Source organism: Pseudomonas sp. TE24901 (genome assembly GCF_054058375.1).
Genome location: NZ_JBSSAF010000002.1, coordinates 338,681 through 394,363 on the forward strand (window position 1 = coordinate 338,681; position 55,683 = coordinate 394,363).

Consider the following 55,683-nt stretch of genomic DNA (forward strand, 5'->3'; position numbering starts at 1 on the left):
ACAGCGCCTCGATCGATGGCAACTGGTACGAGTCATCTTCCCCGGCAAAACTGATCGACACACCCGCAGCGCCCGCACGACCGGTACGGCCAATGCGGTGCACGTAATCATCCGGCACTTCCGGCAGGGTGAAGTTGATCACGTGGCTGATGCCGTCGATGTGAATCCCGCGGCCCGCCACATCGGTGGCCACCAGCACGCGGATCTTGCCTTCGCGGAAGCCTTCCAGGGTCTTGATGCGCTTGTGCTGCGGCACGTCGCCAGACAGTTGCGCTGCGTTGACGCCGTCGCGCACCAGGCGCTCTTCGATGCGGCGCACTTCGTCCTTGCGGTTGGCGAACACCATCACGCGCTCCCAACCGTTGTCGTTGACCAGGTTGTAGAGCAGCTTGTATTTGTCGGCGCCGGCCACGGCGTAGATGTGTTGCTCGACGTTTTCGCTGGCCACGTTTTCCGCTTCGATCTCGACGATGGACGGGTCAGTGGTCCACTGCTTGGCCAGGTTCATCACGTCATCGGTGAAGGTGGCGGAGAACAGCAGGGTCTGGCGCTCGGATTTTGGCGGGGTTTGGCGAATGATCTGACGCACTTGTGGGATGAAGCCCATGTCGAGCATGCGGTCAGCTTCGTCCAGCACCATCACTTCGACCATGTCCAGGTGCACGTCGCCGCGCTGGTTGAAGTCGAGCAGGCGGCCGGGGGTGGCGACCAGGATGTCGCAATGGCGCGCTTCGAGGTGCTTGAGCTGCTTGTCGAAGTCCATGCCGCCCACGAACGTCATGACGTTGAGGCCGGTGTACTTGGTCAGGTCGGCGGCGTCCTTGGCGATCTGCACCACCAGCTCCCGGGTCGGGGCGATGATCAGCGCGCGGGGCTCACCCATGTAGCGCTCTTTCGGCGGCGGCGTCTGCAGCAGCTGGGTGATGATCGAGATCAGGAACGCGGCGGTCTTGCCGGTGCCGGTCTGGGCGCGGCCGATGGCGTCTTTGCCGGCGAGGGTGAAGCCCAGCACCTGCGCCTGGATCGGCGTGCAGTACGGGAAGCCCAGGTCCTGGATGGCGTGCATCAGTTCCGGGGCGAGTTTGAAATCATGGAAGCGGGTCTTGCCTTCCTGGGGTTCGACGACAAAGTCTTCGAGTTTCCACGGCTTGACCGGTGGTTTGGGCGCACGTTCACGGCGTGGCTTAGGCGCTGGCGGCGCGGCTTCAGCCGGTTTTGCCTGCTCAGGCGGTGTCACCGTAGGCGTTTCAGGCTGAGCGACAGGTGCAGTCCGATCGGGCTGTTTACCGTCATTGCGGCTGCCAGCAGTCGGGGCAGGGGCAGTGGGAACAGGCGCGAGCGGCTCGGCCTCGCTTTTGCCGAACATCTTCTTGAGTGCTTCGAGCACGGTGATCTCATTAATTGGTTAAGGAATGTACGCCGGCCAGTGTAATGCAAGAATCGGGCGCGGCGTAGTGTGTCTGTCATGTGGCTACATAATGTGTGGTTTTCAGCCCAGGCGAGCGGTCAACCAGGCACCTATGTCGCGTATCTCTTCGGGTAACACTTCGTGGCCCATTGGGTATTCCTGCCATGTCACGGTGACACCACGGCTCTTCAAATGCTCGTAGGCGCTGCGCCCCATGGCGTTCTGGACCACCTCGTCATATTGGCCGTGCAGGCACAGGGTGGGAATGCGTTGCTGGCTGGCGGACAACTCCAGCTCGTCACCGAAGGTGGGGGCGTAGGTGGAGAGGGCGATCACGCCACCCAACGGGCCTTCCCAATTCAGGAATGCGGTGTGGTAGACCACGGCGCCACCTTGGGAAAAACCGGCGAGGAAAATTCGCGAAGCGTCTATTCCGGTCCTCTTCTGCGCTTCGATCAGATCCGTGACCGTCTTCGCCGACACCTCCAGCTCTTCCAGGCTGATGGAGCGGGCCGGGCTCATGGCCTTGATGTCGTACCAGCTGGGCATCTCGTAACCGCCGTTGATGGTGACAGGACGGGTCGGCGCCTGGGGCAAAACGAAGCGCGTGCTCAGCAATGTTTCCTGCAGGGCTTCGGCCACCGGCAGGAAGTCGTAGCGATCGGCACCCAGGCCATGCAACCAGATAACGCAGGCGTCTGCGGGCTTGGCGGGCTGAAGAATCAAGGGTTCGGTCATGTCTGCTCCATATATGTGCGTGCGCGCCGATTGAGTGCGTCGGAACGGTGCGCGACGGGTTGATCTGTTAAGAGAATGTCGCAAGGTTGAATCTTTTTCTATTGACCATGGGCTGAAACGACTCAGCCGGCACTCTGGTACGGGCCTTGCTATGTGTAGGTCGATGTCAGAACTAACCCAGGACGGTAACACTATCAGTGACTGCCGCTTGTGGGATAGCAACTGGAATTATTGCGAAAACCTCACGCCGCTCGACCTAAAAAAAGCCAACACGGGTCGATATCGCCTCATAAGGGTGCGCTGGGGTTCTAGCTCCGACACAACAAGAGCAAAACTGGAGGTTTGAATGAAGGTATTGAAATCCACCCTGGCCATCGTGTGTGCGGCGGCCGTGCTGGGTGTTAGTGGTTTCGCCCAAGCCGGCGCCACCCTGGACGCCGTGCAGAAGAAAGGCTTTGTGCAATGTGGCGTGAGTGACGGCCTGCCGGGTTTCTCGGTACCGGATGCCAGCGGCAAGATCCTGGGGATCGACGCTGACGTATGCCGCGCTGTAGCCGCTGCCGTTTTCGGCGACGCTACCAAGGTCAAATTCAGCCAGTTGAATGCCAAGGAGCGTTTCACCGCGCTTCAGTCCGGCGAAGTCGACATCCTGTCGCGTAACACCACCATGACCAGCTCCCGCGATGCGGGCATGGGCCTGAAATTCCCAGGCTTCATCACCTACTACGACGGTGTTGGCTTCCTGGTGAACAACAAGCTGGGCGTGAAAAGTGCCAAGGAACTGGACGGTGCAACCATCTGCATCCAGGCCGGTACCACCACGGAGCTGAACGTTTCCGACTACTTCCGCGCCAACAACCTCAAATACACCCCGATCACCTTCGACACCTCCGATGAAAGCGCCAAGTCGCTGGAATCCGGTCGTTGCGACGTGCTGACCTCCGACAAGTCGCAGCTGTTCGCACAGCGCAGCAAGCTGGCTTCGCCGAAGGACTACTCGGTTCTGCCGGAAACCATTTCCAAAGAACCACTGGGCCCAGTCGTGCGTAACGGCGACGACGAGTGGCTGGCCATCGTGCGCTGGGTTGGCTACGCCATGCTCAACGCTGAAGAAGCCGGCATCACCTCGAAAAACGTTGAAGCTGAAGCCAAGTCCACCAAAAACCCGGACGTTGCGCGTCTGCTCGGTGCTGACGGCGAATACGGCAAAGACCTGAAACTGAAAAAGGATTGGGTTGTACAGATCGTCAAGCAAGTCGGTAACTACGGCGAAGTCTTCGAGAAAAACCTCGGCAAGAGCACCCCGCTGGAAATCGACCGTGGCCTGAACGCGCTGTGGAACAACGGCGGCATTCAATACGCACCACCTGTGCGCTGATCGCTGATGGTTCTGTCACCCGGTGGGCCAACCGCCGGGTGATGTTCTGTTCCATTCTTTCCGGGGCACTTCATGCAAAATCAAATCGGCGCACCAAAGCAGAAGCTCAGCTTCAGCGATCCCAAAGTGCGTGCGTGGCTCTTCCAGATCATCACGATTGTGGCGGTGGTCTCGCTGGGCTGGTACCTCTTCAACAACACCCAGACCAACCTGCAACACCGGGGCATTACCTCGGGTTTCGACTTTCTTGAGCGCAGTGCCGGTTTCGGCATCGCGCAGCACCTGATCGACTACACCGAGTCGGACAGCTACGCCCGTGTGTTCGTGATCGGTTTGCTCAACACCTTGCTGGTGACCGTGATCGGTGTGGTGCTGGCTACGATCCTCGGGTTCATCGTCGGCGTGGCACGCCTGTCGCCCAACTGGATGATCAACAAGCTGGCGACGGTGTATGTGGAAGTGTTCCGCAACATCCCGCCGTTGCTGCAAATCCTGTTCTGGTATTTCGCGGTGTTCCTGACCATGCCAGGGCCGCGTAACAGCCACAACTTTGGCGATACCTTCTTTGTCAGCAGCCGTGGCCTGAATATGCCGGCAGCACTGGCCGCTGATGGTTTCTGGCCATTCGTGGCGAGCATCGTGGTCGCCATCGTGGCCATCGTGTTCATGGCCCGCTGGGCCAACAAGCGCTTTGAAGCCACCGGCGTGCCGTTCCATAAGTTCTGGGCGGGCCTGGCGCTGTTCATCGTGATCCCGGCGTTGTGCGCCTTGATCTTCGGTGCCCCCCTGCACTGGGAAATGCCGAAGCTGCAAGGCTTCAACTTTGTCGGCGGCTGGGTACTGATCCCCGAGCTGTTGGCACTGACCCTGGCGCTGACCGTCTACACGGCCGCGTTCATCGCCGAGATCGTGCGTTCGGGCATCAAGTCCGTCAGCCACGGCCAGACCGAAGCCGCGCGCTCCCTGGGCCTGCGCCCTGGGCCGACGCTGCGCAAGGTCATCATCCCGCAGGCCCTGCGGGTGATCATTCCGCCGCTGACCAGCCAATACCTGAACCTGGCGAAGAACTCGTCGCTGGCCGCCGGTATCGGTTACCCGGAAATGGTTTCGCTGTTTGCCGGCACGGTACTCAACCAGACCGGCCAGGCCATTGAAGTCATTGCCATCACCATGAGCGTGTACCTGGCGATCAGCATCAGCATTTCCCTGCTGATGAACTGGTACAACAAGCGCATTGCGCTGATCGAGCGGTGAGGAAACACCCATGAGTACGCATACTTTCAAACCTGATATGCCGCCGCCGAGCAAAGTCTTCGGCCCGGTGGCATGGATGCGCGCCAACCTGTTCTCCAGCTGGCTCAACACCCTGCTGACCTTACTGGCGATTTACCTGGTGTACCTGGTGGTGCCGCCGATCCTGCATTGGGCCATCATCGACGCCAACTGGGTGGGCACCACCCGCGCCGACTGCACCAAGGAAGGCGCCTGCTGGGTGTTTATCCAACAGCGCTTCGGGCAGTTCATGTACGGCTACTACCCGGGCGACTTGCGCTGGCGCGTAGACCTGACCGTGTGGCTGGCCATCGTCGGCGTGGCGCCGTTGTTCATCTCGCGCTTCCAGCGCAAGGCGATCTACGGCCTGAGCTTCCTGGTGCTGTACCCGATCATTGCCTACTTCCTGTTGCACGGCGGTGTGTTCGGCCTGACCAACGTGGCGACCAGCCAATGGGGCGGCCTGATGCTGACCCTGGTGATCGCCACCGTCGGTATCGCCGGTGCCTTGCCGTTGGGCATCGTGCTGGCGCTGGGGCGGCGTTCGAACATGCCGGCGATTCGAGTGGTCTGCGTGACCTTCATCGAATTCTGGCGCGGCGTGCCGTTGATCACGGTGCTGTTCATGTCTTCGGTGATGCTGCCCTTGTTCCTGCCCGAAGGCATGAACTTCGACAAGCTGCTGCGGGCCCTGATCGGCGTGATCCTGTTCCAGTCGGCCTACGTGGCCGAAGTGGTGCGCGGCGGTCTGCAGGCCATTCCCAAGGGGCAGTACGAAGCCGCCGCCGCGATGGGCCTGGGTTACTGGCGCAGCATGGGCCTGGTGATTCTGCCGCAAGCCCTGAAGCTGGTGATCCCGGGCATCGTCAACACGTTCATTGCGCTGTTCAAGGACACGAGTCTGGTGATCATCATCGGTTTGTTCGACCTGCTCAACAGCGTCAAGCAAGCCGCTGCCGACCCGAAATGGCTGGGCATGGCCACCGAAGGCTATGTGTTCGCCGCCCTGGTGTTCTGGATTTTCTGTTTTGGTATGTCGCGCTATTCCATGCATCTGGAACGCAAGCTCGACACAGGCCACAAGCGTTAGGAGTTCTTTTATGAGCGAAGCAATCAAAAAGCCTGTGGGCCCTGAAGGCATTATCCAGATGCAGGGCGTCAACAAGTGGTACGGCCAGTTCCACGTGTTGAAAGACATCAACCTCAACGTCAAGCAGGGCGAGCGTATCGTGCTGTGCGGCCCGTCGGGTTCGGGCAAGTCCACCACCATCCGCTGCCTCAACCGTCTGGAAGAGCACCAGCAAGGCCGCATCGTGGTCGATGGCGTGGAGCTGACCAACGACCTCAAGCAGATTGAAGCGATCCGCCGTGAAGTCGGCATGGTGTTCCAGCACTTCAACCTGTTCCCGCACCTGACCATCCTGCAGAACTGCACGCTGGCGCCGATGTGGGTACGCAAGATGCCCAAGCGCAAGGCCGAGGAAATCGCCATGCACTACCTGGAGCGCGTGCGTATCCCGGAGCAGGCCCACAAGTTTCCAGGGCAGCTGTCCGGCGGCCAGCAACAGCGTGTGGCGATTGCCCGTGCGTTGTGCATGAAGCCGAAAATCATGCTGTTCGATGAGCCGACCTCGGCACTCGACCCGGAGATGGTGAAGGAAGTACTCGACACCATGATCGGCTTGGCCGAAGACGGCATGACCATGCTGTGTGTAACCCACGAAATGGGCTTTGCCCGTACCGTGGCCAACCGTGTGATCTTCATGGACAAGGGCGAGATCGTGGAGCAGGCGGCGCCGAATGACTTCTTCGACAACCCGCAGAATGACCGGACCAAGTTGTTCTTGAGCCAGATTCTGCATTGATCGATGGGTGAATAAATAAACCCGGCCTCGTGCCGGGTTTATTTTTGCCTGCGGTTTTTGTCAGTAGGCTTGAGCCGCCAGCAGCTGCGCATCCTTGGCAATGAGCAGTTGGTTCAAGTCTTTCCCCGTGTTGAGGACCTCGATTTCAGCCAGCAGGTGTGGGTGTTTATCCAGAAGGCGCATTAACGTGAGCAACGGTTCCGACGGAAAAATTTCAGCCCGTTCGTAGCGTGAAAATGCATGGTGCCCGCGGACGGTGAAGAGCCTCACCGCATCTTTTTGTGTGAGGTGCAGTTTGCGCGCGTCGATCAACAGCAGATCAGAGGCCTTGCAATAACGCTCTGCACTGTCGTCGTCGTGATCGAATTCAACTTCATGGCAGACCTCGCATTCCCAGCCTGCAATGTCGGGGATATCTCGAACCATTCCCCGCGTGTTGATCGTGAAGGTGCGACCTTCGAAAGGCTGCATTGCGTCATGGGTTCCGCAGCTCATGCATTGCTGGGGTCTCATAGGGTTTTCTCCTTGAAGGAGATTACGGGAGGACCACCGCCTGGGCGGTCAATGACCTTGATGTAAATCTCCGTGCCGTAAATCTTGATCAGGTAGACGTCCTGCCATACCCGATGGTCTGCATAGGTCGTCATCGATTTGTGCAACATTCGGCGCTCAAGGGCGCAGACCACCTGTTGCATATGGTCGGGGCTCAGCTCCTTTTCCTGCTTAAGAACCGCAGTGCGTTGCCTTTGTAGGCAACTCCGAATAGGCTGTAGGAAAATTCATCCTATGATTGGACGAAAGCTTAAAACCCATGACAGACATCGCCCCCTTGATCAAACGCTCCCTGGTCGACCAGGCCCTGGAGCAGCTGCGCCTGCGCATCAGCCAAGGCGTGTGGGCCATTGGTGAGCGCCTGCCCACCGAGCCCGAGCTGTCTGCCGAGTTGGGCATCAGCCGCAATACCGTGCGTGAGGCCATGCGTGTGCTGGCGTTTTCCGGGTTGATTGAGATCCGCCAGGGTGACGGCAGTTACCTGCGCTCGATGACCGACCCGCTGGGCACGATGCGCGCGTTGTCTCACTGCACCCTGGAGCAGGCGCAAGAGACCCGGCAGATTCTGGAAGTGGAGGCGATCAGCCTGGCCGCGTTGCGCCGCACCGACGAAGACCTCAAAAGGTTGCGCGAGGCCCTCGACGCCAGCGCCGCGCTGTACCACGGCGATCTGGAGGCCTATATCAGCGCCGACCTGATCTTCCACAAACACTTGGTGGACGCCGCGCACAACCCGGCGCTGAGCGAGTTGTACCAGTACTTTTCCGCCATCGTCGGCGCCCAGTTGCGCCAGACCTTGAACATCACTCCGCGCCGCCAGGCAGTGTTCGACCTGCATATCGCCTTGCTCGAAGCCGTCGAAAAACAAGACCCGGAACGCGCCAAATCCCTCTGCCGGCAGTTGATCAATGAACCCTGAAACCAAACTCGAAGAACTGTTGATCGACGCCGAAGCCGACGACGAAGTGGTGCAACACACCCCACCCGCCATGAGCCGCCCATGGTTGCTGATCCTGGGGCTGGTCCTGGTGGCGATGAACCTGCGCCCGGCGTTGTCGAGCCTGTCACCGTTGCTCAATGACGTATCGGCCAGCCTGGGCTTGTCGGCGGCCAAGGCCGGCCTGCTGACCACCTTGCCGGTGATGTGCCTGGGTTTGTTCGCGCCACTGGCGCCGATCCTGGCTCGGCGTTTTGGCGCCGAGCGGGTGGTGCTGGGGATTTTGCTGACGCTGGCCGGCGGTATCATCCTGCGCAGTTCGTTCGGCGAGGCCGGGCTGTTCACCGGCAGCCTGATCGCCGGCGCCAGCATCGGCATCATCGGCGTGCTGCTGCCGGGCATCGTCAAGCGTGATTTCGCCAAACAGGCGGGCACCATGACCGGCGTGTACACCATGGCGCTGTGCCTGGGCGCGGCGCTGGCGGCGGGGGCCACGGTGCCGTTGAGCCACGCGTTCGGTAACAGCTGGAATATCGGCCTGGGGTTCTGGATCGTGCCCGCGCTGATTGCGGCGTTGTTCTGGTTGCCACAGGTGGGGCAGAAACAGGGTGCCCATCAAGTGGCGTACAAGGTCAAAGGGCTGCTGCGCGATCCGCTGGCCTGGCAAGTGACCTTGTACATGGGCCTGCAATCGTCCCTGGCCTACATCGTGTTCGGCTGGGTGCCGTCGATCCTGATCAGCCGTGGCCTGAGCGCCACCGAAGCCGGCTTGCTGCTGTCCGGTTCGATCATCGTGCAACTGCTCAGCGCCCTGACCGCGCCGTGGCTGGCGACCCGGGGCAAGGACCAGCGGCTGGCCATCGTCGTGGTGATGCTGCTCACCCTTGGCGGGTTGTTTGGCTGCCTGTTTGCGCCATTGGACGGGTTGTGGGGCTGGGCCATTCTGCTGGGCTTGGGCCAGGGCGGTACGTTCAGCCTGGCGCTGACCCTGATCGTGCTGCGCTCGCGGGATTCCCACGTGGCCGCCAATCTGTCAGGCATGGCGCAGGGCATTGGCTATACGCTGGCGTCCATGGGCCCGTTGGCGGTGGGTGTGCTGCATGACTGGACCGGTGGCTGGGGTGCCACCGGCTGGGTGTTCGGCGTGATCGGGCTGGGCGCGATCATCGCCGGGTTGGGGGCCGGTCGTGCCCTGTATGTGGGGGTGACCAGCGAGAGGGTTTAGAGATAGCGCACGGTCAGGGTGACCGAGCCATCCAGCGGCACTTCGTTGGTCAGGGTCAGGCCTTGGGAGGGAGCGATGGCACCGGCCACTTGCAGGTCGGTGACCAGGCGTTGTACCGGCACCGGGGCCAGTGTGTTCATGTCGGCGAAGCTGGTCAGGCCGTCATCCACCAGAGCACTTTCGCGCTCCCAGGTGACACCGCCGTCGAAAGAGGCAATGCCGCGGACGTTGACGTCATCCGCAACAGGCCCCGACATCGCGACCGTGAAGTAGCCCAGTTTCTCAGTGTCATTGATCAAGCCAAGACCGAAGTTGTAGTAGTCCTGGTTCGATTCCGAGCCGGCTCGGTTGTCCTTGAGCGCGACGGCAAACAGCGTGGAGGCATCGCAGGTCACGGTCATTTGCAGGTTCTGCCTGGGCAGGTAGGTCGGCTGGTCGGGGCGCAGGTCCTTGGCCGACAGCTTGCCGAAATCGACCAGGCCGCCATTGCTGAGGGCTGTTTTGCAAGCTCTTGGGGTGATCGTGCCTTTGACGCTCAGGTCGACGCTGGACGCGGCGACCGCATGGCCTGCGCTCGCCAGCAGCGCGGCGACCAACAGGTTACGAGTGATGCTCATGGTGTTGCTCCTACAGGGTTGGGGAAAAAACGCGAATTACAGGTACACAACTTCCAACGTGGCCGACCCGTCCATCGGCGTTTCCACGCTGAGGTCCAGGTTCTGCCGGGCGTTGATCGTGGCTTCCAGCTTCAGGGTGCTGGTCAGCGTCTGGATGGCCGACGGGCCGGCGGTGCTGCCGACCACGTCGGTGAAACCGAGCAGGCTGCGCGAGCCGACATCGATGGGATTGAGGTTGGCCATGCGCCAGGCCAGTCCGCCGGTGGTGGATTCGGTGCCGTACACCACGGCCAGGTCATCGACCACGGTTTGCCTGGGGTCGAAACTCACTGAGTACACGCCGATCTTGTTGCCGCTGGTGTCCAGGCCCAGGCCGTAGAAAATCTCGCTGTTGACGTGCGCCGTGCCGTCGCGGTTGTCGCGCATGCGCAGGGCGAAGCGGCCGGGCGCGTTGCAGTTGACGGTGAGGGTCAGGTATTTGTGGGGCAGGCGCGTGCCATTGGTGAGGTTGAGGTCATTGCGCGAGATCTTGCCGAAGTCGACCAGCCCGCCGCCGGACAGCAGCGGCTTGCAGGCCATGGGCGTGATCAGGCCGGTGACAGCCAGGTCGACAGTGGACGCGGCGTGAGCGGTGCCCGACGACAATGCCAAGGCAATCAGAAGGTGCTTCATGGGAGGGCTCCTAGAGGTAGTTGAGTTCGAGGGTGGCGGCGCCGTCGAGGCGCACTTCGCTGCCCAGGTCCAGCGTGCCCAGTGGTGCAATCACCGCTTCCAGGCTCGTGGTGGTGCTGAGTTGTTGAATCGGCACGGGGCCGCTGGTGTTGCCGGCGCTGGTGCTGAAACCCAGGAAACGGCTGGCGCCAATCGCCAACGGGTTGGCGCTCGCGCTGCTCCAGGGGGCGGTGCCGGTGGGGGAGTCGGTTCGATAAAGCCCTGGGAAACTGTCGGCGGTGGTGCGCGCAGGGTCGAAGACCAATCGGTAGCGGCCGATTTTTTGTTGCTGCGCGTCGAGTCCCAGGCCGTAGGTCGTGTCGTCTCCCGGACCGGTGGCCGAGCCTTGGCGGTTATCCTGCAGGCGCAGGCTGAACGCGGTCGGTGCGTCGCAGGCCACGCTGACCACCAGTGGTCGCGGGGGCAGGGCCGTCTCTTTGTCGGCGTTCAGGTCCATTACCGACAACTTGCCGAACGCCACTGTGCCGCCGTTGGACAGGCTAGGGGTGCAGGCCGCAGGGGCGAAGCGGGCTTGCAGGCGCAACTCCCGCGAGCGTCCCGTGTGGACGGCATCGACCACGCCGCTGGTGTCCCAGGTAACGGTATCGCTGACGCGCAGGGCGTCTTGCCGGGCCCAGGCGCTGACCTCCAGTTGCAACGACAAGCTGCGCCCGATGACCGGTACGCCGGCACGCATCGGCACGATGCCGTGTTCAGGACGCCAGCGCAGGGTTGTTGCGCTGCTCACTGGCGGCTGGCCGCTGCCGGGAACCAGGCCCAACTCCACCGGTTGGCCGTCGAGCAGTGCGTCGCTGGCCCGCAGGCTGTAGCTGCCACGGCCGGTGAATTGGAAGCGCTCGGTGCCGGCTGCCAACCCGCGATAGAACAGGCTCAAGTCAGTGGGCGTGGGGCAGTTCAGTGTCAGGCTCAGGCGCCGTTCGCCCAACAGGTGCTCGGCTGCGGCTATCGGCGACACCGCCCGGTTCACCAGGCCGAAATCCACGGCGGTTTCGCTCAGGTTCAACTGGCACTCATCCATGCCCCAGGCATTTGCGCCCAGCAACAGGCTGGCGGACAACAAGGCAGGTTTCAGGCCCATGGTTAAGTTCCTCATGGTTGGCACCGCGCCGGTGCGGTTTCGTAATACACCTCGGGATCGCCTCGTTCGGGCAAGTCGAAGTCCAGGCGGCAACGGGGCCGGCCGGGGGCGCTGACCCACAGTTCGCGACGGTCCAGCACGTCCGGCAGGAACACTTGGCTGCCTTCCTGAACCAGGGTCACGAATTCGCCGTCGGCGGTGCTGATGGCGGCGCCACGAGGCAGGGGTTGGCCATTGGCGTCGGTCACGTTCAGCAGCGCGCGGCGTGTGAGGGCCACGCCGAACTTGACGTTGTCTACGGCGCCACGTCCGGCCGACAGCACGGCCAGGCCGTTGCTGATGTCGGCGTTGCGCGGCAGCGAGCGGGTGTGCACTTCCACCGGGCTGCGGCCGTAAGGGCTGAGCTGCGACACCACGGCCTGGCCTTGCCAGTCGGTCCACACCGGGCCACTGGGGGTGCTGACCTTGATGCCGGCCATGTCGCCTACCGACATCAGCGCAAAGGTCTCGCGCACCGGGTAGGGCGAAAACGTCAGCCCATCGCTGTGCAACACCACCCCACCGCGTGCGCCACCTTGATAGCTGGAGCGTTCCTGATTGTTGCGGGTGTAGTTGAAGTCCAACTGGCTGTAATACGGCAACGTCGAGACACCGATGGATGACTCCACCTCACGGTCGCGGCTGTCACGTTCAACGCCTACCTGGTAGCTCAACTGGTCGTTGATTTGTTCGCTGACCCCGGCCCCGATGCGGTGATCGCCTGCGGCATTGCGCGCCCAGGCACGACCGCGGCGGCTCTCGCCCAGGGGCACGCTGATGTTCAGGTACACACTGTCATCGCTCTGCTGGCGGCCGCCCACTTGCCACTCGGCGCTGGCGGACACCGATACACGCCCAAAGCTGGTGCCCCACGACGCCAGCGCGCGGCTGCTGCTCTCACCGGTAAACGAGGACGAGCGTGAAATCCCGGCGCTGAACGCGCCGAGCATCGGGTGTGACCAGGACGCTGTGGCGCTTTGCTGATCGCGATAGCGGGAGCGGCGTTGCTCACGGGTTTCGGTGGTGTAGGTGGAGTCCTCGAGGTCGCGGTAGCCAAGGCTGCGCCAGGAGCCGGCCGTGGTGATGGCCCAACGTTCGCTCAGGCGTTGGGACCACGACAGATCGGTTTGCACGCCCTGCTCGTTACCGTTGCGGGTGGCCTGGGCCACTTGGGATGAGGCCTGGAACTGACTGTCCTGCCACGGCAGCCAGGCCAGGCTGGCACCCGCCGCGCGGTAATCCTCGGCGCCCAGCACACCGGCGCCCACGCTGACCTGTGGGTGCAATGCACCGCTCCAGCCGCCGCTGACCACCCAGGGCTCGGCCCCTTCACCGGCACCGAGCTTGCGCACGCGCCCCGCCGCCACCGAGTAACCCGGCGCTGGCAGGCCCAGGCCAAGCATGGCGGCGGGCACGGTGAAGCGACGTTCTTCGCCGCTGCTTTCCTTGACCGTGACTTCCACATCGGAGCGGCTGTTCAAGCGCCGCACATCGGTGAGGGAGAACGGCCCCGCTGGCACCACGGTGGAGTGAATCAACGTGCCGTTCTGACGGATCTCCACTTGGGCCGGGCTGTTGGCGATGCCGGTGATGGTGGCGCCCTGGTTCTGGTCCTGCAGGGCCGTCTCGGTGAGTACCTGGGCCCCGGTGATCTGTGCGCCGGCCAGTACCGGGTTGTAGAGGTTGATCTGCCCGGCCTGGAACACCGCTTGCTGTTCGGCAAAGGTGCGCTGGGCGTAGGCGTCCAGGTGGGTGGTGCGCGACACCTTGTCTTGCCAGGTGCGTACCTGGCGACTGCGCACGATCCAGTCGCCGGCGTTGAAACCGACCTCGGTGTTGGCCGAGCCGAAACGGCTGGTGTCGTCGCCGAACTCGTTGTACAGGCCGCTCAGGTCATAGTTGAGCAGCCCGGCGAACCCGCCGGTCTGGTAGCCGGACACATCGCGCACGGTCGGGCGCAGCGCATCGGTGGGCACGACCAGCGACAGGCTGAGGGTGGCCGGGTCCTGCTCGATCACGGTCTGTGGGTAGGCCTCGAGAAAAGCATGGCATTCGCCATCGTCGGCCGGCATGCGCAAGTGGCCTGCATCCAGCAGGGCCTGGTTGAAACACAGCACGCCCTGCCCGTTGAACACCACGTCGACCCGCCCACGTCGCTGGCCGTTCACGTTGAGGTTCAGGGCATGGCGCCCGGCCGTGAAGCGCGGGGCTTCCAGCAACAGGTTGGCCAATTGCGGGTCAATCCCGCGTTGGGCCAAGGTTTGCGGGTCGAACGAGCCGGCGCCTTCATCGGCAAGGGCGGCAGCCGTTGGCAGCACGGTGCCCAGGCTCAGCGCAACGCCCGCCAGCCATTTGCGCGCCCGGGGTGATGAAACACCAGGCACGGCTTCGCCGTCGCGATCAGTCATAACTGTGCTCACAAGTCGTACTCGAATAAGTGGAGGCAGGCCCGCGTCAATCCTTCGCGACGGGAGAGCTCCTGGTGGCCTTCAATGGGAGGCCACTTCGTTATCAGGGCGCCGGCATTGGGCCCGCCGGCGCTGCGATCAAAGGGTGATCGGTGCTTCGTAAGGCGCCACCGCAAACCCGTAGACGGTGGCCGGTTGCATCTGCACGGTGCTGGCCTGGGCTTGGCTGGCGGCCACGCTCAAGGTCTCGCCGGGCAGCACATAGGTGCGCGGCAGCAAGGCCGAGCCTTTGCCGGGCAGCAAGGTCAATTCCTGAGCCAGGCGGACCACGTAGGGCGTCGGGTTATTCACACTCAGTTGCTGGTTCTTCAGGCTCCAGACCAAGCCGGTCCAGGGCGTGCGATTCGGTGCGAGCCCCTTGGGGTGCAGAATCACCGGCAGGTTTTGGCGCACCGTCACGCCCACTCGCGCATGCCCGGCCTGGCCTTCGGCGCGGCCCTGAGGCATGCCTTCGAAGATCACCCGTTTCAAGCGCTGGGTGGTCAGGGGGGTGGCCGATTGCAGGATGAAACGGATCAACGGGCTCTTGGACGGCTCGACCCGTGTCAGCGGCGGCGTGACAAACAGCAGCGGCGCCGTGTCTTCAGGAATGTCTTCGAGGGTGACGTGCAGCAAGGCGAGCTTGGTGTCGGTGTTGGTCACCGACACCGAGGCTTCGCCATCGGCCTCGTTGACGATCACCACCGACGTGTCCGGCACCATGCCATCGGCGAGCACAAGGGTGGGGCCCCACAACGTCAGCGCCAGCGCGGCGAGGTAGAGGCCGGCATAGCGAACCAGGTTGAACACCCGTGTAATTATTTTGGCAACGCAAGGGAAGGGGAGCATGACTACAGATACCTCAGGTCTAGCACGATGGAGCCGTCCAACGGCACCTCTTGGTCGAGGGTCAGGTAGGCGGCGGCGTTGATCGACGTTTTGATTTCCAGCTTGGCGGTGAGCACGCTGTGCGGGTCCGGCACCAGCGTGCCGGGGTGCGCAAAGCCCATGTAGTTGTCCGGGTAGGCGTTGGTTTCGGGAAACCAGGTCAGGCCTCGATTGCTGGAGGCCAGCACAATGGCGCGTTGGCCATCGCCCACCGCTTCGCGAATGGCCAGGGCCACCGAGCCCAGGCGTTCAGCCGGGGCATGGACGTTGTTGCCCAAGCCGTAATAGAAGCCAGGGCCCACGGAGGAGTCGGCACGGTTATCCACACCGACCAGCACGAACAGCACGGGCTGGTTGCAGGTGACGTTCATGTCCAGTGTGCGCAGGGGCAGTTCGGTGAACTCGTACTGATTGAGCGAGCGGGCCGGCACCCGCCCATGGTCGACGATGCCGCTGGGCGACAGGACCAGCGTGCAGGCACTCGGGGTGACGCTGCCGGTCAATGTCACGTCGACCTTCGAGGCACACAGGGCGGAGGTGGCGGTCAGGCAGAGACCGAGCGTCATCAAGCGGCGTGAGAGCGTGTTCATGGTCGATGTTGGAACCGTGTTGAGGGACATCCGTGAGTGCGGCGCTGGGCGCAACCCGGGAAGGCTGCGCCCGTTTTCCATTACAGGTATTTGACGGTCAGGGTGGTCGAACCGTTGATCGGCACTTCCTCGGTCAGGGTCAGGCTGTTGGCCGGGGCGATGTAGGGGATGATGACCACATCGGTGACCAGCGACTGCACCGGCACCGGGGCGATGGCGGTGGTATTGGCCACGGAGGTTATGCCGTTGTTGGTCAGGTACATGTAGCGGGTCCAGGTCAGGCCGCCGTCACTGGAGGAAATGGGCCCCAGTTCCGTGCCATCTCCGACCGGCGATTGCAGGTACATCTGGAAGGCACCGAGTTTTTCGCTGCCATTGACCAGTCCCAGGCCAAAGTTCCTATCATCGGGTAACGAAGCCGACCCGGCACGATTGTCCTTGGGTTCGATTGCTACCAGTGTTGCCGCGTCGCAGGTGACGGTCATTCGCACGGTCTGGTCGGGCAAGCGGGTGGGGCTGTCGGCATTGAGGTCCTTGGCCGAAATCTTGCCGATCTCCACATTGCCGCCGCCGGACAGCTCCGGCTCGCAGGCTTTTGGGGTGATTATTCCACGCACGGTCAGGTCCACGCTGGAGGCGGCCAGGGCAGTGCCGGTCCCGGTGAGCAGCAGGGTGGCGATCAGGGCATTCAGGGCTTTCATGGTGTTGCTCCTTTCAAGGCAAGCAGAGGGAAAAGGGTCACAAGTACTTGAGTTGCAGCGTGGCCTGGCCGTCCAGTGGCACCTCATCAAGAAGGGTCAGGTCGGTAGCGGGCACGATGATGGTGAATGCGCGCAGCCGGGCATTCAGGGTTTTCAGGGCGATGGGCGTGTTGGGGCCGTCGAGGGCGGCAAACGAGGTCAGTGCTTCATGCCCCAGGTAGATCGAAGCGGACCAGTTGGCGCCGCCGTTGCTTGAGGTGATGACCTTGACCGGTTTGTCATCGGCCACCGGGTCGAACAGCGAGAACGCCACGCTGCCCAGTTTTTCTTTTTCGGCGGTCATGCCCAGGCCGTGGTGCCTCGGGTTGATGGCAGAGGTGCCCGCGCGGTTATCCACGGTGGTCAAGGTGAAAAAGGTCTCTCCCTCGCACTGCACTTCAAAGCGCATCTCGGCCGCATCGAGCAACGTGGGGGAGCTGGGTTGCAGGTCCTTGGAGGTCATCTTGCCGTGGTCGATCACGCCACCGTTTGACAGTACGGACGTGCAGGCTCTGGGGGTGATGGTCCCGGAGACGCTCAGGTCCGTACTGCTGGCAGCGAACGCGCCAGGCGCAAGGGCGGCTAGCAGGAAGGCGAGGGTGGGTCTATCCATGGGCACAAGTCCTTGTAAGGTAGGGTTGAGGGTGAGGCACTACAGGTAAATCAGGTCCAGCGTGGCTGAGCCGTCCAGTGGCACCTCGCGATCCAGGGTCAGGCCCTGGGCCGGTGCGATCAGCGTGCTGACACGTATTTGCACACGCAGCGCTTGGATCGGCAGCGGGCTCCAGACGCCGGAAGAAGCGTCCCCGAACGCGGCCAGTCGTAGCGGCGGCAAGGCGACGTTCTCTTCAACCACGCTCCAGCTTTGGCCGTTGTCTGATGACTGCAATTGAGTGATGGGCGCGTTCTCTGCCAAGGGGGTATGCAAGGTGGTGTGGAACACACCGAGCCGCTCGCTGGCGTTGATCAGGCCGAGCCCGAAACCGTAGGGCTCGGCCGCGCTGGAGCCGGCACGGTTATCGGTGAGCCTCAGGGCAAACAGGGTCGGGGCCTGGCAGTTGACGGCCGCAGGCAGCTGGGTGAGCGGCAACGGGGTGAAGGACTCGCGGTTCAGATCGCGGGCGGCGATCTTGCCGTAGTCGACTAGACCCTCTTGGGCCAGGCTCGGTTTGCACGCGCTGGGGGTGATGTTGCCGCGTACTGCCAGGTCGACGTTGCTGGCGGCGAACGCTGCGGGGGCCAGGTTGAGCACGAGGCCGAACGTGCTGCAACGGCACAGCGTTGAGGCCTTCATAGGTAGCGCAACTCGAACGTGGCGGACCCGTCCAGGGGAATGGTTTCGCCTGCCGGGATCTGGCTTTTTGGAAAAATGTAGGGCTGGACAATCAGGTCCAGCGCTACATCTGTCAGGGAGACGGGGGCGCGTGTGCCGGAAGTCTGATTGCCGAAAGCACTGAGTGTATTAGCCGGTACCTGCCGTTCGGAGTTGTAGATCCAGGTCGAGCCGTTATCCAGGGAGTAGATCGGGTAGGCGCTGGGGTCGTCGGTGACCACGTTTTCCATGGTCAGGAAATACGTGGCGATCCAGTTTGTCGGGCTGATCCGCCCCAGTACGAAGGAGGCGGCGGGGCCCGCCATGGAGGATCGATTGTCCTGGGCGTTCAACGCGAACAAGCTCGAACCTTCGCAATTGACCGCCAACTTGAAGAGGGTCCTGGGCAGTTCGGTGACCTCGGTCGGGTCCAGGTCCTGGGTCGAGATCTTGCCGTAGTCCACCAGCCCGCCGTTGCTCAGGCTAGGCCTACAAGCGCTCGGGGTAATGGCACCTTTGACCGAAAGGTCCACGGAGCTAGCGGCCAGCGCCGTACTGGCGTGGGCGATCAGCAGGGCTCCGGCCAGGGCGGCGAGAGAGTCTTTCATCACAGTCGGTATTCCTATGCACGGATCAGGGGCAGAGCGGCGCGGTGAAGTTGCCCATGGGTTTTATGGTTGTGGTGGGCACGCGTCGCTTTAAGGGAAAGCGGGGAGGAATTTATCGCCGGGCGGGAGAGGCGGAAATGCAACTATTACGAATGACAGGGTGGCAATGACAAAAGGGGGTTGTTTAAGCAGAAAGCCTGATTTTCGAAGGCGATCGGCTGATTTGTCGTAGTTTTTGTATCGTCGCCCTGCATGTATTCGGATATTTTGCGCCCGTCTTGATTGCTTGTACCCAACCCGCACGGGTTCAGGTGATCGTCCTTAATTACGCAAAGTCAGGGTGAGTTGATCGCTCTCATTGAGGGCAGCATGCCTGGCCACTTTTCAAACCGACGTTCGCCGACAATAGCGCCTGAAGCCCGGGTGCTGGTGGTGGATGACCACTGCACTTACCGCCTGTTGCTTGGCTCACTGCTTGAAAAACTCGCGGTGGCCTACCAGTGCTGTTGTGATGGGCAGCAAGCCCTGCACGCCTTGGCGACCGAGCATTTCGACCTGGTGATCAGCGACTGCCGCATGCCGGTGATGGATGGCTATACCCTCACCCGTGAACTGCGCCGCCGCGAACAGGCGGCGGGCCGCCCCCCTGCCATCGTGCTGGGCTTGAGCGGCAGCCTGGGGCCGGAAGAAATTCGCCAGTGCGTGGCTTGCGGCATGGACGGCTGGTTGATCAAACCCATCGGCTTTGCGCAATTGCGTGAGGTGCTGCGCTGCTGGCTGCCGCCAGAGCCTGCGGGCATCGTCGAGAGGGAGGTGGGCACTGTCCGAACCGGTCGTCGCAGCTTTCCCAATCGTGCCAGCCTGATCGATGCCTTTGGCTCCTGGGATGTGGTGGAGCCGATGCTGTTCAGTCTTATCCAGGAAGCGCATGCAGACCTGGCGGTGCTGGTTCATGCCCAGGCCGACCTGGATGCCAGGCTGGCCGCACAGTGCTTGCATCGCTTGGTAGGCAGCGTGGCGTTCCTGGGGGAAACCGGCCTGGAGGCCGGCGCTGCGGATCTGATCGAGCGTGTGCAATTGACGGGCATGGCACTGAACCGGCCGGTGTTGGATGAGTTTCGCCATGAAGTGGAATGGTATTTGAACTACTTGGCTCAACTTTGAAGGAATATATCCTCTAACTATGTAGTGCTTTTCCTTATGTAATTTCTCTTATTTATGTAGGAAGTAGTGAGGGCCTTATTAAGTGTGGGGTTTGACGCACTAAGAGCGTTTTATTTCTGGTTGTTGCAGAAACATGATCGCGGTATTTTGGCGGTCTCAAATTGCCATCATGGAAAAACCGATGATTCGCATCATTATTGCTGACGATCACCCTATTGTTCGCGTGGGCCAGAAAGTGGTGATCGAGGCGAGTGGCAAGTGCAAGGTCGTGGGGGAGGCCGACGGGCCTGACCAACTCCTGGAGTTGGTCGGCCGAATACCCTGCGACGTGATCGTGACTGATTTTGCCATGCCCGGTAATCAGCAAGCGGATGGGTATGGCTTGCTGGGACTGTTGAACCGCCAATACCCCGATGTACCGGTGATCCTGGTGACCATGTTTGCCAATATCGCGACCCTGCGTGCAGCCTTCAGCCACGGCGCCCGGGGGATTATCGCCAAGAGTGCGTCTGCCCGGGAATTGCCCCAGGCCTTGACCGCTGTGGTGCAAGGGCGTGAGTTTGTCAGTGAGTGCCTGCGTGTGCAGTTGGACCAGGCATGCCTGGCCCAGCCGACCCAGGCACCCAAGTTGTCGGGCAAGGAGCAAGAGGTCGTGCGCATGCTCGCCAGCGGGATGACAGTCAGCCAGATTGCCGCGCGGGTCAATCGCAGTATTTCAACTATCAGCAAACAGAAGAGCACGGCAATGCACCGGTTATGTATATCAACCGATGTAGATTTGTTTACCTATGCGCGAGATGCCGGGATGGTGCCTTAGTTGGGGCTTGGTAAATAAGTTTGGCGTGATGACAGTACTTTTACCCTGTTGAGCCTGAATAACTTCAGGGCGATGGTATGGCCCAGCTATTTATCGAACCTGTAGTTGCGCAAAGTTGGCGTGGCGGGGTCGATAAGGCAGGGGGACTTTCAAAGGTACCTGAGCGGTTAGCTGATTGATGCCTGTCGAAGGGGTGTAACTCGGACCTCACCCCTTTCATTGACGTAGCAAATGTACATGGCATTGCGCCCATGGGCAGACTATCGTGCAACCCGGATAACAATAGCGCCCGGAGCCTGCCCATGAGTGATGCCCACACCGCCCTGATCAACCGTTTCTACCAGGCCTTCCAGCGCCTTGACGCCGAGGCCATGGCCGCCTGCTACACCGACGATGTGGTGTTCAGCGACCCCGCCTTCGGCCCATTGCATGGGCGTGATGCTGGCGACATGTGGCGCATGCTCACCACGCGCGCCAAGGACTTCTCCCTGACCTTCGACAACGTGCGCAGCGATGAGCGCAGCGGCGGTGCACATTGGGTCGCCACGTACCTGTTCAGCGCCACCGGTAACACGGTGGTCAACGATATCCAGGCGCGCTTTGTGTTTCGCGACGGCAAGATCTGTGAACACCACGACAGCTTTGACCTGTGGCGCTGGTCGCGTCAGGCGCTGGGCACCAAAGGTTTGTTGCTGGGCTGGACGCCGCTGGTGAAAAACGCCGTGCGTAGCCAGGCCCTGCGTGGTTTGAAGGCGTTCCAGGCCAGTCGTTGATAAGCTGGGCGCTCTTCTGGTTTTGCCGGCTCGACCTGTGACTGAAACTTCTGAACCCAAACCCTGGTTTGTCTACCTGGTACGCGCCGCCAACGGCTCGTTGTACTGCGGCATCAGCAATGACCCGGTGCGCCGTTTTGCCATGCACCAGCGTGGCAAGGGCGCGCGGTTCTTCCTGTCCAGCCCCGCCGTGGCGCTGGTGTACACCGAGCAGTGCGCGAGCAAGGGCGAGGCGTTGCGCCAGGAACGGTTGATCAAGAAGTTGAAGAAGAGCGCCAAGGAGTGCCTGGCGGCGAGCAGCCCATTGATTTGACTGATGGGTTCCCATCGTCCCCAATCGATGTGTTGCAGGCTAAGCTAGCGGCTCACTTATCGAGCGGAGCCTGGTATGTCTGAGTTGATTCTTCACCACTACCCCCAGTCCCCTTTTGCTGAAAAAGCCCGCCTGTTGCTGGGCTTCAAAGGCTTGTCCTGGCGCTCGGTGCATATCGCGCCGGTGATGCCCAAGCCGGACCTGATGCCCCTGACCGGTGGCTACCGCAAGACCCCGGTGCTGCAAGTGGGCGCCGATATCTACTGCGACACGGCCTTGATCGCCCGGCGTCTGGAACAGGAAAAAGCCGCCCCGACCCTGTTTCCCCAAGGCCAGGAATTGATCACCCAGGGCTTTGCCGCCTGGGCGGATTCGCTGGTGTTTTCCCATGCCGTTGCGCTGGTGTTCCAGCCCGAGTCCCTGGCGGTCAAATTTGCCAAGGTGCCGCCGGAAATGATCCAGGTGCTGGTCGCCGACCGCAAAAAGCTGTTCAGCGGTGGCACGGCGGCGCGGGTGCAACTGGAGCAGGCCCTGCATCAATGGCCGGCGATCATCAGCCGCATCAATCAGCAATTGCAGCATCAGGCGGGGGATTTTCTGTTCGGCGAGCCTTCGATTGCCGACTTCTCCCTGGCCCACCCGTTATGGTTCCTCAAAGGCTCTTCGGTGACTGCGCCGTTGGTGGATGCCTATCCCGCCGTAGCAGCCTGGCTGGATCGCGTGTTGGGCTTTGGCCATGGCACGTCCACCCCGATGAGCGCCGAGCAAGCCCTGGACGTCGCGCGCAATGCGAGCCCGGCCGTGCTGCCGGATGAGGTTTTCGACGACTTGAACGGCTTCAAGGTCGGGCAGCAGGTGACCATTTCGGCGACCGACTACGGCACCGACCCGGTGGCGGGCGAGTTGCTGTTTGCCGGGCGTGAAGAGCTGATCCTGCGCCGTATCGATGAGCGTGCCGGCACCGTGCATGTGCATTTCCCCCGCATGGGTTTTTGCATTCAGGCGCAGTAAACAAATTTTTTTGCAAAGAGCAGTGAGGTAAATCGCCAGCCCATCCGTGTAGTGCTTGAAACTGCGATCTATTCGCATTAACAGCGTTTTCTACACGGGTTCTCACAGCATGAAGTCGATGGCGGGCGGTTTGGTTAAACAGTGGCTGGGAGCCTCGGTATTGGCGGTTTCGGGGCTGGCGTTGCTGCCCTTGGGCATTGCACAGGCGCAGGAGCAGCAAAGCACCCAGTTCAACTTTGCCCTGGCAGCCAAACCGCTGCCCCAGGCCTTGAGCGACTTCAGCCGGGTCACTGGCATCAGCGTGATCTACACCGATGAGGCGCCCTACGGCCTCAGCGCCCCCGCCGTCAGCGGCCAGATGAGTGCGACCCAGGCCCTGCAACGCCTGCTGGGCAAGTCCGGCTTTACCTTCCGTCAGATCGATGCCCGTACCCTGGCCCTGGAGCCGGTGCCCACCGACGGCGCCCTCAACCTCGGCGCCACCACCATCAGCGGGGCCGGCCAGGCCCAGGACAGCACCAGCTATCAGCCGCCGCCCACCAGTTCGGTGATGCGCTCCCACGGCCTGCTGCTGGAAACTCCGCAAACCGTCAACGTGGTGCCGGCCCAGGTCCTGCGTGACCAGACCCCGCGCAACCTGGACGATGCCCTGGGCAATATCAGCGGCATTACCCAGGCCAATACCCTGGCCAGTACCCAGGACGCGGTGATGCTGCGCGGCTTTGGCGACAACCGTAATGGTTCGATCATGCAGGACGGCATGCCCATTGTGCAGGGACGTGCTCTGAACTCCACGGCCGAACGCGTCGAAGTGCTCAAGGGCCCGGCGTCATTGTTGTACGGCATCCAGGACCCGGGCGGCGTGGTCAATATCGTCAGCAAGAAGCCTGAACTGGTGCAGTCCACCTCGTTGACCGCACGCGGCTCGACCTTTGGTGATGGCAAGAACGGCAGCGGCGGCAACCTCGACACCACCGGCCCGATTGGGGACAGCGGCTTGGCCTATCGCCTGATCGTCGACCATGAAGACGAAGATTACTGGCGCAACTTCGGCACCCACCGCGAGACGCTGGTGGCGCCGTCCCTGGCCTGGTACGGCGACACCACCAAAGTGGTGTTTGCCTACGAGCACCGCGAATTCCTCTCGCCGTTCGACCGTGGCACCGCCATCGACCCCAAGACCAACCACCCGCTGGATATCCCTGCGACCCGTCGCCTGGATGAGCCGTTCAACAACATGGAGGGCCGCTCCGACCTGTACCGCCTGGAAGTCGATCATGACCTGAACGACGACTGGAAAGCCCACTTCGGCTACAGCTGGAACCGCGAGACCTACGACGCCAGCCAAGTGCGCATCGTGACCGTGAACCCCAACGGCACCTTGACGCGCAGCATGGACGGCACCGGGGGCGCGTTGACCACTGACCGTTTCTCCACGTTCAGCCTGGAAGGGAAGGTCAACGTGGCCGGCATGCAGCATGACCTGGTGTTTGGCCTGGATGACGAGTACCGCAAGATCTATCGCGCGGACCTGATTCGCCAGGCACAACGCAGTGCGTTCAGCTACCTCAACCCGGTGTATGGCCGCGATGTGGAAGGCACCACCGTCAGCGCCAAGGACAGTGCCCAGACCGACTTGCTGCGCAGCGATTCGCTGTTCTTCCAGGACGCGATCCACCTGACCGACAAATGGATTCTGGTGGGCGGCGCGCGCTACCAGATGTACGACCAATACGCGGGCAAAGGCGTGCCGTTCACCGCCAACACCAACGGTAACGGCCAGGCCTGGGTGCCGCGTGCCGGCCTGGTGTATCGCTACACCGACGAGCTGTCGTTCTACGGCAGCTACACCGAATCGTTCAAACCCAACTCCACCATTGCGGCCCTGGCCGATGGCAGCAAGTTGACGGGCGACCTGACGCCGGAGAAATCCAAGTCCTGGGAACTGGGCGCCAAGCTCGATATGCCGGGGCGCATCACCGCGAGCGCGGCGCTGTTCAACATTGAAAAACGCAACGTGCTGGTCTCAGTCGGCTCTGGCGCAAACACCATCTACAGCATCGCTGGCCAGGTGCGTTCCCGTGGCCTGGAACTGGACGCCACCGGCCAGTTGACCGACCAATGGAGCCTGATCGGCAGCTACGCCTACACCGATGCCCTGGACACCAAGGACAAGGACCCGACCCTGGAAGGCAACCGCCTGCAGAACGTTGCGAAGAACACCGCTTCGCTCTCGGCGGTGTATGACTTCGGCAATGTTTTTGGTGGCGACCAACTGCGCGTGGGCGCCGGCGCTCGCTATGTGGGCGAGCGCGCCGGCGATGCGGCCAACGACTTCACCCTGCCGGGCTACACCGTGGCGGACGCGTTTGCGACCTACGACACCAAGATCGAAGGGCAGAAGGTCAAGTTCCAGCTCAACGTGAAGAACATGTTCGACCGCGTCTACTACGCCTCGGCGGCGAGCCGGGTGTTTGTGTCCTTGGGCGATGCGCGCCAGGTGTCGGTCTCCAGCACGTTGACCTTCTGACGGCCCTGCGGCGAGGGCGCTTGCTCCCGCTGGGCTGCGCAGCAGCCTGAACCGGAGACAAGCCCACTCGCCACAAAGGAACGGAGCTGTTAGCGTTGCCGCCATTGAAGCCTTGCGGGAAAACGCTACTGATGCGGTTGCAGAAATGGATACACACCAGCGCAATGCTGGTTGCCTTGAGTGTTGTGCTGGGCGGTTGCGCCAGTGTTTCGCAGACGTCGGGTTCAGCCCAGCTGGACCAACTGCTGGCCGACCCGGCGCTGCACGGCGCCACGGTTTCCCTCATGGTGCGTGATGCCCGCAGCGGCGCCACGCTCTACCAGCACAACCCGCGCACGCGACTGGTGCCGGCCTCCAATCTCAAGTTGTTGACCACGGCGGCGGCCATGGATGTGCTGGGGCCGCAATACCGTTTTGCCACGCAATTGCTGAGCAACGGCATTCGCCAGGGTGATCGCCTGACTGGCAACCTCTACCTGCGCGGCCTGGGCGACCCGACCCTGCAGTTTGCCGACTATCAGGCACTGGCGGCGCAACTCGCCAGCCAGGGCATCCGTCAGGTGCAGGGCGACCTGGTGTTCGACGACACCTGGTTTGACGCCGAACGGCTGGGTGTCGATTGGTCCCATGACGATGAAAGCACCTACTACGGCGCGCAGATTTCGGCGCTGACCGTGTCACCCAACAGCGACTTTGATGCAGGCTCCGTGTTGGTGACCGCCAAGGCGCCGTCGCGGGTCGGCCAGCCGGTGGGGGTGGAGATCTTCCCGCCCACCGACTACCTGCAGTTGAGCAACCGCGCCGTCAGCGGCCCGGGCAATACCTATGGGATCAACCGCCGCCATGGCACCAACCTGTTGCAACTCAGTGGTGCGGTGGCGCCGGGCAAGCAGAGCCAGCAATTGGTGAGTGTGTGGGAGCCGACGCAACTGGTGGCCAACCTCTTCGAGCAGGCCCTGGCGCAGCAAGGCATCGTCGTGTCCGGACGGCGGATCATCGGCGGGGGCTCCCCGGTTGCGATCACCGTACTGGCCGAACACCAATCGGCGCCGTTGCAGGAGCTGATCACGCCGCTGCTCAAGCTGTCGAACAACAACATGTCCGAAGCCTTGCTCAAGGCCATGGGGCGCCAGACTGCCAATAGCGGTACGGCGGCGGCGGGTGTGGTGGCGGTGGCCGGGTTTCTCAAGCGCCAGGGCCTGGAGACGGCGGCGCTGAATCAGGTGGATGGCTCCGGTTTGTCGCGGCGCAACCTGGTGTCATCGCAAACCCTCACCGACCTGTTGCTGGCGGCCAGCAAACAACCCTGGTTCAACGCCTGGTACAACGCCCTGCCGATTGCCGGCAACGCCGACCGCATGACGGGCGGCAGCCTGCGTTATCGCCTGGTTGGCACGCCGGCGCAGAACAACCTGCACGCCAAGACCGGCTCCATGGGTGGTGTGTCGTCGCTCAGTGGCTACATCAATGATGCGCGCGGGCATCGGTTGGTGTTTTCCATGGTCACCAACAACTACGTGGTGGCGGGCGCGCAGGTCAAGGCCCTGGAAAACCGCGTGGCCGTGGCCCTCGCCGGTTGGGACAACTGATTCAGGGCTGGTAGCCCATGCGCCAGCTCACGGCCCGGGTTGCCGCCAGCAAATGCTGGGCCGCCGGGCCATCTTCATCGGCATGGAACAGGGAGGTGGGGCCGACCACGGTCATCACCGCCGCCACGTGCCCGACCGCGTTGAACACCGGCGCCGAGAGCGCATCCACCCCGGGCATCAGCAAGCCATGCACAAAGTGCAGGCCTCGGCTGCGGATCTGTTCGCAGGCACTGGCGTAGGCCTGGTCGTCCGCCAGGGTATGGGCAGTGCCCGCCTGGATTTCGCGCTCGCGCAATTCCACGGTCTCCCGTGACGGCAAATAGGCGCTGAATACCAGCCCGGTGGAGGAACTGAGCAGAGGCAGTACCGAACCCAGCTGCGTCACCACCGTCACCGCACGCACGGCGGGTTCGATCTGCACCACGGTGGCGCCCTGGTTGCCCCATACCGCCAAAAAGCAGGTTTCGTTCAATTCATCGCGCAGCTCCGCCAGGGGCATCGCGCCGACTTTCAGCACGTCCATGCTGCCCAGCGCGGCCAGGCCCACGCGCAATGCTTCGCGGCCCAGGCCGTAATGGTTGGTGGCGGTGTTCTGTTCGGCAAAGCCCGAGGCGATCAGCGCTTGCAGGTAGCGATGCACCTTGCTGGCCGGCATCTGCACGTGTTCGGCCAGGCGCGACAGCGACGTGGCGGGGGACAGTTCGGCCAGGGCCTTGAGGATGTCGGTGCCCACTTCGGCCGAGCGGACTTTCTGTTTACCGGTGTCGCGGGGCTTTTCCATGGGGCAGCGGGAATCCGAGAGATGAATGGGCGTCTTTATAGCTTGACGGTCGATGGTGATCAAATTACGTTATGCGTAACTGGATTACGATAAAAACAACTTCCGCTCAGAGGATGATCCATGACCCTCGAATACCTGTCGGGCTTCGGCAATGAATTCGCCAGCGAAGCCCTGCCCGGCGCGCTGCCCGTCGGCCAGAACTCCCCGCAAAAAGCGCCCTACGGGCTGTACACCGAACTGTTCTCCGGCACCGCGTTCACCATGGCGCGCAGCGAAGCCCGTCGCACCTGGCTGTACCGCATCCAGCCGTCGGCCAATCACCCTGCCTTCGTCAAACTTGAGCGGCAATTGGCTGGTGGCCCGCTCGGCGCGGTGACGCCTAATCGCTTGCGTTGGAACCCGCTGGATATGCCTGGTGAGCCGACGGACTTCATCGATGGGCTCGTCGGCATGGTCGCCAATACCGGGTCGGAAAAACCCTCTGGCATCAGCATTTATCACTACCGCGCCAACCGCTCCATGGACCGCGTGTTCTTCAACGCCGATGGCGAACTGTTGATCGTGCCCGAGCAGGGCCGCTTGCGCATCGCCACTGAACTGGGCGTGTTGGAAGTGGAACCGCTGGAAATCGTCGTGCTGCCGCGTGGCCTTAAATTCCGCATCGAGCTGCTGGACGCCCAGGCGCGCGGCTATGTCGCCGAGAACCATGGCGCACCGCTGCGCCTGCCAGACCTTGGGCCTATCGGCAGCAACGGCCTGGCGAACCCACGTGACTTCCTCACGCCGGTGGCCCATTACGAAGACCTCAAGCAACCGACCACCCTGGTGCAGAAATTCCTCGGTGAGCTGTGGGCCTGCGAGCTCGACCATTCGCCGCTCAACGTTGTCGCGTGGCATGGCAATAACGTGCCGTACAAATACGACCTGCGCCGCTTCAACACGATTGGCACCGTGAGTTTCGATCACCCGGACCCGTCGATCTTCACCGTGTTGACCTCGCCCACCAGCGTGCACGGCCTGGCCAACCTCGACTTCGTGATCTTCCCGCCACGCTGGATGGTGGCCGAGAACACCTTCCGTCCGCCGTGGTTCCACCGCAACCTGATGAACGAATACATGGGCCTGATCCAGGGCGCCTACGACGCCAAGGCCGAAGGTTTCCTGCCGGGCGGTGCGTCGCTGCACAGCTGCATGAGCGCCCACGGCCCGGACGGAGAGACCTGCACCAAGGCCATCAACGTCGAGTTGGCACCGCACAAGATCGATAACACCATGGCCTTCATGTTCGAGACCAGCCAAGTGCTGCGCCCTACACAGTTCGCCCTGGAATGCCCGCAACTGCAAAACACCTATGACGCGTGCTGGGCTTCGCTGCCCGCCACCTTCAACCCGAACCGGAGATAACCCATGACTCAGCCCACCCTTACCCGCAGCTGGGTAGCCTCCGCCAACGGTCACACGGACTTCCCCCTGCAAAACCTGCCGCTGGGCGTGTTCAGCATCAACGGCTCGGCGCCGCGCGCGGGCGTGGCGATTGGCGATTCGATCCTGGACCTGCAGGCGGCCATCGGCGAATTCGAGGGTGATGCCCGTCGTGCCGTCGAGGCAATGACCAGTGGCCAATTGAATGCGTTTTTCGAACTGGGCCGTGGCCCGCGTGTGGCGTTGCGTGAACGCTTGCTGGAACTGCTGGCCGAAGGCAGCACGCTGCAAACCCGCGAGGCGCAGGTGCTGCACCGCGCCGCCGACTGCCAGATGCATCTGCCGGCGAAGATCAGCGATTACACCGATTTCTACGTTGGCATCGAACACGCGCAGAACGTCGGCAAACTGTTCCGTCCCGACAACCCGCTGCTGCCTAACTACAAGTACGTGCCCATCGGCTACCACGGCCGTGCCTCGACCATTCGCCCCTCGGGCACCGACGTGCGCCGCCCCAAGGGCCAGACCTTGCCGGCCGGTCAAGCCGAGCCGACCTTTGGCCCGTGCGCACGCCTGGACTACGAATTGGAACTGGGCATCTGGATCGGCCAGGGCAACGACATGGGCGACTCGATTGCCATTGGCGACGCTGCCGAGCACATCGCCGGTTTCTGCCTGCTCAACGACTGGTCGGCGCGGGACATCCAGGCCTGGGAATACCAGCCGCTGGGGCCGTTCCTGTCGAAGAGCTTCATCACCACGATTTCCCCATGGGTCGTCACCGCCGAAGCCCTGGAACCGTTCCGCAAAGCGCAACCGGCGCGCCCTGAAGGCGACCCACAACCACTGTCGTACTTGCTGGATAAACGTGACCAGGCCGCGGGTGCACTGGACATCGAACTCGAAGTGCTGCTGACCACCGCCGCCATGCGTGAGCAGAACCTGCCGGCGCATCGCTTGGCGCTCAGCAACAGCCTGCATATGTACTGGACTGTCGCGCAGTTGGTGGCCCACCACAGCGTCAATGGTTGCCAGTTGCAGGCCGGCGACCTGTTCGGTTCGGGCACCTTGTCCGGGCCGGAAGCGGGCCAGTTCGGCAGCCTGTTGGAGATCACCGAAGGCGGCAAGAAAGCCGTCGAGCTGCCGTCCGGCGAGGTGCGCAAGTTCCTTGAGGACGGTGACGAAATCATCCTGCGCGCCCGTTGCCGCCGCGAAGGGTTTGCCTCCATCGGCTTCGGCGAATGCCGGGGCACCGTAACCGCAGCGCGCTAAGAGGGCAGGGCGATGGAACTCTACACCTACTACCGTTCCACCTCGTCGTACCGGGTGCGCATCGCGCTGGCCCTCAAGGGTCTGGATTTCAGCGCGATCCCGGTCAACTTGCTGGTGCCACCGGGCGGCGCCAACCGCCAGCCGGAATACCTGGCGATCAACCCCCAAGGCCGCGTGCCGGCGTTGCGCACCGATGAGGGCGAGTTGTTGATTCAATCGCCCGCGATCATCGAATACCTGGACGAGCGTTATCCACAGGCACCCCTGCTCTCTAAGGATCTGGCGACCCGCGCCCATGAGCGTGCGGTGGCGTCGATCATCGGCTGTGATATCCACCCGCTGCACAACTCCAGCACCCAGAACCTGCTGCGCCAGTGGGGGCATGATGAGGCGCAATTGCTGGAGTGGATCGGCCATTGGATCAGCCAGGGGCTGGGCGCGGTGGAGCAATTGATTGGCGACCGAGGCTTTTGCTTTGGTGAACAGCCGGGCATGGCTGACGCGTTTCTGATTCCCCAGCTGTACGCGGCCGAGCGCTTCAAGGTGCCGTTGACGGCATACCCACGTATCGGTCGTGTGGCGGCGTTGGCGGCGCAGCATCCGGCCTTTATCCAGGCTCACCCCGCCAACCAGCCCGACACCCCCTGACCCTGTGGGGCCCGGTTGGCTGGCGATGGCGGTGTGTCAGGTAGACCGCTATCGCCGGCAAGCCGGCTCCTACAAGGTTGCGCGTGGCCATAAAAATAAAATAATAGGTACCTTGCGATGCACTCTCAGATTGCCAGCTTTCGCGCGGCACTCGACGCCCGTCCGGTGTCGCGCTACCAGTGGTTGATTCTCTTGTTGCTGGCCATGCTGCTGGTGACCGATGGCTACGATGCCCAGGTGCTGGGTTACGTGGTGCCGGCCCTGGCCAAAGATTGGGGTCTGGAAAAGGCTGCGTTCGGCCCAGTGTTCAGCGCCAACCTGCTGGGGCTCACCTTGGGCTCGTTGCTGGTGACGCCCCTGGCCGATCGGTTTGGCGTGCGGCGCATCCTGCTGGGCTGCGTGCTGATCTACGCCACCCTCACGGTGTTGATGGTGTTTGCCAACTCACTGACCACCTTGATGGTTGCGCGGTTTATCTGCGGCATCGGCATGGGCGGCGCGATGCCCAGCGCCATGGCCTTGATGTCGGAGTATTCCCCACCGCGCCTGCGCACCCTGATGGTGACGTTGGCGGCGTGCGGCTTTTCGTTTGGTGGCGCGGCGGGTGGGTTCGTGGCGGCTGGGTTTATCGAAGGCTACGGCTGGCAAGCGGTGTTCCTGGCGGGTGGCGTGACGCCGTTGTTGCTGTTCCCTTTCCTGATGTGGCTGTTGCCCGAATCCTTGCCACGTTTGTTGCGTGACGCGCCGCCTTATGCGCGCCTGCAAAAGGTCACGGCGCGCATGCTTCCGGGCTGGCAGCCGCCGTTGGCGAGAGCTGCAGATAACCTTCAAGAACAAGGCAGCAAGCTGACGGTGGTGGAGCTGTTCCGCCACGGTTATGCGCGCCCGACCGTGCTGATCTGGGCGACGTTTTTTGTCAGCCTGATCCTGCTGTATTTCATGATCAGTTGGCTGCCGTCGCTGTTGCTGGAAAGCGGCCTGGCGTTGAAGGAAGCCAACCTGGTGACGTCGATGTTCCTGTTTGCCGGCACCTTGGGCGCCATCGGCATGGCCTGGTTCGCCGATCGCTTGAAACGCAAGGTACGCCTGCTGTCTGGCGTTTTGGCAGCGGCGGCGGTGTGTACCGTTCTGCTGGGGCTGAACCATGACAACCCACGCTACCTGGTGGCCTGCGTGTTCGCCGCCGGGTTCTGCATCATCGGTGGGCAACTGACCCTGAATGCTTTCGCCAGTAACTTCTACCCCGCACATGTTCGGGCGACGGGCACTGGGTGGGCGCTCGGCGTTGGGCGATTTGGTTCGATTCTCGGGCCGCTGTTTGGCAGCTTGTTGTTGGCGATGCACATTCCGGTGGAGCAGATTTTCTTCTTCTGCGCGATTCCGGCAGTGATTGCGGCGCTGTTGATCATCCAGGTGCGTTCGCCTGGCATGGATGTGCCGAAAAGCCCATTGCCCGGCGATATTCTCAAGGCCCCCGGCAATCACTGATTCACCCCGCCCAACGGAAGGCGCTTGCTTGCCGGTGACTGTAGTGAGCGGGCTTGCCCCGCGCCGCGGTGTGTCAGGCACAGCGGTGTGTCAGGCACTGTGGTGTGTCAGGTATGCCGTGGCGCGGGGCAAGCCCGCTCACTACAGTCGGGTTCAGTGCACGATGGTGTTGGGTGGCAAATGGCCCAGGCGTTCGGTCAGGCGCAGGCGTTGGATCGGGTCTTCGCTGAGCAGCAGCGCATGCTCCAGGTCAAAGCGCTCGGCACTCGGGCAATCCAGGCGCTGGTATAGACTGGCGCGTGCCAGGTAGTCGGCGGCGCTGGCGTTGCCCAGTTCCAGCACGCGTTCGGCGTCGATCAGGGCATCCAGCGGCGCATCGTTGGAAAGGTGCAGTTGGCGCAGGTTGCGTGACAGCCGTTGCAGGATCGAACGGGGGTCGGCGGTGTGCAGGTGCTCGGACTGCAACTTGAGGTTCGGCCCGTACTGGCGGTGCAGCAGCTCACGGCAATCGTTGGGGTACAGACGCCGACCGCCACAGGGGTCCAGCAAGTGATCGGCGCCCGGCACCCGCAGCAGGAAGTGGCCGGGAAAATTCACCCCGACCATCGGAATGTTCAGGCGTCGCGCCAATTCCATCGCGATCAACCCCATGGCCAGCGGCTGCCCGCGTTTGCGCTGCAGCACCTTGTCCAGCAAGGCGGCGGCGGGGCGCAGGGGGGTAAAGTCGTCCTGGGCAAACCCCAGGTCATTCATGCGCCGCAGCAGGGGCTGGCCCAGTTCGTCGGCGGGCAGCATGGGCATGCCGACGCTGACCTGTTGTTGCAACAAGGTGAAGTCTTGCAGGATCACCTGCGGTTGCACGACCGGATCGTGCTCGGCCGCAATCCACAGCGCGGCTTCGAACAGCGCAGGGGGCGAACGTTCCAGGCAGGCAAAAAAGGCTGTGCGGGGATTCATTGCGTTCTCCGGCAGATGCCCCCGTTTTAGCCTTGCTGAGAATTTTCGTCCAGCACATTGGGGAAATATCCCACGGTCTTATGTCGCAAGGCCTGCAAAACCGGGCGGCTTATTCCAGCGCACTTCGGCAGTTTTTTACCGTAAGCCTATACTTGGGCCTCTACCAGAAGTGATTCGGGAGCTCATTGATGTTTGCGCTCATGCACAGCACCCGCCTTGAATCGCTGCACCTGAGCGTCGACCCGGCCACCGGGCTGAAGGCGGTCATAGCCATCCACAACAGCCGTCTGGGCCCAGCCTTGGGCGGCTGCCGCTACCTCGCTTACCCCGACGATCAAAGTGCCGTGGAAGATGCTGCGCGCCTGGCCCAGGGCATGAGCTACAAAGCCGCCCTGGCCGGTCTGCCGGTGGGCGGTGGTACGGCAGTGATCATTCGCCCCGTGCATGTGGAAAGCCGCGCGGCCTTGTTCGAAGCCTTTGGGCGTTGCATCGAAAAACTCGACGGCCGCTTCATCACGGCCATCGACAGCGGCACCTCAGTGGCTGACATGGACTGCATCGCCCAGCACACCCGTTTCGTCACCAGCACCACCGCCGCTGGCGACCCGTCGCCCCATGCCGCCATGGGCGTGTTCACCGGCATCCGCACCACTGCGATGGCCCGCCTGGGCAGCGACAACCTGGAAGGCTTGCGTGTGGCGGTCCAGGGCCTGGGCAATGTCGGGTTCGCCCTGGCGGAACAGCTGCATGCGGCCGGCGCTGAATTGCTGGTCAGCGACATCGACCATGGCAAGGTGCAACTGGCCATGGAGCAACTCGGCGCCCACCCCATCGCCAACGACGCCTTGCTCAGCACGCCCTGCGACATCCTCGCGCCCTGCGGCGTTGGTGCGGTGTTCAATCGCCACAGCGTCGGCCAGCTGCGTTGCGCTGCCGTGGCCGGTTCCGCCAGCGCGCAGTTGACCAACCTCGACATTGCCGACCAGCTGGAAGGGCGCGGCATCCTCTACGCCCCCGACTATGTGATCAACTCGGGTGGGCTGATCTACGTCGCGCTCAAGCACGGCGGTGCAGAGCTGGCGGACATCACCGCACACCTGTCGAACATCGGCGCACGTCTGACCGAGATCTTCGCCCACGCCCAAGCCGAAAAGCGTTCCCCCGCACGGGTGGCGGACGAATTGGCCGAGCGCCTGCTGTACAAATAAGCCAGGCATTAAAAAGGCCCTGAGTCAGTGACTCAGGGCCTGTTCAATTCGGGCTTTATTCTGCCGGTGCGTTCAGCAACTCGGACAACGCATCCGGCTGGCTCTTGAACGCCTTGGCAAACACATCGCGGTTCTTCGCCATGTAGATCCCGGCTTCTTCCACCTGCTGCTCGCTCAGGGACGGCACGGCTTTTTGCAACACTTCTGCCAGCAACTCAGCGAGTTCAAGCATCTTGTCATGACGGTCAGCTTCGGCTTTATCCATGAACAAACGCTCCAGATCTCGGCTGCTGCGGTATACCACTTCGACGGCCATTCACCACCTCACATGCCTTCACGATAGTTGTCTTTTGCGACCACTGTATTCATATACAGTAAAAAGGGTAAGCCAAACCGTGGGGTTTGGGTAGCAGTTTTTTAATGTAGCCCGTAAATACAGGTTTGCCGTGCCTCATGTCACCCCGCCACCATCTTATATCGGCCTCTGGCCTTTTTTCTGCATGCAGAACAACCGTCACGTCCAACCCGCATTATCCGGTCGAGTCGACCTAAGGAAGCATCATCGTGAAAATCAACTGGGCCGAAAAGCTGCGCCAGAACGTGCATGAACTGGCCGAGTCCCTGGGCAATCTGTTTGTGGAGTCGTTCCACTACCTGGCGCTGTTCGCCATTGGTGCGGTGACGGCCTGGGCGGCGGTGATGGAGTTTTTGGGGATGCTGGAGAACGGGCACATCAAGATCGATGACATCTTGCTGCTGTTCATCTACCTGGAACTGGGCGCAATGGTCGGGATTTACTTCAAGACCAACCACATGCCGGTGCGCTTCCTGATCTACGTGGCGATCACCGCGCTGACACGCCTGCTGATCTCCAACGTGTCCCACCACAACCCGCCTGATGTAGGCATCATCTACCTGTGCGGTGGGATTCTGTTGTTGGCGTTCTCGATCCTGGTGGTGCGCTACGCCTCGTCGGCGTTCCCGTCGGTGAAGGTCGAAGGCCCGCGCCGCAAAGGCGAGGCGAGCCTGGAAACCGAGAAGGGCGAGCTTTAAAGCCCGACGCTGAAGGGCAGGGTGTTCGTAGGCGGTCGCTGCAAGCGCTGGTGATCGCCATCGGTCATCACCGCCAGGATCTCCATGGCGCTGTGGCCCTGCTCGATGGCGATGCCGAACTGGATGCTTTGCACCAGGCGTTTGAGCCGTTGCGGGTCATTGCGTTGTTCGGCGCTGATCATGCGCTTGGCCACCACACCCGACTCGTTCGAGAGGGTGAGCATGATGCTGCCATCCAGCCTTTGGATACTCAGGTTGACACGGTAGTTGGGGGTGAAGGTGTCTGTGATGATCTGAAAAGGATTGTCCATGGTGCGTTACCGCCTGATAAGAACATGCAGTCATTGACGACCGGTGTCGGGATTAGTTCGCGTTTCCTGACCACTGGCCAAAGTCCGTTTCCCTCATAAGCGGTACAGCAAGGGCCGTGCCGTGTAGAGCACTCACAGGCAGTGAGGTACCAATGTGGGAGCGGGCTTGCTCGCGAATGCGGTGTGTCAGCTTATGAATACTTGGCTGAAGGACCGCTATCGCTGGCAAGCCAGCTCCTACAGGGGGCGCGGTGTTGTGGGCTATTTCAGGGCAGTACCGAGAAAACGATCGCAGACAGCGCAATCAAGCCGATCACCACCACAAACACATTCGACACCTGGCCCGAGTACTGGCGCAGAGATGGCACGCGGCGGATCGCGTACATCGGCATCAGGAACAGCAGGCACGCGATGATCGGCCCGCCCATGGTTTCGATCATGCCCAGGATGCTCGGGTTGAAGGTGGCCACGGCCCAGCAGGTCAACACCATGAACAGGGCGGTGCTGCGTTCCAGCCATTTGGCCGACAGCGAACGGTTACGGCTACGCAAGGATTTGACGATCAAGCCTTGGAAGCCTTCGCTGGCGCCGATGTAGTGGCCGAGGAAGGATTTGGTAATGGCCACCAGCGCGATCAAAGGCGCGGCGTAGGCGATTACCGGGGTCTGGAAGTGGTTGGCCAGGTACGACAGGATCGAAATGTTCTGGGCCTTGGCCGCTGCCAGGTCGGCAGGCGACAGCGCCAGCACGCAGCTGAAGCAGAAGAACATCACCGTCAGCACCATCATGCCGTGGGCCGTGGCCAGGATGCCGCTGCTCTTGCGCTCGGCCTGGGCGCCGTACACGCGTTTCTGGTCGACGGCGAAGGCCGAGATGATTGGCGAGTGGTTGAAGGAAAACACCATCACCGGGATCGCCAGCCACAGGGTCTTGAGGAACAGCGGCATTGGCATGCCATCACCGGCAGAGGCGAAGAACGCGCCGTTCCAGTTAGGGATCAGGCTGAACGCCAACAACAGCAGGGCGGCGACGAACGGGTACACCAGCACGCTCATGGCCTTGACGATCACGCCTTGGCCGCAACGCACGATGGCCATCAGGCCGAGGATCAGCACCAGCGACAGGACCGCCCGCGGCGGCGGGGTCATGTGCAGTTGGTGTTCCATGAAGCTGCCGAGGGTGTTGGTCAGCGCGACGCTGTACACCAGCAGGATCGGGAAAATCGCGAAGAAGTACAGCAGGGTGATCAACTTGCCTGCGCCGATGCCGAAATGTTCCTCGACCACTTCGGTGATGTCGCCGGATTTGCCCGACAACACAAAGCGCGTCAGCCCACGGTGGGCGAAGAAGGTCATCGGGAAGGCCAGCAGTGCCAGCACGATCAGCGGCCAGAAGCCACCCACACCGGCATTGATCGGCAGGAACAACGTGCCCGCGCCGATGGCGGTGCCATACAGGCCGAGCATCCAGGTGGTGTCGTGTTTGGTCCAGCCGGTGGTCACGGTGTTTTCTAAAGCGGGACTTGCTTTTGAAGGTGTATCGGCAGCAGGTGTACGTACATCGGTCATCGTTATTGCCTCGTTATTATTTTTGCGCGGGCTCACGTTGGGGCGGTCAGGAAATGCTCCTCAGCATTCCACCCAGTTCACGGCCAGGCCGCCCCGTGAAGTTTCTTTGTATTTGTCATGCATATCGGCGCCGGTATCGCGCATGGTGCGAATCACCCGGTCGAGGGAAATGAAGTGTTTGCCGTCGCCGCGCAGGGCCATTTGCGTGGCGTTGATCGCTTTGACGGCGGCGATGGCATTGCGCTCGATACACGGCACTTGCACCAGGCCACCGACTGGGTCGCAGGTCAGGCCGAGGTTGTGTTCCAGGCCGATTTCGGCGGCGTTTTCCAGTTGCTCGGGTGTCGCACCCAGCACATCGGCCAAGCCGGCAGCGGCCATGGCGCAAGCCGAACCGACTTCACCCTGGCAGCCGACTTCGGCGCCGGAGATCGAGGCGTTTTTCTTGCAGAGAATGCCGACCGCGGCGGCGGCCAGGAAGAAATTGACCACGTCGTCGTCACAGGCTTCGGGGTTGAACTTCATGTAGTAGTGCAGGACGGCAGGGATGATGCCCGCCGCGCCGTTGGTCGGTGCCGTGACCATGCGCCCGCCCGCCGCGTTTTCTTCGTTGACGGCCAGGGCAAACAGGTTGACCCACTCCATCGCCGACAAGGTCGACGTGATGACATTCGGTTTGCCGATTTCCAACAGGTTGCGGTGCAATTTCGCGGCGCGACGGGGCACATCCAGGCCGCCCGGCAAGATGCCTTCATCGCGCAAACCCTGTTCCACGCATTCGCGCATCACCGACCAGATATGCAGCAGGCCACTGCGGATTTCCTCGTCGCTGCGCCAGGCACGTTCGTTGGCCATCATCAGCTCGGAAACCCGCAGGCCATGCGTGTTGCACAAGGCCAGCAGTTCGACGGCGCTGGAGAAGTCGTAGGGCAATTCCACTTCGCTGGTCGGCGCAATACCCGACTCAGCCTCGGCGGCTTCGATGATGAAACCACCGCCCACCGAGTAGTAGGTTTGTTCGCTCAACAGGCCGTTGTCGCCGTAGGCGTGCAGGGACATGGCGTTGGGGTGGTAGGGCAGGCTTTCGTCGAGCAGCAGGAGGTCGTGTTGCCAGTTGAAAGCAATGTCCTGGGTGCCGGCGAGCAGCAGGCGACCGGACTCGCGCAGTTGCTGGATGCTCGCATTGATGGAGGTTGGGTCAACCGTATCTGGCCATTCACCCATCAGCCCCATCACGCAGGCGCGGTCGGTGGCGTGGCCGACACCGGTGGCTGACAACGAGCCGTACAGGCGCACTTCGACACGCCGGGTGTCGTTCAGTAGATGTTGGTCTTTCAAGGCTTGGGCAAAGGTCGCGGCCGCCCGCATCGGGCCGACGGTATGGGAGCTGGACGGGCCGATGCCCACCTTGAATAGATCGAAAACACTGATAGCCATGCTAAAGCCTTACAAGCAATGGAGTAGAAATCGCTGCCATGTTTTGTAGGACGAGCGGAATTGGCGCGATACTGAGCCTCTGGATCGGCACTGACCAACGAATTATCCTAAGACACCCTTTAGCAGGACTAAACCCTATGACTCGCCCCCTTCATGGCCAGACCTACGTCTGGTTGCACGTGTTTTCCTGCGCGGCGCGGCATTTGTCGTTCACCCGTTGCGCCGAAGAACTGCACATCACGCCGGGGGCGGTGAGCCAACAAATTCGCCAGTTGGAGGAGCGCCTGGGGTTTCGCCTGTTTCATCGGCGGGCGCGTGGCGTGGAACTCAGCGCCGAGGGGCAGCGGCTGGCGACGACGGTGGGGGAGGCCTACGGCAGCATCGATGCGGAGCTGCAGCGGCTGGACGCGGGGATGATCAGTGGCACCTTGCGCTTGCGCTCGATCCCGTCGTTTCTCGGCAAGTGGCTGACGCCGCGCTTGCCACGGCTGCAGCAGCGTTTCCCGGACATCCAGCTGCGTATGGTCGCGGAAGACAGCAGCATCGCCCTGCACGAAGGCGACTTCGACCTGGCGATCGATTTGAACGACGGCAGCTACCCCGGCCTGTTATCCACAGCCCTGCTGGACGAGCAGATTTTCCCGGTGTGCGCCCCCAGCCTGCTGCGTGGTCGCCCACCGTTGCATGGCCCGGCTGACCTGGTGCATTTCCCGTTGTTGCACGACATCACTGCGTGGCGTGGGAGTTATGAGTACGCGGAGTGGGAGTTTTACCTGAATGCCATCGGCTATCACGAGGCCGATGTTCGGCGCGGGCACACCTTCAACCGCAACCACCTGACGATCGAGGCTGCCATCGCCGGCATGGGCGTGGCCATTGCGCGGCGCACCTTGCTCAATGATGAGCTGGAGCGTGGCACCTTGATCGTGCCGTTCGGCCTGGCGGTGCCCAATCACAAACGCTATGTATTGCTGTATGCGCCAGGCGCGCTGAGCCACCCGGGCGTAAGGGCGGTGCATGATTGGCTGGTGGAAGAAGCGGGGATTTTTCGCGGATTGCACCCCTTGGGTGAGGGGCAATTGTGAGGATATTCAGGCGTAAGAAGATGTAACTAACTCCCCACCCTAACAGCGTTTTTGCTCGTAGTCAGACTTAATTTGTAATGTGGGATTTATCTTTGCAAAGGGGTTGAATTACTTCTCTGACTGCTCAATTGTGTCATCAAGAGGTCATGGTTACACCACACCGGTGTTGCAGTTGTGACCTCCCGCGAGCTAGCTGAAATAAGGGAAGAACTATGCAAATCCAAGTCAATAGCGATAACCATATTGAAAGCAGCATCCGACTGGAGGAGTGGGTACGTACTACCATTGAGAGCACGCTCGAACGTTATGACGAACATCTGACCCGCGTTGAGGTTTACCTGCGCGATGAGAACGGCGACAAGCCCGGCCCCCATGATTTGAGTTGCCGACTGGAAGCGCGGCCAAAGGGCCATCAACCGGTCTCGGTCTGCGACAAGGCCGACACGCTGGAACAGGCCATCGACGGTGCTGCCATCAAGCTGGAGCATGCATTGGAACATCTGTTCGGCAAACTGCAAGGCAAGCCGCGCGCTGCCGGCAAAAGCCAGCCGACCACCAAAGTGAATGAAGACGAGCTTGAACAGGAGTTCCTGGAAAAAGAACGTGCCGTGTTCAACGGCTGATCACTGACAGTTACTTCATCGCCACAAAAGACGGGCCTGCATTTGCAGGCCCGTTTTCGTTGTGGGCGCTTTCGAGCCTAGCGAGGCTGCGAGAGCGGCGGCACAGGCGACATCTCTATTGGCTGTGCCGCCGCTATCGCTGCGGTGCGACGATTCGACAAGCCAGCGCCTACAGTGGATCTTCGTCGCTGCACACATCCCCTGTGGGAGTTGTCGAGCTTTAGCGAGGCTGCGAAGGCGGCGGCACAGGCGACATCTCAATAAGGCTGTGCGCGGCTACGGAAAAAATGCCGGCTCAACAACGCCAGCACGCCTGCGCCAATGCCCGCAAAGAGCATGGCCCAACCGGCGCCGTGGCGCAGGGCGGCCTGGGCATCTGTGGTCGTCAGCCCGGGTACATCCAGCTTGCCAGCGGCAATGTGCTGGCTGATGGCAGGCCAGTCCATGGCCGTGGTTGCGGGCAGCAAACTGGCCAGCTGATGGCTGATCCCTAGCAATAACACCAAGCCCATTAACGCAATATTGAGTGCCAGCGTGATCAGCCGCGCACTGAGGTCGATGCCCGACGCCATGCCCGCACGGTCAGCCGAAACCGAGCCGGTGGTGGTATTGGTGGTGGGTGAGTTGGTCAGCGCCAAGCCGATACCGGCGAGCACGCAACTGCAGAGCACCAGTGCGGTACTCGGCTGCTCTGCACGGTTGATCACGGCCATGGCGATAAACCCCGCGCCCATCAGGCCAAGGCCCAGCGGGATGATGCGTTCGGCGCCATAGCGCAAGGCCAGGCGTTCGGCCAGCGGCGGCACCAGCAAGGTCGGCAGGGTGTAGGCGAGCAGGGCGCCGCCGGTGGTCACGGTGTCGTAGCCCAGGCCCGCCTGGAAGTAGAGCGGCAAGTAGATCATGAACGGCCAGAAACTGAAGTTCATGCCGATCGAACCCATCAGTGCGCCGTTGAAACGCTGGATACGAAACACCGAAAAATCGAACATCGGGTGTGCACTGCGTCGTTCAATGAAGATGAACAGCAACAGCCCGGCCAGCGACAAGCCGGCCCAGCCGAGCATGGCCGGGGTGGCAAAGCCGTGTTCGGTGCCTTGGGTGATGAAGTACACCAGCGCGAACACCGACAGCGTCAAAGTGAGCATGCCGGCGATATCCAGGCGATGGCCGGCCGGGTCGCGGGATTCCTGCACGCTGATGCGCAGCAGCACCAGGGTGAACAAGGTCAGTGGCACATGCACCAGGAACACCCAGCGCCAGTCAGCCATGGCCAGGATCAACGCACCCACCATCGGCCCGAAACCCAGGCCGATACCTGCAATCACGCCCCATATCGCGAAGGCCCGGGCTCGCGCCGCGGGCTCGCGGAACAGGTGCGACAGAATCGCGAATTGGCAGATCATCATCGCGCCTGCCCCTATCCCCTGCACGAAACGCGCAGTGATCAACGTGGGTGCGCTGTCGGCCAGGCCGCAGGCCAGTGAGGCCAGGCCAAATACCCACAAGCACAGCACCAGCATGCGCCGGCGGCCAAAGCGGTCGGCCAGGGTGCCGGCGGCCATCAGTACGCTGGTGCAGGCCAGCGTGTAGGCGTTCATGATCCATTGGGCGTCCTGGAAGCCCGTGCCCAGTTGCTGTTCCAAGGTGGGCAGGATGACGGGAACGCTGGAAATTTCCAGGCCGAACATCAGGGCGACTAGGCAAACGGCGGTGAGGGCGAGCGCGTTCCTGGCCGCATGGGGTGTGCTGGCGGCCGATAACGTGGCGGCGGTTGGCATGGGATTCTCCTGAAGATTGAGGATTCGGTTATTTTCAGGGGAATTTGGTTCTTTATTCGTGATAAGTTTTCTGCTGATAAGGGATCTAAAGGCGACAATTGCACCATGACCACTCCGCGTTTCGATGGCGTCGAACTCTTTTTGCAGATCGTGGAAAGCGGCAACCTGACGCAAGCCGCCGAACGGCTGAACCTCACGCGCTCTGCGGTAGGCAAGGGCCTGGCGCGGCTGGAGGCACGCTTGGGCACTTGCTTGCTGCAGCGCTCCACACGGCGTCAGTATCTGACCGAGGACGGGCAGGCGTACTACGAACATTGTCTGCGGGCACTGGCTGAGCTGGAGGCGGCCGAGTCGGTGTTGGAGAGTGGTCGGCAGCAGCCACGCGGGCGCTTGCGGGCGAGTGTGCCGCTGGCCTTCGGTCATCACTATGCGGCGCCGGCGCTGTGGGGGTTGATGGATCGATACCCGGAACTGGAAGTCGAGATTTGCTTCTCGGACCGCATGATCGACCTGGCGCAGGAGGGCTTCGACATTGCCGTGCGCATTGGCTCATTGCCTGATACGGATCGACTGAGCGCTCGCCGCCTGGGCGAACAGGTTGTGGGCCTGGCGGCTTCGCCGGCGTACTTGCAGCGCAAGGGACGTATAGCAGGGATTGATGACCTCGCAGGCCATCGAGGTATCGCCTACCGCAGCAATACGGCGTACCGCTCGCGTGTGGCGTCCCCCTTGGTGTTGGACGACCTCCAGGCCGTGGCCGATGCCGCGATTGCGGGCGTTGGCCTGGCCTGGTTGCCGAGTTGGCTGATTGCGCATTACGTCTTGCGCGGTCAGTTGGAGCCGGTTTTGCCGGGCTACCGGGAGCAGCCTTCACCGATCCATGTGATCTGGCCGACGGCCCCACACATGCCGGCCAAAACGCGCTGCGCAATTGATGCGCTGGTGGCGGGCACGCCCAGCTGCCTGGCGGGCAGTTAATTCCCTTTTCGACAAGCCAGCTCCTACAGGGGGGCGTGTTTAAAACGCGATGGAGGTTTGCACGTACACCGTACGTGGTTCGCCCACATATTTGCCCTTGTTGTTATCGTCGAACGAGCGGGTGTAGTACTGCTTGTTGAAGATGTTTTTCACGCCGACCGCCACGTTCAAATCCGACAGCTGCGGACCGAAGTCGTACGCCGCGCGGCTGCTGAACAGCATGTAGCCGGGGATGCGTCCGGTGCTGCCGTCGGCACTTTCGGCCACGGTGTTGGCGTTGTCGGCGAACTGGCTGCTCTGGTAGCTGCTGTCCAGGTTGAGCTTCCAGCGGCCTTCGGTGTAGCCCACGCCGAGGGTGCCTTTGTGCTTGGACGAGAAGGGCACGCGGTTGCCTTTGTTCGGGCCGTCTTCGCGGATGGTCGCATCGACATAGGCATAGGTGGCATACACATCAAACCCCGCCAGCGCCGGGCTCAACCCGTCGAGGGCGTAGTTGACGCTCGACTCGATGCCCTGGTGACGGGTTTCGCCACGGGCAATCACTGAGTCGTTGGTCTGGTTGCTGTCGTACTGGTTATCGAAGTTGATCAGGAACGCGCCGATTTCCGCACGCAGGGTGCCGTTGTCATAGCGCGTGCCGAGTTCCCAGGTGCGGGCTTTTTCCGGCTTCACTTCGCCGCTGGTCACACGGTTGGGCATCTGGCTGTACTGCACGCTGCCGAACGAGCCTTCGGTGTTGGCGTAGAGGTTCCAGTCGTCGGTGAGGTGGTAGAGCACGTTCAGCGCCGGCAGCGCGGTGTTGTAGTCGCCCTTGTATTTGACGTTTGTCAGGTTGTTGGTCTGCTGGGACTCGATCATCTCGTAGCGCACGCCCGGGGTGATGGTCCACTTGCCGATGTCGATGCGGTCATCGACGAAAAACGCGTTGGCTTCGGTGGCGCCACGGGTGTCGCGGTCGTTGCGGCTGTTGGTGTTGGGCAGTTGCTGGTTGGCGCTGATCGGCGTGCGGTAGCGCAATTCATGGCCGGCTTCGTTGATGTAGCGGTAGCCCACACCCACTTCGTGGCTGGTGGGGCCAAGGTCGAAGCCCTGGGCAAAGCGGGTTTCAAGGCCGCGTACCCAGTACTCGCGCGGCGACAGCGACAGGAAGGTGCCCTGGTCCAGGTAGCCGTTGCGCAGTGTGGTGGTGAAGAAGGTGTTGGCGGTGAATTCGCGGCGGTCTTCCTGGTAGCGGTAGCCGGCGTTGAACATGGTGCGACGGCCCCAGAATTTGTCGTAGGGGCGGGTGGACTGATACGGATCGGCCTTGTAGTCCTTGACGTTCAAACCGCCGGGCATATCGGCCTGGCCCTCGTAGTACTGCGCCATGGCGTTGAAACTGTTGGCGTCGTCGAGCTGGTATTTGCCCTTGAGGATCAGGTCGTCGATGCGCGTGTTGCTGTTTTCCCGCCAGTCGCCGCCACGGGTGCCCGAGTAAAGGATCGCACCACCGAGGCCGTTGTCGGCAGTGCCGCCGGCGAGCAGGTTGCCAGTGGTCTTGAAGCCGTCGTGGCTGGACGACGGGCTGGTCTCGGTCTGCAAACCACCTTTGACGGTCGGTGCATCGGGGATCGCCCGGGTCACGAAGTTGACGATGCCCCCGACGTTCTGAGGGCCATAGCGCACGGCGCCACCGCCGCGTACGACATCGACGGCGTCCATGTTGCCCATGCTGATCGGCGCGAACGACAACTGCGGCTGGCCGTACGGCGCGAAAGGCACCGGAATACCGTCCATCAATACCGTAGAGCGCGACGCCAGGCGCGGGTTGAGGCCGCGAATGCCGAAGTTCAGCGCCATGTCGTGGCTGCCGGTGCCGTTGTTTTCCGGGGCGTTGACGCCGGGGATACGGTTGAGCACATCGCGGGCCTGGGTGGCGCCCTGGCGTTCGAATGCTTCGCGGCGGATCACGTCACGGGCACCGGGGTGTTCGAATACGTTGGTCTGCTGCGCGTCGCCGAGCCAGTCGCCCACCACGTTGGAGGTTTGCAGTTCCAGCGTGGAAGGGGCGCTGGCCGGTTGCAGGCTGTAGGCATTGTTGCCCTCGGCGCGGGCTTGCAGGCCAGTGCCTTCCAGCAGTTTCTGCAGGCCTTCGGCGGCGCTGTAGTTGCCAGACAGCCCGCGACTTTGCAGGCCGGCCGTCACTTCGGAGCCGAACGAAATCAATACGCCAGCCTCACGCCCGAATTGATTGAGTGCCGCTTCCAACGATGCCGGAGCAATGTGATAGGGCTTGGCATCCGCCGCCATCACCTGAGGAATCACCGTAAGACTGAGGCTGGCGCCCAGTAGGAGTTGGCGCAAGGTACGGGTGAGAAGCGTCGGTTGCTGGGGCATGAAGAGCGGTCCTGAGAAGGAAGGATCAAGGTGGCTTTCCTTCTCTGTCACGCGAGGTGTGGAAAACGGCTCACGGTGTTGCACACTAATTTCAGACCCGTGCCTGCACCGTCACCCAGTAGCGGGTGAAACGCCGCACGTTGACGGGCAGGCTGACTTCCAGCAGGTCGAGGATGCGCTCGCTGTCGTCCAGCGGGTAGCTGCCGGAGAGCAGCAAGTTGGCCACCTGCGGGTCACAGTTGAGTTGGCCACGGCGATAGCGGCCCAGTTCGGCGAGGAAATCCTCCAGGCGCATGTGCGCGGCCACGAGCATGCCGTCGGCCCAGGCGCCGCTGTTGGCGTCGATAGGGCGCGGGGTGTCCCATCCCTTGCGTGTGAAATTGACCTGACGCGACGCCTCGACCGTCAGCGGCAGGCCGCTGTAGCGGTTGGGCATCACGTCGACGTGGCCGTCGAGCACGGCCAGTTGGGTGTGATCGTTGAACTGGCGCACGTTCCAGCGTGCGGCTTGGCTGCTGAGCAAGCCCTGGCCGGACAGCACCTGCAGCGGCGTAGTGCCGGCCTTGGCGGTCAGCAGGATTTCGCCTTCCAGCAGGCGGATCAAGCGTTGCTGGCCATCGAAATGCACATCCACGGCGCTGCCGGTGTTGAGTTGCAATTGACTGCCATCGGCCAGCTGCACTTTGCGCCGCTGGCCCACGGGGCTGCGGTAGTCGGCGGTGAGCGGCGGCAGGATATGTTGCTGGCGCAGGCTCCAGGCCGCGGCCGACCCGGCGCCGAGGATCAGCAGCAACTTCAGGGCCTGGCGTCGGCTGCTGGACTTCGGTGCGTTCAAGGCGGCGTGCGCCAGGGGTGAGGGCATGCCGCGCAGGCGTTGGTTGACGCGTTGGATGTGGTCCCAGGCGCGCTGGTGTTCGCTGTGGGCGTCCAACCATTGTTGCCAGGCGGCCTGCTGGCGCGGGTTGAGCGCGCCTTGCTGCATTTCCATCAGCCAGTGCACGGCTTGCTCGGCGACTTGGGTGGAGAAATTCATAGGGCAAAGTAGCAGCGCATGGCCGCTTTATTCAGGTGGCGCTTGACCGTGGCAATGGAGATGCCCAGTTCCGCGCCGATTTGTGCGTAGGTCAGGCCGTCGAGCTGGGCCAGCAGGAACGCGCGTTTGACCTGCACGGGCAGGCCATCGAGCAGTTGGTCCAGTTCCAGCAATGTTTGCAGGATGATCGCGCGGTCTTCTTCCGAAGGGGCGACCTGCTCGGGCATCTGCGCCAGGGCGTCGAGGTAGGCGCGTTCCAGGTCCTGGCGGCGGTAGAAGTTGAACAGCACGCGTTTGGCGACGGTGGTGAGGAAGGCACGCGGTTCGATCAGCGCCGGGGTTTCCCGTGCGGTGAGCACGCGTATGAAGGTGTCCTGGGCCAGGTCGGCCGCGCTTTCCGGGCAGCCGAGCTTGCGCCGCAACCAGCCGGTGAGCCAGTGGTGATGGTCGTGGTACAGGACTTCGACGGTGTTGGACGGCTGCAACGCAATCACTCCACAAGCATCGGCATGCTTTAGAGAACAAGAATTGTTCGCATTGTAGGGCGCGCGATACGGTTCGGCAATCCGTGGCGGCGGGTGATTCATCCGTTCTATTTTGCTTATGAGAATATTTATCATTAATATTGCGCGCTGATGAATCTGGCGCTTCCCGCATGAAAAGCAAAACCTCATTGCCCGTTGTTTACCGTCTGGCCGTAACGTCCCGCGTGCTGGCCGCCGTGGTGGGCGGCTACCTGATGGCATCCCTGGCCAGCATCTGCCTGGCGCTCTGGATGCCAACGTCCCGCGCCGACGCGGTGATCACCGGGATGATGAGTTCATTTGTGTTCTACCTGCTGGCCGTGCTCTGGTGTTTCGCCTGCCGTACGGCGTGGCGTGCATGGGCGGGGGTGATGGTGCCGAGTGCGTTGTTCGCGACCCTGGCTGGCGTGGGTTTCTGGATGGCACGCACATGAAAGAGGGTTTTCGACAGGCAATGGCCTGGCTGCACACCTGGGCCGGCTTGATCTTCGGTTGGTTGCTGTTCGCGATTTTCCTGACGGGCACCCTGTCGTACTTCAACGATGAAATCAGCCACTGGATGCAGCCCGAAGTGCAGGCCCATCCGCTGGATGATGCGCGCAGCCTTGCCGCCGCCCAAGCCTACCTGCAACAACAGGCACCGAGTGCCGCACGCTGGTTCATCACCCTGCCAGACAGCCGTGACCCCGGCCTGTCGGTGATGTGGCAAGACAAGATCGACCCCGGCAAGCGCGGCAACTTCATCCAGAAAACCCTCGACCCCGTCACCGGCCAAGCGGTCCAGGCCCGGGAAAGCATGGGTGGCGAATTCTTCTACCGTTTCCACTTCCAACTGCAGATGCCCCACCCCTGGGGGCGCTGGCTGTCGACCACCGCGGCGATGGTGATGCTGGTCGCATTGATCACCGGCATCATCACCCACAAGAAAATTTTCAAGGACTTCTTCACCTTCCGCCCCCGCAAGGGCCAGCGCTCCTGGCTCGACGGGCATAACGCGGTGGGCGTGCTGGTGCTGCCCTTTCATTTGATGATCACCTACAGCAGCCTGGTGATTTTCATGAGCCTGGTGATGCCGGCGCCCATCGCCGCCTCCTATGGCAACGACACCCGTGCGTTCTTCAATGACGTATTTCCGGCCACCAACAACGCGCCGGCGCTGGGCCAACCGGGCCGCTTGCTGCCCTTGGGGCCGATGTACGAACAGGCGCGGACACAGTGGGCGGGCGGGCATGTGGGCCGCTTGACGATCAACAACCCGGGCGATGTGAACGCCTCGGTCAATGTGTTCCGCGCCGGTTCCGATCGCGTGGTGCATGATTTCGGCAGCACGGTGTCGTTCAACGGCACCACCGGCGAGCTGTTGCGGGTCAGTGGCGAACAATCGCTGCCGGCTGCGATCAGCGGCAGTTTCTACGGCCTGCACATGGGCCATTTCGCCGGCCCGGTGCTGCGCTGGTTGTACTTTATCTGTGGCCTGGCGGGCACGGCGATGATCGGCACGGGGCTGGTGATCTGGCTCGGCAAGCGCCAGCTCAAGCATGTCAAAAGTGGTGTGATGCCATTCGAGCTGCGGCTGGTGGAGGTCCTGAATATCGCCAGCATGTCGGGGCTGATGATCGCCATCGCGGCGTTTTTCTGGGCCAACCGCTTGTTGCCGATCGGCCTCTCCGCACGCTCCGATTGGGAAGTGCAGACCTTTTTCATCGCTTGGGGCCTTAGCCTGTTGCACGCCGTGTTGCGCCGAGGTCGCCAGGGTTGGGTTGAACAGTTGAGCCTCGGTGCGCTGTTGTTCGTGTCGATACCGCTGCTCAACGCGCTGACCACCTCGCAACACCTGGGCGTGTCACTGGCCAGGGGCGACTGGGCCATGGCCGGGTTCGACCTGACGTGTTTCGCCAGCGGCGTGTTCCTCACCTGGGCCGCCTGGAAGATGCAGCACCGCACGGCACCGCAGCCCAAGGCGGTGCGCGCGGGCTCGTTGACACTAGAGCAGGAGGTGAACTGAATGCTGCTCGCCTTCCTGCTGTGCTACGCCGGGTTTACCGCGTTATGCCTGGCCACTGACCGCCACCATGGCGAACTGTTGCACAGCAAACCCATGCCCGGCCGGCGTTTGGGGTTGCGTGTGGCGGGGTGGTCGCTGTTGGCCGTGGCCATCTGGCCGGCCGTCGCCGCCACTGGCTGGGGCCAGGGCCTGGTGGAGTGGTGCGCGGTGTTGATGCTCAGCGCACTGTTATTGGTGTTGCTGTTGCCGTACCGGCCAAGGCTGGCCTTGATCCTGGCGGGTGTTGGCTTGCTGGCCAGCCCGGTTGCGGCCTTCGCCATACTCTGAGCCTTCCATGATGATCAGCACGCCACCGGAATCCCCAGACAGCCAGCACCCGGATGCGGCCGGTGGACGTGCGCATTTTTTGCAGGTGTTCTTGTCCCAGCGCTCGCAGATGGAAGCGCTGGTCAGCCGACGCGTGGGGTGCCGCGCCACGGCGGCCGACCTGGTGCAGGACCTGTTCCTGCGCTTCTGGCGCCGACCGCTGGTGCAGGTCGAGGAACTCAGCACCTACCTGTTGCGTTGCGCGGGCAACATCGCCATCGATCACCTGCGCAGCGAAGGCGCCCGGGTGCGTAGCAGCGAAGGTTGGCTTCCGGAACAACAGGACAACCAGGGCTCCGAGCCCCAGGCCGCACTCGAAGCCGGCAATGACTTGCGCCATGTCGAGGCCGCCCTGCGCAGCTTGCCCGAGCGCACCCGGCAGATCTTCCTGCTCAACCGCATTCACGGGCGTAAATACGCCGAAATCGCCAAGGCCATGGGGGTGTCCCAAAGCGCTGTGGAAAAACATATGATGCGTGCCCTCGAAGCCTGCAAAGCCAGCCTTCGCGAACCATCACCCCCACGCACGCCAGGGAAAGCACCGTGAACGTCACTCCCACGCCCGCCCAGGAACAAGCCGCACTGGCTTGGCTGAGCCTGTTGCATGACCAGCCCAGCAGTGGCGACCAGGCCACGTTCAGCCGTTGGCTGCGCGCCGACCCTGCGCATGTCGAGGCCTACTCCCAGGCGCAGGTGTTGTGGGAGTTGAGTGAAGTGCCGGCGCGCAGGCTGGCGGACGAAGAGGCATTGGCGTTGCAGGGGTACCTCAATGCGATGAACACCTCGAAGCGCTCGCGGGCGATGCGCTGGTCCGGCGCTTTGGCGATGGCCGCCTGCCTGCTGTTGATGGTGTCCATGGGCGCCGGCTGGCAGCCGTCGCGCTGGGTCGATGACTTCGGCGCGGACTACGTGACGGCGCCAGGTGAAATCAAAACCGTCACGCTGGCCGACCAATCCCAAGTGACGCTTGATGCCGACAGTGCCATTGCCGTGGATTTCAGCCATGGCGAGCGGCATATCCAGCTGCGTCGCGGCGCAGGCTTTTTCAGCGTGACACACACGGGGCAATCGTTTGTGGTGGGGGCAGGCAGTGGCGAAGCGCGGGTGCTGGGCACACAGTTCGAAGTGCGCCTGCAGCCGGCAGGCGCCGAGGTGACGGTATTGTCCGGACGGGTAGGTGTGACGCCATCCAAGGCGGGCCAGCAGCAAGTTCTCACGGCCGGCCAGCAAGTGGCCTACGCCGACGGTATCGCCGAGCCCCTGCACGCGGTCGACAGCGAATCACGCCTGGCCTGGCGCGACGGCTGGCTCAACTACTATAAAGCGCCGCTGGCGGACGTGGTCAAGGACTTGGGCCGTTATTACCCGGGCCGCATCCTGTTGCTGAACGACGACATGGCCGCCAAGCGCGTCAGTGGCAGCTTCCCCAGCAAAGACCCGCAGGCGGTGTTGAACGCGTTGCAGGCAGTGTTGGGGTTTGAACAGCACCATGTGCTGGGGCGGATGATCGTGCTGCGTTAGAGGCTGTAGGAGCTGGCTCACCGGCGATAGTGTCACCGCGGTCTGCCTGACAGACCGAGGTGTCTGCATCGCAGGCAAGCCAGCTCCCACACAAGCCAGATTCCAGGCAAACCAGCATTCACACAAGCCAGCTCCCATAAGGTGTGGGTTATTTCAGTGCTGCCATGATCGCGTCAGGGTTGTAGTCGCGAATCAGCGTGCCGTTCACACTCACAAACGGAATCCCGCCGCCGCCCAGCGCCTCATACGCTTTGCGCGCCTGGGCGTCTTTCTCGATATCGACGGCCTGGTACGGAATGCCTTTCTGGTCCAGAAAGCGGCGGATCTGCTTGCAGTAGCCACACCACTCGGTGGCATAGAGCGTCACGCGTGCCGAAGCGCGCACGTGCTCTGAAACCACCTGTGAGGGGTTGAACACCCGCTCGATCTTGCCCCAGTTTTCGAACACCACCACCACGAGCAATACCAGCAGGACTTTCTTGAAGACTCCGCCCAGCATCAGTTGCGGCGCTTGAGCTGGTCGGTCAGCTGAGTCGGCAGGCCCTTGATGATCAAGGTGCCAGCGGCTTCGTCGTACTCGATCTTGTCGCCCAGCAAATGCGCTTCAAAACTGATGGACAGGCCTTCGGCGCGGCCGGTGAAGCGGCGGAACTGGTTGAGGGTGCGCTTATCCGCCGGGATTTCCGGCGAAAGGCCGTAGTCCTTGTTACGGATATGGTCGTAGAACGCCTTAGGCCGATCTTCATCGATCAAGCCCGACAATTCTTCCAGGCCCATGGGCTCGCCGAGCTTGGCCTGACTGCTGGCGTAATCGACCAGGGTCTTGGTTTTTTCGCGGGCGGACTCGTCCGGCAGGTCTTCGCTTTCAACGAAGTCGCTGAAGGCCTTGAGCAGGGTACGGGTCTCGCCCGGGCCGTCGACGCCTTCCTGGCAGCCGATGAAGTCACGGAAGTACTCCGAGACCTTCTTGCCGTTCTTGCCCTTGATGAACGAGATGTACTGCTTGGACTGCTTGTTGTTCTGCCACTCGGACACGTTGATCCGTGCCGCCAGGTGCAGCTGACCGAGGTCCAGGTGGCGCGAGGGGGTCACGTCCAGCTCGTCGGTCACCGCCACGCCTTCGCTGTGGTGCAGCAGGGCGATGGCCAGGTAGTCGGTCATGCCTTGCTGGTAGTGGGCAAACAGCACGTGGCCGCCGGTGGAGAGGTTGGACTCCTCCATCAGCTTTTGCAGGTGCTCGACCGCCGTGCGGCTGAAGGTGGTGAAGTCCTGCCCGCCGTCAAAGTATTCCTTCAACCAGCCGCTGAACGGGTGCGCGCCGGACTCGGCATGGAAGAAACCCCAGGCCTTGCCTTGTTTGGCGTTGTAGCTCTCGTTGAGGTCGGCAAGCATGTTCTCGATGGCGGCAGATTCAGACAGCTCTGAATCGCGGGCATGCAGAACTGCAGGTGTGCCGTCGGGTTTTTTGTCGATCAGGTGGACGATGCAATGACGGATCGGCATGGGCTTCTCGGCTGGTTGAAGGGGAGCGGTTGGCCTCCCCGAAAAGTCGCCCAGTGTACCGCACCCATTGGTCAAGACACGCTTCGAAGGACATTTTGGACGCTCTCCGACGGGGCATATTCCTTTTTTTCACGGTTTAGAGCGATAAAGCTGACCAAATGGGTAGGTAGAAGCGGATATTTCCCCGTCTCTGTGCTAGTTTTGCCCCGTCTTACGCCAAGTCTCGGCGTTAAGCGTGCATTCAGCATCTGTCAGGTCGAACCAATCCCCGTTTCAAGCATCTATAACCCCGATCTCCGTGGTTATAGCCGGGGGTGCCAGGCCATGACGGTCGGGCTCGACGGCTGACACTGCACTCTGCAATCCATATGAATTTGATAGGGAAGGAACACCACAATGGCTATTACTAAAGACCAACTGATCGCTGACCTGGCTGAAGCTGTAGACGCACCGAAAACCACCGTGCGTGCTCTGCTGGACCAACTGAGCCAAGTTGTTGCTGATCAGCTGGAAAACGGCGGCGAAATCACTCTGCCAGGCGTTGGCAAACTGAAAGTGACCGAGCGTCCTGCCCGTACTGGCCGTAACCCTTCGACTGGCGCTGCCATCGAAATCGCTGCCAAGAAAGTTATCAAGCTGGTTGTGGCCAAAGGCCTGACCGACGCTGTTAACAAGTAAGACGCAGCAAAAAAAACCGTGCTCCGGAGCGATCCGGGCACGGTTTTTTGTTGCCTGTGATTTGGTTTATCGCACCCAGCGCTGGCGCCAGATCAACTGTTCGTTCTTGGTCTGGAAGGTCCAGGCGACGAAACGGCTTTGTTTCTGGCCCTGGGACATTTCCACCACCTGGCTTTCCAGCGCACCGGCCTTTTTCAGCGCGGTTTCAATGGCGGGCAGGTTGGAGGCTTTCGAGACCAGTGTGCTGAACCACAGCACCCGATGGGCGACCTTGGCGCTTTCGGCGATCAACTGCGTCACAAACCGCGCTTCACCGCCTTCACACCACAGCTCGGCCGATTGGCCGCCAAAGTTCAGCACCGGCAATTTACGCTTCGGATCGGCCTTGCCCAGGGCACGCCATTTGCGTTCGCTGCCCTTGGTAGCCTCTTCCATGGACGCATGGAAGGGCGGATTGCACATGGTCAGGTCAAATGACTCGCCAGTCTCCAGCAAGCCCAGCAGGATCTGCTTGGGGTTGGTCTGCTGGCGCAGCTGGATGACCTTGCTCAAGTCATTGGATTGCACGATGGCCTTGGCGGCGGCCACCGCGATAGGGTCGACCTCCGAGCCCAGGAAGTTCCAGCGGTATTCCATGTAGCCAATCAGCGGGTAGACGCAGTTGGCGCCCATGCCGATGTCCAGCACCTTGACGATAGAGCCGCGCGGGATCTTGCCGTCGTTGTTGCTGGCCAACAGGTCGGCGAGGAAATGCACATAGTCTGCACGCCCCGGCACCGGTGGGCACAGGTAGTCGGCCGGGATGTCCCAGTGCTGGATCCCGTAGAAGGACTTGAGCAGCGCCCGGTTGAACACGCGCACTGCATCGGGGCTGGCGAAGTCGATGCTTTCCTTGCCGTACGGGTTGATGATCACGAATTTCGCCAGTTCAGGCGTGGTCTTGATCAGCGCCGGGAAGTCGTAACGGCCCGTGTGACGGTTGCGCGGGTGCAGGGTGGCCTCTTTGCGTGGCGCGACGGGCTTTGCCGTGGCAGCGGTTTTAGGCTTCTTGCGCGGAGGTTTTGGCGTGCTGGGGGCGGTCATGATGATTCTGGTGTTGGCTCAAAGTGGGGGGCATTGTCACACATCTTGGACCCAACCCGGTCAACTGTGGGAGCTGGCTTGCCTGCGATACAGGCGACTCGGTTAATCAACCTGACCGCGTCGATGCCTTCGCAGGCAAGCCAGCTCCCACATTGATCGAGGGTGTTCAGATGGAGAGGGGGGGGCAAGGCATAAAAAAAGAGACCCGAAGGTCTCTTTTTTTACACAGGTTTCAGCTTACAGGCTGGAAATCCGCGCATGTTGCTCCGCCAGCTTGCCCAGGGCCTGTTCAGCCTCGGCCAGTTTGGCGCGTTCTTTCTCGATCACTTCTGCCGGTGCCTTGTCGACAAATGCCGCGTTGGACAGCTTGCCGCCCACCCGTTGCACTTCGCCTTGCAGGCGCGCGATTTCCTTGTCGAGACGGGCCAGTTCCGCACCCTTGTCGATCAGGCCGGCCATCGGCACCAGCACTTCCATGTCGCCAACCAGTGCGGTAGCAGACAACGGCGCTTCGGCATCAGCGGCCAATACTGTGATGGATTCGAGCTTCGCCAACTTCTTGAGCAGAGCATCGTTCTCGGTGAGACGACGCTGATCTTCAGCACTGGCGTTCTTCACGAACACCGCCAGGGGCTTGCCCGGGCCGATGTTCATCTCGGCGCGGATGTTGCGCGTGCCGAGCATCAGGGTCTTGAGCCATTCGATATCGCTTTCGGCCGCCTCATCGATACGTGCTTCGTTGGCCACTGGCCAAGGCTGCAGCATGATGGTCTTGCCTTCGATACCGGCCAGCGGCGCGAGGCGCTGCCAGATTTCTTCGGTGATGAACGGCATGAACGGGTGTGCCAAACGCAGCGCCACTTCTAATACGCGTACCAGGGTGCGGCGAGTGCCGCGTTGGCGTTCGATCGGCGCGTTCTCGTCCCACAGCACCGGCTTGGACAGTTCCAGGTACCAGTCGCAATACTGGTTCCAGATGAACTCGTACAGGGCCTGTGCGGCCAGGTCGAAACGGAACTGGTCGAGCTGGCGGGTCACTTCGGCTTCGGTGCGTTGCAGCTGCGAGATGATCCAGCGATCCGCCAGGCTCAGTTCGACGGCTTCGCCGTTCTGGCCGCAGTCTTCGCCCTTGTCCAGCACATAGCGCGCCGCGTTCCAGATCTTGTTGCAGAAGTTGCGATAGCCTTCGACGCGGCCCATGTCGAACTTGATGTCACGACCGGTGGACGCCAGCGAGCAGAAGGTGAAGCGCAGGGCGTCGGTGCCGTAGCTGGCGATGCCGTCGGCGAACTCGTCGCGGGTCTGCTTCTCGATCTTCTTCGCCAGTTTCGGCTGCATCAGGCCCGAGGTGCGTTTTTGCAC

The 55,683-nt window shown here is 62.1% G+C and carries 55 protein-coding genes and 1 pseudogene (2 of these 56 only partly in view); 28 read left to right on the forward strand and 28 right to left on the reverse strand.

Annotated features, from left to right (window positions below; all coding sequences use genetic code 11):
• Positions 1-1,393: the 5' portion of an ATP-dependent RNA helicase RhlB gene (rhlB, locus tag ACVWVP_RS05260; protein WP_259172024.1), read on the reverse strand. Its footprint begins 71 nt before the window's first position; the window shows 1,393 of its 1,464 coding nt (coding positions 1-1,393); its start codon is at positions 1,391-1,393; its stop codon lies beyond the left edge, outside the window.
• 96 nt (positions 1,394-1,489) lie between these two features.
• Complete coding sequence (locus tag ACVWVP_RS05265; protein WP_178922832.1) at positions 1,490-2,146, reverse strand: alpha/beta hydrolase; 657 nt, start codon at positions 2,144-2,146, stop codon at positions 1,490-1,492.
• A gap of 346 nt (positions 2,147-2,492) precedes the next feature.
• On the opposite strand from ACVWVP_RS05265, the gene ACVWVP_RS05270 reads away from it, so the two are divergent.
• The 4 genes from ACVWVP_RS05270 (at position 2,493) to ACVWVP_RS05285 (ending at position 6,661) form a co-directional block, all read left to right on the forward strand.
• Positions 2,493-3,524, forward strand: a complete 1,032-nt coding sequence (locus tag ACVWVP_RS05270; RefSeq protein WP_178922834.1) for an amino acid ABC transporter substrate-binding protein — start codon at positions 2,493-2,495, stop codon at positions 3,522-3,524.
• A 72-nt stretch (positions 3,525-3,596) separates the two neighbouring features.
• On the forward strand, positions 3,597-4,778 hold the full coding sequence (locus tag ACVWVP_RS05275; protein ID WP_178922835.1) for an amino acid ABC transporter permease: 1,182 nt from the start codon (positions 3,597-3,599) through the stop codon (positions 4,776-4,778).
• A 10-nt stretch (positions 4,779-4,788) separates the two neighbouring features.
• Positions 4,789-5,886 (forward strand): amino acid ABC transporter permease, encoded by a 1,098-nt coding sequence (locus tag ACVWVP_RS05280; RefSeq protein WP_178922838.1) that lies wholly within the window; start codon positions 4,789-4,791, stop codon positions 5,884-5,886.
• A gap of 10 nt (positions 5,887-5,896) precedes the next feature.
• A complete protein-coding gene (locus ACVWVP_RS05285) occupies positions 5,897-6,661 on the forward strand; it encodes an amino acid ABC transporter ATP-binding protein (RefSeq protein WP_003221897.1) in 765 nt (254 codons plus the stop codon).
• A 60-nt stretch (positions 6,662-6,721) separates the two neighbouring features.
• Here ACVWVP_RS05285 and ACVWVP_RS05290 read toward each other — a convergent pair whose 3' ends face one another.
• Together ACVWVP_RS05290 and ACVWVP_RS05295 are read right to left on the reverse strand one after the other, a co-directional pair.
• Entirely contained in the window at positions 6,722-7,174 is a 453-nt protein-coding gene (locus tag ACVWVP_RS05290; RefSeq protein ID WP_457404607.1) for a type II TA system antitoxin MqsA family protein, read from the reverse strand.
• Positions 7,171-7,371 (reverse strand): annotated as a pseudogene (locus ACVWVP_RS05295) (type II toxin-antitoxin system MqsR family toxin); the annotation flags it as partial. The pseudogene ACVWVP_RS05295 and the gene ACVWVP_RS05290, both read right to left, overlap by 4 nt.
• Positions 7,372-7,472: 101 nt before the next feature.
• Between ACVWVP_RS05295 and ACVWVP_RS05300 the strand changes: the two are divergent.
• Both ACVWVP_RS05300 and ACVWVP_RS05305 read left to right on the forward strand, forming a co-directional pair.
• Positions 7,473-8,132: a FadR/GntR family transcriptional regulator gene (locus ACVWVP_RS05300; RefSeq protein ID WP_178922845.1), complete on the forward strand. Its 660-nt coding sequence runs from the start codon at positions 7,473-7,475 to the stop codon at positions 8,130-8,132.
• On the forward strand, positions 8,122-9,375 hold the full coding sequence (locus tag ACVWVP_RS05305; protein WP_178922847.1) for a CynX/NimT family MFS transporter: 1,254 nt from the start codon (positions 8,122-8,124) through the stop codon (positions 9,373-9,375). The genes ACVWVP_RS05300 and ACVWVP_RS05305 overlap by 11 nt, the downstream gene beginning before the upstream one ends.
• Here the strand turns inward: ACVWVP_RS05305 and ACVWVP_RS05310 are convergent.
• From ACVWVP_RS05310 to ACVWVP_RS05355, 10 genes are all read right to left on the reverse strand, one after another.
• A complete protein-coding gene (locus ACVWVP_RS05310) occupies positions 9,372-9,992 on the reverse strand; it encodes a DUF1120 domain-containing protein (RefSeq protein WP_178922849.1) in 621 nt (206 codons plus the stop codon). The genes ACVWVP_RS05305 and ACVWVP_RS05310 overlap by 4 nt on opposite strands.
• A 36-nt stretch (positions 9,993-10,028) precedes the next feature.
• Complete coding sequence (locus ACVWVP_RS05315) at positions 10,029-10,664, reverse strand: DUF1120 domain-containing protein (RefSeq protein ID WP_457404610.1); 636 nt, start codon at positions 10,662-10,664, stop codon at positions 10,029-10,031.
• Positions 10,665-10,674: 10 nt separating this feature from the next.
• On the reverse strand, positions 10,675-11,802 hold the full coding sequence (locus ACVWVP_RS05320; protein ID WP_178922853.1) for a DUF1120 domain-containing protein: 1,128 nt from the start codon (positions 11,800-11,802) through the stop codon (positions 10,675-10,677).
• Positions 11,803-11,813: 11 nt separating this feature from the next.
• Positions 11,814-14,249 (reverse strand): fimbria/pilus outer membrane usher protein, encoded by a 2,436-nt coding sequence (locus ACVWVP_RS05325; protein WP_457404612.1) that lies wholly within the window; start codon positions 14,247-14,249, stop codon positions 11,814-11,816.
• Between the two features lie 138 nt (positions 14,250-14,387).
• Positions 14,388-15,098, reverse strand: coding sequence for a fimbria/pilus chaperone family protein (locus ACVWVP_RS05330; RefSeq protein ID WP_457404613.1), 711 nt, complete (start codon positions 15,096-15,098; stop codon positions 14,388-14,390).
• A 41-nt stretch (positions 15,099-15,139) separates the two neighbouring features.
• Positions 15,140-15,766, reverse strand: coding sequence for a DUF1120 domain-containing protein (locus ACVWVP_RS05335; protein WP_178922859.1), 627 nt, complete (start codon positions 15,764-15,766; stop codon positions 15,140-15,142).
• Positions 15,767-15,846: 80 nt separating this feature from the next.
• Positions 15,847-16,467 (reverse strand): DUF1120 domain-containing protein, encoded by a 621-nt coding sequence (locus ACVWVP_RS05340; protein ID WP_259171903.1) that lies wholly within the window; start codon positions 16,465-16,467, stop codon positions 15,847-15,849.
• Positions 16,468-16,504: 37 nt separating this feature from the next.
• Entirely contained in the window at positions 16,505-17,119 is a 615-nt protein-coding gene (locus tag ACVWVP_RS05345) for a DUF1120 domain-containing protein (RefSeq protein WP_259171902.1), read from the reverse strand.
• Positions 17,120-17,158: 39 nt separating this feature from the next.
• Positions 17,159-17,800: a DUF1120 domain-containing protein gene (locus ACVWVP_RS05350; RefSeq protein ID WP_457404616.1), complete on the reverse strand. Its 642-nt coding sequence runs from the start codon at positions 17,798-17,800 to the stop codon at positions 17,159-17,161.
• A complete protein-coding gene (locus ACVWVP_RS05355) occupies positions 17,797-18,426 on the reverse strand; it encodes a DUF1120 domain-containing protein (protein WP_178922868.1) in 630 nt (209 codons plus the stop codon). The genes ACVWVP_RS05350 and ACVWVP_RS05355 overlap by 4 nt, the downstream gene beginning before the upstream one ends.
• A 369-nt stretch (positions 18,427-18,795) precedes the next feature.
• Here ACVWVP_RS05355 and ACVWVP_RS05360 point away from each other — a divergent pair, with 369 nt between their 5' ends.
• The 7 genes from ACVWVP_RS05360 to dacB all read left to right on the forward strand — a co-directional run bounded on the left by ACVWVP_RS05360 (position 18,796) and on the right by dacB (position 26,623).
• Positions 18,796-19,590, forward strand: a complete 795-nt coding sequence (locus tag ACVWVP_RS05360; protein WP_259171900.1) for a response regulator — start codon at positions 18,796-18,798, stop codon at positions 19,588-19,590.
• Between the two features lie 181 nt (positions 19,591-19,771).
• Positions 19,772-20,407 (forward strand): response regulator transcription factor, encoded by a 636-nt coding sequence (locus tag ACVWVP_RS05365; protein ID WP_178922872.1) that lies wholly within the window; start codon positions 19,772-19,774, stop codon positions 20,405-20,407.
• 302 nt (positions 20,408-20,709) lie between these two features.
• A complete protein-coding gene (locus ACVWVP_RS05370; protein WP_178922874.1) occupies positions 20,710-21,180 on the forward strand; it encodes a nuclear transport factor 2 family protein in 471 nt (156 codons plus the stop codon).
• 37 nt (positions 21,181-21,217) lie between these two features.
• Entirely contained in the window at positions 21,218-21,493 is a 276-nt protein-coding gene (locus ACVWVP_RS05375) for a GIY-YIG nuclease family protein (protein WP_178922876.1), read from the forward strand.
• A gap of 75 nt (positions 21,494-21,568) precedes the next feature.
• The gene (locus ACVWVP_RS05380; RefSeq protein ID WP_457404619.1) at positions 21,569-22,504 is read left to right on the forward strand and encodes a glutathione S-transferase family protein; all 936 of its coding nucleotides are present in this window, start codon (positions 21,569-21,571) and stop codon (positions 22,502-22,504) included.
• A 109-nt stretch (positions 22,505-22,613) separates the two neighbouring features.
• Entirely contained in the window at positions 22,614-25,034 is a 2,421-nt protein-coding gene (locus ACVWVP_RS05385; RefSeq protein ID WP_457404621.1) for a TonB-dependent siderophore receptor, read from the forward strand.
• Positions 25,035-25,165: 131 nt separating this feature from the next.
• Positions 25,166-26,623 carry a D-alanyl-D-alanine carboxypeptidase/D-alanyl-D-alanine endopeptidase gene (gene dacB / locus ACVWVP_RS05390; RefSeq protein WP_178922882.1) on the forward strand — a complete coding sequence of 486 codons (1,458 nt, stop codon included), beginning with the start codon at positions 25,166-25,168 and terminating at the stop codon, positions 26,621-26,623.
• 1 nt (position 26,624) lies between these two features.
• On the opposite strand, the gene ACVWVP_RS05395 is transcribed toward dacB, so the two are convergent.
• A complete protein-coding gene (locus tag ACVWVP_RS05395) occupies positions 26,625-27,404 on the reverse strand; it encodes an IclR family transcriptional regulator (RefSeq protein WP_178922884.1) in 780 nt (259 codons plus the stop codon).
• Between the two features lie 120 nt (positions 27,405-27,524).
• On the opposite strand from ACVWVP_RS05395, the gene hmgA reads away from it, so the two are divergent.
• From hmgA to ACVWVP_RS05415, 4 genes are all read left to right on the forward strand, one after another.
• The gene (gene hmgA, locus ACVWVP_RS05400; protein WP_178922886.1) at positions 27,525-28,808 is read left to right on the forward strand and encodes a homogentisate 1,2-dioxygenase; all 1,284 of its coding nucleotides are present in this window, start codon (positions 27,525-27,527) and stop codon (positions 28,806-28,808) included.
• Positions 28,809-28,811: 3 nt separating this feature from the next.
• Complete coding sequence (gene fahA, locus ACVWVP_RS05405; RefSeq protein WP_457404624.1) at positions 28,812-30,098, forward strand: fumarylacetoacetase; 1,287 nt, start codon at positions 28,812-28,814, stop codon at positions 30,096-30,098.
• A gap of 12 nt (positions 30,099-30,110) precedes the next feature.
• Positions 30,111-30,746, forward strand: a complete 636-nt coding sequence (gene maiA / locus ACVWVP_RS05410; protein WP_259171896.1) for a maleylacetoacetate isomerase — start codon at positions 30,111-30,113, stop codon at positions 30,744-30,746.
• A gap of 117 nt (positions 30,747-30,863) precedes the next feature.
• Positions 30,864-32,234, forward strand: coding sequence for an MFS transporter (locus ACVWVP_RS05415; RefSeq protein ID WP_457404626.1), 1,371 nt, complete (start codon positions 30,864-30,866; stop codon positions 32,232-32,234).
• A gap of 153 nt (positions 32,235-32,387) precedes the next feature.
• On the opposite strand, the gene ACVWVP_RS05420 is transcribed toward ACVWVP_RS05415, so the two are convergent.
• Positions 32,388-33,191: a SirB1 family protein gene (locus ACVWVP_RS05420; RefSeq protein ID WP_457404628.1), complete on the reverse strand. Its 804-nt coding sequence runs from the start codon at positions 33,189-33,191 to the stop codon at positions 32,388-32,390.
• Between the two features lie 188 nt (positions 33,192-33,379).
• Here ACVWVP_RS05420 and ACVWVP_RS05425 point away from each other — a divergent pair, with 188 nt between their 5' ends.
• Positions 33,380-34,399: a Leu/Phe/Val dehydrogenase gene (locus tag ACVWVP_RS05425; RefSeq protein WP_457404630.1), complete on the forward strand. Its 1,020-nt coding sequence runs from the start codon at positions 33,380-33,382 to the stop codon at positions 34,397-34,399.
• Positions 34,400-34,454: 55 nt separating this feature from the next.
• Here the strand turns inward: ACVWVP_RS05425 and ACVWVP_RS05430 are convergent, their stop codons facing one another.
• Positions 34,455-34,715 carry a YebG family protein gene (locus ACVWVP_RS05430; RefSeq protein ID WP_012722374.1) on the reverse strand — a complete coding sequence of 87 codons (261 nt, stop codon included), beginning with the start codon at positions 34,713-34,715 and terminating at the stop codon, positions 34,455-34,457.
• 248 nt (positions 34,716-34,963) lie between these two features.
• Between ACVWVP_RS05430 and ACVWVP_RS05435 the strand changes: the two genes are divergently transcribed.
• Positions 34,964-35,452 (forward strand): phosphate-starvation-inducible protein PsiE, encoded by a 489-nt coding sequence (locus ACVWVP_RS05435; protein ID WP_017254513.1) that lies wholly within the window; start codon positions 34,964-34,966, stop codon positions 35,450-35,452.
• On the opposite strand, the gene ACVWVP_RS05440 is transcribed toward ACVWVP_RS05435, so the two are convergent.
• The 3 genes from ACVWVP_RS05440 to ACVWVP_RS05450 form a co-directional block, all read right to left on the reverse strand.
• Complete coding sequence (locus ACVWVP_RS05440; RefSeq protein WP_176994955.1) at positions 35,449-35,763, reverse strand: DUF3509 domain-containing protein; 315 nt, start codon at positions 35,761-35,763, stop codon at positions 35,449-35,451. The genes ACVWVP_RS05435 and ACVWVP_RS05440 overlap by 4 nt on opposite strands.
• 266 nt (positions 35,764-36,029) lie before the next feature.
• A complete protein-coding gene (locus tag ACVWVP_RS05445) occupies positions 36,030-37,331 on the reverse strand; it encodes a serine/threonine transporter (protein ID WP_457404632.1) in 1,302 nt (433 codons plus the stop codon).
• 60 nt (positions 37,332-37,391) lie between these two features.
• On the reverse strand, positions 37,392-38,768 hold the full coding sequence (locus tag ACVWVP_RS05450) for an L-serine ammonia-lyase (RefSeq protein ID WP_457404634.1): 1,377 nt from the start codon (positions 38,766-38,768) through the stop codon (positions 37,392-37,394).
• Positions 38,769-38,905: 137 nt separating this feature from the next.
• Between ACVWVP_RS05450 and ACVWVP_RS05455 the strand changes: the two genes are divergently transcribed.
• Both ACVWVP_RS05455 and ACVWVP_RS05460 read left to right on the forward strand, forming a co-directional pair.
• Entirely contained in the window at positions 38,906-39,853 is a 948-nt protein-coding gene (locus ACVWVP_RS05455) for a LysR substrate-binding domain-containing protein (RefSeq protein WP_176994952.1), read from the forward strand.
• A gap of 212 nt (positions 39,854-40,065) precedes the next feature.
• A complete protein-coding gene (locus ACVWVP_RS05460) occupies positions 40,066-40,476 on the forward strand; it encodes an HPF/RaiA family ribosome-associated protein (RefSeq protein WP_178922902.1) in 411 nt (136 codons plus the stop codon).
• Positions 40,477-40,733: 257 nt separating this feature from the next.
• Here ACVWVP_RS05460 and ACVWVP_RS05465 read toward each other — a convergent pair whose 3' ends face one another.
• Positions 40,734-42,254 (reverse strand): MFS transporter, encoded by a 1,521-nt coding sequence (locus tag ACVWVP_RS05465; protein WP_457404636.1) that lies wholly within the window; start codon positions 42,252-42,254, stop codon positions 40,734-40,736.
• A 105-nt stretch (positions 42,255-42,359) separates the two neighbouring features.
• Here ACVWVP_RS05465 and ACVWVP_RS05470 point away from each other — a divergent pair, with 105 nt between their 5' ends.
• Positions 42,360-43,232, forward strand: coding sequence for a LysR family transcriptional regulator (locus ACVWVP_RS05470; RefSeq protein ID WP_178922904.1), 873 nt, complete (start codon positions 42,360-42,362; stop codon positions 43,230-43,232).
• Positions 43,233-43,271: 39 nt separating this feature from the next.
• Here the strand turns inward: ACVWVP_RS05470 and fecA are convergent, their stop codons facing one another.
• The 3 genes from fecA to ACVWVP_RS05485 all read right to left on the reverse strand — a co-directional run bounded on the left by fecA (position 43,272) and on the right by ACVWVP_RS05485 (position 47,126).
• Entirely contained in the window at positions 43,272-45,608 is a 2,337-nt protein-coding gene (fecA, locus tag ACVWVP_RS05475) for a TonB-dependent Fe(3+) dicitrate receptor FecA (RefSeq protein ID WP_457404638.1), read from the reverse strand.
• A 91-nt stretch (positions 45,609-45,699) separates the two neighbouring features.
• Complete coding sequence (locus ACVWVP_RS05480; protein ID WP_178922906.1) at positions 45,700-46,641, reverse strand: FecR domain-containing protein; 942 nt, start codon at positions 46,639-46,641, stop codon at positions 45,700-45,702.
• Positions 46,638-47,126: a sigma-70 family RNA polymerase sigma factor gene (locus ACVWVP_RS05485; RefSeq protein WP_178922908.1), complete on the reverse strand. Its 489-nt coding sequence runs from the start codon at positions 47,124-47,126 to the stop codon at positions 46,638-46,640. Before ACVWVP_RS05485 ends, ACVWVP_RS05480 begins: the two co-directional genes overlap by 4 nt.
• A 170-nt stretch (positions 47,127-47,296) precedes the next feature.
• Between ACVWVP_RS05485 and ACVWVP_RS05490 the strand changes: the two genes are divergently transcribed.
• From ACVWVP_RS05490 to ACVWVP_RS05510, 5 genes are read left to right on the forward strand one after another with little or no spacing between them, the layout of a single operon-like run.
• Entirely contained in the window at positions 47,297-47,599 is a 303-nt protein-coding gene (locus ACVWVP_RS05490) for a DUF3649 domain-containing protein (protein WP_178922910.1), read from the forward strand.
• Entirely contained in the window at positions 47,596-49,170 is a 1,575-nt protein-coding gene (locus ACVWVP_RS05495; RefSeq protein WP_178922912.1) for a PepSY-associated TM helix domain-containing protein, read from the forward strand. The genes ACVWVP_RS05490 and ACVWVP_RS05495 overlap by 4 nt, the downstream gene beginning before the upstream one ends.
• Positions 49,171-49,497 carry a DUF3325 domain-containing protein gene (locus ACVWVP_RS05500; RefSeq protein ID WP_457404641.1) on the forward strand — a complete coding sequence of 109 codons (327 nt, stop codon included), beginning with the start codon at positions 49,171-49,173 and terminating at the stop codon, positions 49,495-49,497. It begins immediately after the preceding gene.
• A 7-nt stretch (positions 49,498-49,504) separates the two neighbouring features.
• Entirely contained in the window at positions 49,505-50,083 is a 579-nt protein-coding gene (locus tag ACVWVP_RS05505; RefSeq protein WP_372339931.1) for an RNA polymerase sigma factor, read from the forward strand.
• Positions 50,080-51,057 (forward strand): FecR family protein, encoded by a 978-nt coding sequence (locus ACVWVP_RS05510; protein ID WP_457404643.1) that lies wholly within the window; start codon positions 50,080-50,082, stop codon positions 51,055-51,057. The genes ACVWVP_RS05505 and ACVWVP_RS05510 overlap by 4 nt, the downstream gene beginning before the upstream one ends.
• Positions 51,058-51,205: 148 nt before the next feature.
• Here the strand turns inward: ACVWVP_RS05510 and ACVWVP_RS05515 are convergent, their stop codons facing one another.
• A complete protein-coding gene (locus ACVWVP_RS05515) occupies positions 51,206-51,556 on the reverse strand; it encodes a glutaredoxin family protein (protein WP_178922918.1) in 351 nt (116 codons plus the stop codon).
• Entirely contained in the window at positions 51,556-52,560 is a 1,005-nt protein-coding gene (gene yejK / locus ACVWVP_RS05520) for a nucleoid-associated protein YejK (protein ID WP_003171997.1), read from the reverse strand. The genes ACVWVP_RS05515 and yejK overlap by 1 nt, the downstream gene beginning before the upstream one ends.
• Before the next feature lie 396 nt (positions 52,561-52,956).
• Here yejK and ACVWVP_RS05525 point away from each other — a divergent pair, with 396 nt between their 5' ends.
• Positions 52,957-53,238, forward strand: a complete 282-nt coding sequence (locus ACVWVP_RS05525; RefSeq protein ID WP_003188840.1) for an HU family DNA-binding protein — start codon at positions 52,957-52,959, stop codon at positions 53,236-53,238.
• Positions 53,239-53,304: 66 nt separating this feature from the next.
• On the opposite strand, the gene rlmF is transcribed toward ACVWVP_RS05525, so the two are convergent.
• Together rlmF and ACVWVP_RS05535 are read right to left on the reverse strand one after the other, a co-directional pair.
• Positions 53,305-54,321: a 23S rRNA (adenine(1618)-N(6))-methyltransferase RlmF gene (rlmF, locus tag ACVWVP_RS05530; protein WP_178922920.1), complete on the reverse strand. Its 1,017-nt coding sequence runs from the start codon at positions 54,319-54,321 to the stop codon at positions 53,305-53,307.
• Between the two features lie 237 nt (positions 54,322-54,558).
• Positions 54,559-55,683: the 3' portion of a valine--tRNA ligase gene (locus tag ACVWVP_RS05535; protein ID WP_457404645.1), read on the reverse strand. Its footprint extends 1,722 nt past the window's final position; 1,125 of the gene's 2,847 nt are visible here — the last part of the coding sequence; its start codon lies off the right edge, out of view; the stop codon is at positions 54,559-54,561.

Bases quoted from the DNA above. Each gene is read 5' to 3' on its own strand.
- ACVWVP_RS05265 (WP_178922832.1), bottom strand. From the start codon at position 2,146: ATGACCGAACCCTTGATTCTTCAGCCCGCCAAGCCCGCAGACGCCTGC.
- ACVWVP_RS05270 (WP_178922834.1), top strand. From the start codon at position 2,493: ATGAAGGTATTGAAATCCACCCTGGCCATCGTGTGTGCGGCGGCCGTG.
- ACVWVP_RS05275 (WP_178922835.1), top strand. From the start codon at position 3,597: ATGCAAAATCAAATCGGCGCACCAAAGCAGAAGCTCAGCTTCAGCGAT.
- ACVWVP_RS05280 (WP_178922838.1), top strand. From the start codon at position 4,789: ATGAGTACGCATACTTTCAAACCTGATATGCCGCCGCCGAGCAAAGTC.
- ACVWVP_RS05285 (WP_003221897.1), top strand. From the start codon at position 5,897: ATGAGCGAAGCAATCAAAAAGCCTGTGGGCCCTGAAGGCATTATCCAG.
- ACVWVP_RS05290 (WP_457404607.1), bottom strand. From the start codon at position 7,174: ATGAGACCCCAGCAATGCATGAGCTGCGGAACCCATGACGCAATGCAG.
- ACVWVP_RS05300 (WP_178922845.1), top strand. From the start codon at position 7,473: ATGACAGACATCGCCCCCTTGATCAAACGCTCCCTGGTCGACCAGGCC.
- ACVWVP_RS05305 (WP_178922847.1), top strand. From the start codon at position 8,122: ATGAACCCTGAAACCAAACTCGAAGAACTGTTGATCGACGCCGAAGCC.
- ACVWVP_RS05310 (WP_178922849.1), bottom strand. From the start codon at position 9,992: ATGAGCATCACTCGTAACCTGTTGGTCGCCGCGCTGCTGGCGAGCGCA.
- ACVWVP_RS05315 (WP_457404610.1), bottom strand. From the start codon at position 10,664: ATGAAGCACCTTCTGATTGCCTTGGCATTGTCGTCGGGCACCGCTCAC.
- ACVWVP_RS05320 (WP_178922853.1), bottom strand. From the start codon at position 11,802: ATGGGCCTGAAACCTGCCTTGTTGTCCGCCAGCCTGTTGCTGGGCGCA.
- ACVWVP_RS05325 (WP_457404612.1), bottom strand. From the start codon at position 14,249: ATGACTGATCGCGACGGCGAAGCCGTGCCTGGTGTTTCATCACCCCGG.
- ACVWVP_RS05335 (WP_178922859.1), bottom strand. From the start codon at position 15,766: ATGAACACGCTCTCACGCCGCTTGATGACGCTCGGTCTCTGCCTGACC.
- ACVWVP_RS05340 (WP_259171903.1), bottom strand. From the start codon at position 16,467: ATGAAAGCCCTGAATGCCCTGATCGCCACCCTGCTGCTCACCGGGACC.
- ACVWVP_RS05345 (WP_259171902.1), bottom strand. From the start codon at position 17,119: ATGGATAGACCCACCCTCGCCTTCCTGCTAGCCGCCCTTGCGCCTGGC.
- ACVWVP_RS05350 (WP_457404616.1), bottom strand. From the start codon at position 17,800: ATGAAGGCCTCAACGCTGTGCCGTTGCAGCACGTTCGGCCTCGTGCTC.
- ACVWVP_RS05355 (WP_178922868.1), bottom strand. From the start codon at position 18,426: ATGAAAGACTCTCTCGCCGCCCTGGCCGGAGCCCTGCTGATCGCCCAC.
- ACVWVP_RS05360 (WP_259171900.1), top strand. From the start codon at position 18,796: ATGCCTGGCCACTTTTCAAACCGACGTTCGCCGACAATAGCGCCTGAA.
- ACVWVP_RS05365 (WP_178922872.1), top strand. From the start codon at position 19,772: ATGATTCGCATCATTATTGCTGACGATCACCCTATTGTTCGCGTGGGC.
- ACVWVP_RS05370 (WP_178922874.1), top strand. From the start codon at position 20,710: ATGAGTGATGCCCACACCGCCCTGATCAACCGTTTCTACCAGGCCTTC.
- ACVWVP_RS05380 (WP_457404619.1), top strand. From the start codon at position 21,569: ATGTCTGAGTTGATTCTTCACCACTACCCCCAGTCCCCTTTTGCTGAA.
- ACVWVP_RS05385 (WP_457404621.1), top strand. From the start codon at position 22,614: ATGAAGTCGATGGCGGGCGGTTTGGTTAAACAGTGGCTGGGAGCCTCG.
- dacB (WP_178922882.1), top strand. From the start codon at position 25,166: ATGCGGTTGCAGAAATGGATACACACCAGCGCAATGCTGGTTGCCTTG.
- ACVWVP_RS05395 (WP_178922884.1), bottom strand. From the start codon at position 27,404: ATGGAAAAGCCCCGCGACACCGGTAAACAGAAAGTCCGCTCGGCCGAA.
- hmgA (WP_178922886.1), top strand. From the start codon at position 27,525: ATGACCCTCGAATACCTGTCGGGCTTCGGCAATGAATTCGCCAGCGAA.
- fahA (WP_457404624.1), top strand. From the start codon at position 28,812: ATGACTCAGCCCACCCTTACCCGCAGCTGGGTAGCCTCCGCCAACGGT.
- maiA (WP_259171896.1), top strand. From the start codon at position 30,111: ATGGAACTCTACACCTACTACCGTTCCACCTCGTCGTACCGGGTGCGC.
- ACVWVP_RS05415 (WP_457404626.1), top strand. From the start codon at position 30,864: ATGCACTCTCAGATTGCCAGCTTTCGCGCGGCACTCGACGCCCGTCCG.
- ACVWVP_RS05420 (WP_457404628.1), bottom strand. From the start codon at position 33,191: ATGAATCCCCGCACAGCCTTTTTTGCCTGCCTGGAACGTTCGCCCCCT.
- ACVWVP_RS05425 (WP_457404630.1), top strand. From the start codon at position 33,380: ATGTTTGCGCTCATGCACAGCACCCGCCTTGAATCGCTGCACCTGAGC.
- ACVWVP_RS05430 (WP_012722374.1), bottom strand. From the start codon at position 34,715: ATGGCCGTCGAAGTGGTATACCGCAGCAGCCGAGATCTGGAGCGTTTG.
- ACVWVP_RS05440 (WP_176994955.1), bottom strand. From the start codon at position 35,763: ATGGACAATCCTTTTCAGATCATCACAGACACCTTCACCCCCAACTAC.
- ACVWVP_RS05445 (WP_457404632.1), bottom strand. From the start codon at position 37,331: ATGACCGATGTACGTACACCTGCTGCCGATACACCTTCAAAAGCAAGT.
- ACVWVP_RS05450 (WP_457404634.1), bottom strand. From the start codon at position 38,768: ATGGCTATCAGTGTTTTCGATCTATTCAAGGTGGGCATCGGCCCGTCC.
- ACVWVP_RS05455 (WP_176994952.1), top strand. From the start codon at position 38,906: ATGACTCGCCCCCTTCATGGCCAGACCTACGTCTGGTTGCACGTGTTT.
- ACVWVP_RS05460 (WP_178922902.1), top strand. From the start codon at position 40,066: ATGCAAATCCAAGTCAATAGCGATAACCATATTGAAAGCAGCATCCGA.
- ACVWVP_RS05465 (WP_457404636.1), bottom strand. From the start codon at position 42,254: ATGCCAACCGCCGCCACGTTATCGGCCGCCAGCACACCCCATGCGGCC.
- ACVWVP_RS05470 (WP_178922904.1), top strand. From the start codon at position 42,360: ATGACCACTCCGCGTTTCGATGGCGTCGAACTCTTTTTGCAGATCGTG.
- fecA (WP_457404638.1), bottom strand. From the start codon at position 45,608: ATGCCCCAGCAACCGACGCTTCTCACCCGTACCTTGCGCCAACTCCTA.
- ACVWVP_RS05480 (WP_178922906.1), bottom strand. From the start codon at position 46,641: ATGAATTTCTCCACCCAAGTCGCCGAGCAAGCCGTGCACTGGCTGATG.
- ACVWVP_RS05490 (WP_178922910.1), top strand. From the start codon at position 47,297: ATGAAAAGCAAAACCTCATTGCCCGTTGTTTACCGTCTGGCCGTAACG.
- ACVWVP_RS05495 (WP_178922912.1), top strand. From the start codon at position 47,596: ATGAAAGAGGGTTTTCGACAGGCAATGGCCTGGCTGCACACCTGGGCC.
- ACVWVP_RS05500 (WP_457404641.1), top strand. From the start codon at position 49,171: ATGCTGCTCGCCTTCCTGCTGTGCTACGCCGGGTTTACCGCGTTATGC.
- ACVWVP_RS05505 (WP_372339931.1), top strand. From the start codon at position 49,505: ATGATGATCAGCACGCCACCGGAATCCCCAGACAGCCAGCACCCGGAT.
- ACVWVP_RS05515 (WP_178922918.1), bottom strand. From the start codon at position 51,556: ATGCTGGGCGGAGTCTTCAAGAAAGTCCTGCTGGTATTGCTCGTGGTG.
- yejK (WP_003171997.1), bottom strand. From the start codon at position 52,560: ATGCCGATCCGTCATTGCATCGTCCACCTGATCGACAAAAAACCCGAC.
- ACVWVP_RS05525 (WP_003188840.1), top strand. From the start codon at position 52,957: ATGGCTATTACTAAAGACCAACTGATCGCTGACCTGGCTGAAGCTGTA.
- rlmF (WP_178922920.1), bottom strand. From the start codon at position 54,321: ATGACCGCCCCCAGCACGCCAAAACCTCCGCGCAAGAAGCCTAAAACC.